The sequence below is a fragment of the Phycisphaeraceae bacterium genome, from assembly GCA_019636675.1.
In the GTDB taxonomy this organism is placed as follows: domain Bacteria; phylum Planctomycetota; class Phycisphaerae; order Phycisphaerales; family UBA1924; genus JAHBXC01.
This window is the reverse complement of the sequence record JAHBXC010000001.1, coordinates 633,511-691,181: the sequence shown is the minus strand read 5'-3', so window position 1 is coordinate 691,181 and position 57,671 is coordinate 633,511. Positions and strand designations below refer to the sequence as shown.

Genomic DNA, 57,671 nt, shown 5'->3' with positions numbered 1-57,671 from the left:
TGGTGATCACCGCCGGCCTGCCGCGCAAGCCGGGGATGAGCCGCGACGACCTGATCAACACCAATGTCAAGATCGTCAAGAGCGTGAGCGAGAACATCCGGGAGTTCGCGCCCGACTCAATCGTGATCGTGGTGGCGAACCCGCTCGACGCGATGGTGTACACGGCGTGGAAGGTGACGGGCTTCCCGACGCACCGCATCATGGGCCAGGCCGGCGCGCTCGACGTGGCGCGCTACCGCGCGTTCCTCGCGATGGAGCTGGGCTGCTCGATCGAGGACATCAGCGCCCTGCTCCTGGGCGGGCACGGCGACGACATGGTGCCCCTGCCCCGCTTCACGAGCGTGCACGGCATCCCCATCCAGATGCTGCTGTCGGAGGAGAAGATCAACGCGTGCGTGGAGCGCGCCAAGGTCGGCGGCGGCGAGGTCGTGAAGCTGATGGGCACCAGCGCGTACTACGCGCCGGCCAGCGGCACGATCCAGATGGTCGAGGCGATCCTGAAGGACAAGAAGCGCATCCTGCCGGTCGCGGCGTACTGCGAGCGCGAGTACCGCGTGGGCGACAAGGGCAAGGGCTACTTCGTGGGCGTCCCGGCGATTCTCGGCGCGAAGGGCGTCGAGAAGGTGCTGGACCTGCCCCTGGACGCCGGCGAGAGCAAGCTGATGGACGAGTCGGTCAGCCACGTGAAGGACCTGGTGAAGGTCGTGCGTGACCTGTTCCCGGAACTGGCGTAAGCCGGGCCGACACGCTGAGTACACGCGAAAAGACGCGGGCCGAGCGTGGTGCTCGGCCCGCTTTCTTTTGCGATGCGAGAATGTGGCGAAGCGCGCTCAGCGGTAGGCGCGTCTGCGAACGCCCATCGCGCCGAAGAGCCCAGCGCCCGCGAGCAGCGAGGCAAGGGGCGCCGGGATGACGGGATCCGCGGTGGCGATGCGCACATTGTCGAGGAGCAGGCCGATGTTGTCGCCGCCGAGGTGGTCGAAGACGATGTTGACCGTGGTGGCGGCGTTGATGGTGAAGAGGTAGGAGTAGCTGGTGAAGGGGACGGCGGAGGCGAGCATGATGGTGTCGCTGAGGACGCCGAGCTCGATGCCCAGGTTGACGGTGTTGAAGGGCGCGTCGCCGCGCTGCGAGCCGGCGAGATCGAAGGAGAACTCGTAGGTTCCGGCGGCGAGGTTGATGCCGACCGACTCCATGCGCCCGGCGGAGCCGGTGGAGCCGTCGAGGTCGACATAGAGCCCGTTGCCCGGGAAGAAGTCGAAGAACCCGTTGCCGATGAGGTCGACGGACTGGCGGGTGACCGTCCAGTTCGCGAAGCCGTTGTAGTTGAGGACGCCGACGCCCCCGTTCTCCGCATTGAAGTTGTCGAAGAACACGGTGGCGCCCTGGGCGCTTCCGGCGAGGGCGACGACACAGACTGGCGCGATAGCGAGGATCGGTCGACGCATGGGTTGCTCTCTCTCTTTGCTCTCTGAGGCGCGATTCGGGGTTGAGTGCGCCGAAGTGCTGGCAGTTCGACGCGACTGTACTTTGGGCGGACCTCGGTTCAAGACCAAAGTCGCGGTTTTCACCCAGTTCTGGGGCTAGTACCGATGTTCCAGGGAAAACGACAGCCGCCGCGTGCGAGACGCGGCGGCTGGGGACTGTCGTAGCTTTGAAGACCCTCCCCCGGCCCCTCCCGCGAGCGGGAGGGGGGAAGGATCAGACCCTCCCGAGCGGGAGGGTGGGAGCGATCACCACGCGAAGTGGGCGAAGGCCTTGTTGGCGTCGGCCATGCGGTGGGTCTGCTCGCGGGTGGTCATGGCCTTGCCCTCGCGCTTGGCGGCGGCGTAGAGCTCGTCGGCCATGCGCTGGGCCATGGGGCGACCGCCTTCGGAGCGGGCGGCGTCGCGGAGCCAGCGCATCGCGAGGGAGAGCTGGCGCCGGTTGTTGACGGGCATGGGGACCTGGTAGTTGGCGCCGCCGACGCGCTTGGAGCGGACTTCGACGGCGGGCTTGACGTTCTCGATCGCCATGCGGAAGACATCGAGGGCCGACTCGGGCTTATTCGGGTCGGTTTCCTTCTCGAGCTTGGTCTGGATGATGTCGAGCGCGTCGTACATGACGCGGAGGGAAGCGGTCTTCTTCCCGTCGTACATCAGGACATTGACGAACTTGGAGAGGAGTCGGTCGTTGTAGCGGGGGTCCGGGCGGAGCTGGTCGTCGGACTTGGTGATGCGGCCTGCCATGGGTGTCTCCTGATGGCTCATCTGCGCGCGTTGCGAAGAACGCGAGCGCTGTTCACCGCGCGGCCCGAGTGGAGATCATGCCGCGCGATTACTTGCCTTGTGGCGTGGCGCGAACGCCGCGCACGCCGGTGGATCGTTTGCTTACTTCTTGCCCTTCGCGGGTGCGCCCTTGCCGGCCTTCTTGCGCTTGGCGCCGTACTTGGAGCGGGCCTGCATGCGTCCGTCGACGCCGAGGCAGTCGAGCGCGCCGCGGACGACGTGGTAGCGGACGCCCGGGAGGTCGCGGACGCGGCCGCCGCGCACGAGCACGATGGAGTGCTCCTGCAGGTTGTGTCCCTCGCCGCCGATGTAGGCGGTGATTTCCTTGCCGTTGGTGAGGCGGACACGCGCGATCTTGCGGAGCGCGGAGTTGGGCTTCTTGGGCGTCATGGTGCGCACGATGGTGCACACGCCGCGCTTCTGGGGCGACTGCTCAAGGTCACGGACCTTGGACTTCGCGTGCTGCGGGCGCCGGGGATTGCGGATGAGTTGGTTGATCGTTGGCATTGGGTCTGCTGTGTTCCGCGTGACAAGGGAAAGCCCCCGACGCCGGGTCTCCGGGCGGGAAGTCGGGAAGTGTAGCGGTGGACCCCGCCCCGACAAGCGTGGGATCGTGGCAGTTTGGGGGCCGGGCGCTCAGGTCCCCAGGGAGGTGGGCGCAGGCGGCGCGATGCGCAGCCCGAGCGTCCAGCCGACCCACGCCAGCGCCAGTCCGAGGAGCACGCTGGCGGCGATATAGGTCGCCGCCCGGGCCGGGGCGCCGTCGCGAAGCAGGGAGAGGGTCTCGATCCCGAAGGCGGAAAAGGTCGTGAACCCGCCCAGGAGCCCGGTGACGAGGAAGAGTTTCGCGTCGCGGTCCATCGCGGCGAAGGGCGCGAAGGTGATGCCCTCGGCGTGTCGGTGAGCGGTCAGCCCGGCGACCACCCCGATCGCGAGGCAGCCGAGCAGGTTCACGCCCAGCGTGCCCCATGGAAAGACGACGACCGGGGCGATGCCCGGGGCTGCGGCGGCTCCGGGGGAGGGCGTCGGGGTCGGGCCGATCCGGTAGGTCCAGACTGAGACGAGGTATCGCAGCGCGCTGCCGATTCCTCCTCCGGCCGCGACGAGGGCGAGGTGCTTGAGCATTACACGGAGGGTAACGGGAATCTGCAGGAAAGGCCTTGCGTCTGGGCGGGATCCGGGGGAGAGTGATGACGATCCGTCGCGCGGCGGGTCTGGAACGAACGATCTCCCGGGAGTCCGAGCGATGGCGGCAGCGAATCGGTGGTGCGTGGCGTTGGCGGCGGCGGTCGCGTCGTCTGGGTGCGTGTTCGCGCAGGCGCCCGGCGAGGTGGACCGGCGCTGGCTGGATACCTCGATCACGCAGGCGGAGCGCGACCGGCTCGACACGCTGGTTGGGCTGGCGCCCCCGGATTTTTCGCCTGATATGCGCTGGGTCGACGAGCGGGTGTCGCTGGCGGATCTCGGCGGCAAGGTGGTGCTCGTGCAGTTCTGGAGCCGCACGGACCGGCGCGGGACGCTGCGCCTCGAGCAGCTCGCCGAGTTGCGCGCGAAGGCGGGCGAGGACCTCGCGATCATCGCGGTGCACACCTCGGCGGCGGCGCAGGGAGTCGAGCAGTTCCTCGAGCGTCGCCCGGCGCCGGTACCGGTGACGATCGACGCGACCGGCGCGTACGCGACGGCGCTGGGGGCCCGTTCCCCGGTGGTGAACCTGCTGATCGATCGCGCCGGGAAGACGCGGTATGTCATGCTGAACCCGCAGGGTCTGGCGGCGGCGACCGATCTGCTGCTGGCAGAGGCAGCGCCTTCACCGAGCGAGGAAGGGGCAGCGCCGGCGCAGACCCCGGAGGCCCCGGCTTCGCGCCCGCCCACGGCGCGCCCCGAGAACCGGCGCGACTCGTCTGGGTTCTGGGCGGATCGCATTCCGGACGAGTACTTCCCGGAGCAGACAGCAAGGGTCGACAGCGCCACCGACCTTCGCGGCAAACGGGGCCCGGCGATCGAGGTCGAGCGCTGGGTCACCGCCCAGCCCGACGCGTCGCACCGGGTGGTGGTGGTGGACTTCTGGGCGACCTGGTGCGGGCCCTGCGTGGGGAGCATCCCCCATAAAAACGCTCTGCAGCAGGCGTTCCGGGACGAGGTGCTCGTGATCGGCGTGAGCAGCGAGCCCTTCGAGACCGTCCGGAAGTGGATGCCTGGCAAGGGGATACGCTACAGCGTCGGGGTCGACACCAAGCAGGCGATGGGGTCGGTGGTCCGCAACCGGTACATCCCGTACTCGGTCGTCTACAGCCCTGACGGGGTGATCCGGTGGCAAGGCGACACGCGCCGGCTGGATAAGGAGACGCTGGGCAAGATCGTCGAGGGCTCGCGACGGGCGGCGCGTCAGAAGTAACCCCGGCGGCGTCGGGCGACCGGGTGTCACACTGGGCAGTTCGAAAATTTTTTGCTCCGGACAACCCCTCCAGACTTGGGGCTGGGGCTGTCTCGTGGTACATTCTGAGTCACGAGCGGCATGGCTGCTCGGGGAAACACGTCGCCCTGTCGGAGTAGGAACCGGCACGGCGCAGCAACTTGCTGCAGAAATAGGAGAGATCCTCATGGTTTCGCGTATTCTGGCTTCGGCCGCCCTTGTCGCTTGCGCCGGTTCGGCCATGGCGTCGTCCACCGTGTACACCGACCTCGCGAGCTTCCTCGCGAACACGCAGCCCGGCTTCTTCTTCAACAACTTCACCGGCGTTCCGACCGGCTCGGTGCCCTCGGTTGGCGCGGCTGGCAACGGCTACGCCTACACGATCACTGCGACCGGCCTGGGTTCGAACAACCTGTTCAATGACCCCGGCATCATCTCGACCGACTCGGCTCTCGACGCGATCCTGGTGACCTTCACCGGCGCGCCCGTGACCGCGATCGCCGGCAACTTCTGGGCGTCGGACATCAACTTCCTCCCGACCGGCACCAACATCACCATCAACCTGAGCGACGGCACGAACGTGAACTTCGGCACCACCGGCCCGAACACGTTCCGTGGCTTCACCTCGAACGTCGCGATCACCAGCATGACGATCGATGCACCTGAGTCTCCCGCCAACGCGTGGGCGACCATGGACAACTTCTACGTCGGCGCGGCGATCCCCGCTCCCGGCGCCGTCGCGATGCTCGGCCTCGCCGGCCTGGTCGCGAACCGTCGTCGTCGCTGAATCAGCACGAGCTGAATCAGTCTGACTGCAAAGCAAAGGCCCGCCCTTCTCACGATGGGCGGGCCTTCTTCGTTGGTTCGGTCGGTCGTGCGTCGGTTACTCGACGGTGACGCTCTTGGCGAGGTTGCGCGGCTTGTCGACGTCGTGGCCGCGCAGCACCGCGGCGTGGTACGCGACGAGTTGCAGCGGGATCACGGTGAGCAGGGGCGAGAGCGCCTCGGGGATGTCGGGCACATAGAAGACCTCGTCGGCGAGGGTTCGGATCTCGTGGTCGCCCTCGGTGGCGACGGCGATGACGCGCCCGCCTCGCGACTTCACTTCCTGGATGTTGCTGAGGACCTTCTCGTACTGCGCGCCGCGGTTGGCGACGAAGACGCAGGGCATTCCGTCGCTGATGAGGGCGATGGGCCCGTGCTTCATCTCGGCGGCGGGCATGCCCTCGGCGTGGATGTACGAGATTTCCTTGAGTTTCAGCGCGCCCTCGAGGGCGACGGGGTAGTTGTACCCGCGCCCGAGGAAGAGCCAGTTTTCCTGGTCGATGTAGCGGCTGGTGACATCGCGGATCTCCTCGCTCTGCACGAGGATGCGGTCGATCAGGTCGGGCACGCTCTCGAGGGCGCGCAGGATCTGGCCCGACTGCTCGGTGGACATGAAGCGCCGGCGCGCGAGGAAGAGCGCGAGCATCGTGAGCACCGCGACCTGTCCGGTGAAGGCCTTGGTCGAGGCGACGCCGATCTCGGGGCCGACGCGCAGGTAGACGCCGGCGTCGGTCTCGCGCGACATGGTGGAGCCGACGACGTTGACGACGCCCAGCGCGAGCGCGCCTCGCTCCTTCGCTTCGATGAGGGCGGCGAGGGTGTCGGCGGTCTCGCCTGACTGGCTGACGGCGATGGCGACCGTGCCGTCTTCGATGATGGGGTTGCGGTAGCGGAACTCGCTGGCGTATTCGCACTCGGCCGGGACCTTGGCGAGGTCCTCGATGAGGTACTCGCCGATCATCGCGGCGTGGAGGGCGGTTCCCTGCGCCATGAGGATGAACCGCCGGGACTTCACGAGCGAGCGGGCGAGCTGGCCGACGCCTCCCAGGACGACGCGCCCCTCGCGATGGTCGATGCGGCCTCGCATGGTCTGGCGCAGCGAGCGTGGCTGCTCGAAGATCTCCTTGAGCATGTAGTGGGGGTAGCCGCCCAGCTCGATCTGCTCGAGTTCGACCTCGAGCTGGTGCACCTTGTGGCTGACGGGCACGTTGTCGATGGTGGTGGTGCGGAAGGAGTTTCGCGTGAGCTTGCAGACCTGGTAGTCGTCGAGGGTGATCGCCTGCGAGGTGTGGGCAACGATGGCGCTGGCGTCGGAGGCGACGATGTACTCGCTGGCGCCGACGCCCACGATGAGTGGCGAGCCCTTGCGCGCCACGACGAGGGTGTCGGGCTCGGTTTTGCAGATCACCGCGATGGCGTAGGCGCCGGTCACCTCGCGCAGGGCGGTCTGGACGGCGCGCTCGAGGTCGCCGTCGTAGACCTCGGCGATGAGGTTGACGAGGACCTCGGTGTCGGTCTCGCTCTGGAAGACGTGGCCCTTCTCTTCGAGGAGGGTGCGCAGGGCGGCGTAGTTCTCGATGATGCCGTTGTGGATGATCGCGAACCGCCCGGAGTCGTCGATGTGGGGGTGGGCGTTGACGTCGGTGACGGCGCCGTGGGTGGCCCAGCGGGTGTGGGCGAGCCCGAGCGAGCCCTGGAGGGAGACGCTGTGGGCGTTGGTCTTGGCTTCGAGGTTGGCGACGCGCCCGACGGACTTCACGACGCGCAGGTCGGAGTCGAGGATGGCGACGCCGGCGGAGTCATAGCCGCGGTACTCGAGGCGCTTGAGCCCTTCGATCAGGAATGGGAGGGCGGGTTTGGCCCCGATATAGGCGACGATTCCGCACATGGTCCGAACCTTTCCTCTTGCGTCGCGCCCGGAGCCGGGCGGGTGTCATCCCTGACAGTATCGGCAGATCGGCGACGGGTCCGGACAGGGGAGCCGGGGTTCCGGGGCGCCGCGGTCCGGGCCCGGGGGGGGCGAGGGCCTGCGGGTGTAGTACGGGCCGGCGATGGTCGGGTTCGTGCCCGGGCCGGGTCCGGGAAGTGTGGAGCGATCAGGTCTTCCCGGCGCTCGCTTCTGCTCGGAGCATCTCGAGGGCCAGACGCGCGTCGGGCGCGAAGCCGTCCTCGCCCAGCTTGCCGAGCAGGCCGGCGCTGAGGAGCGCTCGCCTGACATCGGCGCGAGCGCCGGCGACGATCACCCGCGTCCCCTGGTTGGCGCACTTGCGGAGCAGCTCTTCGAGCGCGTACAGGCCGGTCGCGTCGATCGCCGGGACGGACGCGAGACTCAGCACGAGCGTCTTGGGCGGCCTGGCGACGGCGTCGAGCGTGTCGCGCAGCTTGAAGGCGGCGCCGAAGAAGAAGGGGCCCTGCACCTCGTAGATCTCGACGCCGTCGAGCTTGCCCTGTGCCGCGTCTGCGTCGCTGGGGGCGCCGGAGCTCCCGTTCTGCGCGCTGACGACGTTGACGCCCGACACCTCGGCCATGCGCTTGATGAAGAGCATCGCGGCCAGCACCAGGCCGGCCTGCACCGCGACGGTCAGGTCGATGAGCACGGTGAGCGCAAAGGTGGTCAACAGGACCGCGGCGTCGCTGCGCGGGCCGTTGAGCAGCCAGCGGAAGCGGTGCAGCTCGGCCATGCGGTACGCGACGACGACCAGCACCGCCGAGAGGGCGGCCAGCGGGATCAGGGCCGCGTATTTGCCCAGCGCGAGGACGATCGCGAGCAGCACCATCGCGTGGGTGATTCCGGCGATGGGGGTGCGTCCCCCGGCCTGGATGTTCGTCGCGGTGCGCGCGATCGCGCCGGTGGCAGGGATGCCGCCGAACAGGGGGGTGGCGAGGTTCGCGACCCCCTGGGCAATGAGCTCGGTGTTGCTCTTGTGTTTCGTGCCCGTCATGCCGTCGGCGACGACGGCGCAGAGGAGGGACTCGATCCCGGCGAGGATCGCGATGGTGAACGCCGGCACGATCAGGTCGGGGACGCGAGCCCGGATCTCGGCGAACGACGCGTCGGGCAATCGCGGCATGGGCAGGCCGGACGGGATCGCCCCGAAGCGGTCGCCGATGGTCTCGATGGGGACGCCGGCAAACTTGCGCAGCAGCACCGCCGCGACGGTCGCGACGACCATGACGACCACGGGCGCCGGGATCTTGCGCGTGACGAGCTTGGGAAAGACAATGAGCGCGGCGACGCAGCCAAGCCCCATGATCGCGGTCGGCGGGTCAACGGTCGTCGCGTGGGTGAAGTACCACTGGACCTTGCCGATGAACTCGGGGGGCACGGAGTCCGCAGGGTTGACAGGCGAGAGCCCGAAGAGATCCTTGATCTGCCCGGCGAAGATGACGACGGCGATGCCGGTCGTGAAGCCGGTGGTGACGGGGTAGGGGATGAATTTGATCATCCCTCCCAGCCCCACGACGCCCATGATGACGAGGATCATCCCGGCCATGAGCGTCGCGAGGACGAGCCCGAGGTACCCGTGCTGGGCCGCGATCGCGTAGACGATGACGACGAAGGCGCCGGTGGGCCCCCCGATGCAGGCGCGCGTGCCGCCGAGCGCCGAGATGAGGAAGCCGGCGACGATCGCCGTGAACAGGCCCATCACCGGGGGCGAGAGGCCCGCCTCGCTGGCGACATTTTCGGGGATGGAGGCGATGCCGAAGGCGAGGGCCAGAGGCAGAGCGACGACACCGACGGTCAGCCCGGCGCTGAGGTCGCGGGTGAACTTCGGGAGGGTGTACCCCCGGAGACTGCTGAGCAACTCCGGGAGGAAGGTCTGTTGTCGCATTGGGGGGCCGTGGAAGGCCGGGCCCGAGAGGGCCGGGGGAGGGGCATGGAGGTGTCGGTGCGAGCGTACATCATTGCATCGGCGTTCCGGGAGTCACGCTTTCAGCGCAGAATCGCTTCGGACCCGGGCCGGCGCCCCCTCCGTACCATTCCCCGATGAGCGACCTGTGGGCAACGCGTCGGGCGGAAGCGCGAGAGAAGGCGTCGCCCCTCGCGTGGCGGATGCGCCCGCGCACGCTCGATGAGTACGAGGGGCAGGGGCACATCATCGGGGAGGGCAGACTGCTCCGGAAGATGATCGAGTCGGGGGCGATGACCTCGATCATCCTGCACGGGCCCCCGGGGACGGGGAAGACGACGCTCGCCGAGGTGATCGCCAACGCCACGGACCGGGCGTTCGAGCGCGAGAACGCCGCGAGCGTGGGGGTGAAGCGGATCCGGGAGATCATCGACGAGGCGGGCGCGCGCCTGGAGGGCAGCGGCAGGCGGACGATCCTGTTCCTCGACGAGATCCATCGCTTCAGCAAGAGCCAGCAGGATGTGCTGCTGGGCGATGTCGAGCGCGGGATGATCACGCTGATCGGCGCGACGACGGAGAACCCGCTGTTCACCGTGAACTCGGCGCTGGTCAGCCGCAGCACGCTGTTCCGGCTCGAGCCGCTGAGCGAAGACGCGATCGTGCGAATCGTCCGGCGCGCGATCGCCGACGAGGATCGGGGGTTCGGTCGCCTGACGATCACCATCGACGACGACGCGCTGCGCGTGTGGGCGATCAAGAGCGACGGCGACGCCCGGCGCGCGCTGACGGCGCTGGAAGTCGCGGTGACGAGCGGGCAGCGCGAGGGCGCTCCCGGCAAGGCGATCCACATCACGAAGGACGACGCGGAGCAGTCGATCCAGCAGAAGGCGGTCGTCTACGCGCCGGGCGGCGACGAGCATTACGACTCGATCAGCGCGATGATCAAGAGCGTGCGTGGGAGCGATCCGGACGCCGCGGTGTACTGGATCGCGCGGATGCTGGAGGGTGGCGAGGACCCGAACTTCATCGCGCGCCGGCTGGCGATCCTCGCGAGCGAGGACATCGGCAACGCCGACCCGAGGGGGATTCAGGTGGCGGCGGCGACCTGGGAACTCGTCGAGCGCATCGGCATGCCCGAGGCGCGGATCACGCTGAGCCAGTGCGCGATCTACCTGGCGCTCGCGCCCAAAAGCAACGCGAGTTATGTCGCGATCAACGAGGCGATGGCGGATGTGAAGGAGGGGCGCACGATCCCGGTCCCCGTCTTCCTGCAGAGCCCGAACAAGGCGGAGAGCGAGAACGACCCGCGCTTCGCGAAGGGGCGCCAGCGCTACGAGTACACCCACGACACCGGCGCGAACACGAGCATCGGGGGCGTGAGCGAGCAGAGTTACCTGGGCGTGGACAAGGAGTACTACCGCCCGACGGACCGGGGGCTGGAGCAGAAGTTGAAGGAGCGCCTGGACGAGGTGCGCAGGGTGAAGCGAGGCGGCCGCGCGCCGAATCCCTGACAGGGGCGCGCTCGAACGAAGTGTCGTGAAGCCCCGCCTTACCCTCACACTCCAGATCCTCGCGGCGATCACGCTGCCGCTGCCTTGTCTGTCGATCACCTGGGGGTCGTGGCTGGTCGCGGCGGCGGAGCGCGTCTCGCCGTGGGCGGAACGAGGCGCGATCGGCGTGCTCGCGCTGCTGGGCGCGGCGCCGGTGTTCGTGATGGTCTGGCTCGCGCTGCTCGTGCGCGCCGAGCGGACGCGCCGCGCGCGGGGGCTGTGCGTCGCGTGCGCCTACCCGCTGCGCGATGTCGAGGGGCTGCGATGTCCGGAATGCGGGGAGCGGTTTCCTCCCGGGGTCGCGCCGGGGCGAGACATCCCGGTGCTTCCGGGCAACACTTGACGCGTGTTCGGCAAACTCCTGTTCATCCTGGTCGCGATCGTGCTGCCCCTGGCCGGGATGGCGTGGCTGGTCGCGCAGGCGATACGGATGCTCGGTGGGCAGGGCGCGTGCTTCGCGCTGCCTCTGCTGTTTGTGTACGGCGTCGCGCTGCTGCTGGTGATCGAGTTCCAGAAGGGGCGCAGCGCGTCCCGGCGCGCGAAGCGCCTGTGCGAACGCTGCGGCTACGACCGCTCGGGCGTGCCCGGGGGCGTGTGCCCGGAGTGCGGCTCGTCGGAGTAAGAGAGAGACTCACCGCGGAGGGCGCAGAGGACGCAGAGGTTGAAGAAAGGGGTGGCGTGGTACGGCGCAGCCGTGCCACGGGGGCGTGTCCTTCACCCCTCCCGCTCGCGGGAGGGGGTGGGGGAGGGGGATCTGGATGGTGCGTGAATCCCCAGGGCCCTCCACCGTCCCCCTCCCGCGAGCGGGAGGGGGGAGAGCCAAAGCGGCTACACTGGCCCTCAGCCACGACACGCCGGTGGGCGGGAGCCCGGATCGAGAGAGGGTCAATGAGCACGATGAGCACTTCGGAACGCGTCTTCATCAAGGATTTCCGCCCCTCGGAGCGGTTCCAGGGCATCTTCGCCATGATGAACGCCCAGCGCGGCATGACCAAGACGGGCAAGCCGTACCTCAAGTGCCTCTTCCGCGATAAGACGGGCGAACTGCCGGCGCGCATGTGGTCGGTGCCCGACTCCCTCTTCTCGCGCATCGGCGCCGAGGGCTTCGTGTGGGCCGAGGGCGAGACCCAGCCCTACCAGGGCGAGCTCCAGCTCATCATCCACACGATCGACCCGATCGAGCCCTCCGCCAAGCAACTCCAGGAACTGCTGCCCACCACCACCAAGAGCATCCCGGGGATGTTCCAGGAGGTCGTCGGGGTCCTCGGGACGCTCCAGCACCCCGCCGCCAAGGCGCTCGCGCAGACCTATCTCGACGACGAGATGCTGATGGACCACTTCCGGCACGCTCCGGCGGCGCGGTCGATGCACCACGCGTACCTTGGCGGGCTGCTCGAGCACACGCTGCAACTGCTGAAGGTCGCCGAGGCGCTGCTGCCGCTCTATCCGAAGCTCAGCCGCGATGTCGTGCTGCTCGGTCTGTTCCTGCACGACCTGGGCAAGACGCGCGAACTGTCGTGGGAGACGGGGTTCAACTACACCGATCGCGGCGATCTGGTCGGGCACATCGTCGAGGGCGCGATCATGCTGCACGACAAGTCGCAGCAGGCGATGGCCGCGCACGGCGTGCGCATGCCGGCCGGGTTCATCACCGTGCTGCAGCACATCATCCTGTCGCACCACGGCATCCCCGAGTACGGCGCCGCCAAGATCCCCTCGACCCCCGAGGCGATCTTCATCTCGATCCTCGACAACCTCGACGCGAAGACCACCATGGCGCTGAGCGCGGCACGCCCGGAGATCGAGCGTGAGTTCGATCTGGGCGGCAATTTCACCGAGAAGCACTGGGGTCTGGGGACGAAGTTGTACCGGCCCGATCCGCTGGGGTGACCGGACCGTTCCTCAGCGGCAGGGCTGGCCGAATGCTGTGAGCACGATGTTCAGGTCGGCGAAGTCGATGCCCCCGTCGGCGTTGACATCCCCGGTCCCGCCGTCGATGGCGCCGAACGAAGTCAGCACGATGCTGAGATCGGCGAAATCGACCACGCCGTCCTGCGTTGCGTCGCCCGGCAGTTCCCGGATGTACTGCGGGCGGAGATTGTGGAGCGTGGCGCGCATACGGGCGACCTGCTGAGGCGTGAAGTCCGTGCGGCAAGTCTTCCGGGAATAGGACATCAGGTTCAGAGTGTCCGGCGCGTAGGGCAGGCCGCCGCAGGTCGGCGCGACGACGCCGGTGTACTGGCAAGCCGTGCTGACCCGGTTCGTGAGGTTGGGGTCGGCGGGAGTGTCGCAGATGAGATCGCCAGCAACGTCGCAGTTGCTGGCGTCCGTGCATTCCCGTCCGAAGGCGGTCTCGTGTGTGTGATAGAGATCGAGGTAGTGGCCGATCTCGTGGGGGACGGTGGAGGGGTTGCTGGGCAGGCCGGCGCAGGAGTTCTTGACGATGATCCCCTGCACGGGGCTCGTCGTGAACGAAGCGGTGCCGCAGATGCTCGATCCGTTGCTTCGCGGATCCGGGGCGAAATAGATATTGATTGTCCCGGGCGCCGGGTTTCGCCGACGGAGTTCGTCGAACAGTGGGCGCGTGTTGAGCGCGAAGTAGAAGGTATCGTTGTCGACATACCGGATCTCACCGGGCACGCAGAACACGATGCCAGCCTGGGCGAAGGCGGCGTTGCTGTCGACGACGGACTGGAAAACCTGCTCGATGTCGATGCCGCCAGTTCCCTCGCTAGTGCGGACGATGTGGAGCGTGAGGGGGACATAGCGGACGCCCTGGTTGTCCTCGCGCAGGGAGTAGACGCCGGCGCGATCGAGCGAGCGGATGATCTCGACCTCTTCGGGCGTGGGGGTGGAGAGACACTCGGTCTCGCCGGCGTGCGTGAGGGCGGAGAGCGTCGAGAAGGCAACGACAAACGAGGACGAGAAGCGCTTGCGTGACATTGGGTTACTCCCGGAGTTCCGACCCGGAACTCGCGAGAGCAAAATAGCGGATGGTCCGCGTCAGCACAAGTAGAAAATCGAAAGGGATCAATCCCTCAGCAAGGTTGCCGCGGCGTCGTGGTAGAGAGCCTTCAGCAGCTCCTTCGGCAGCGACCTGCCCACCAGTCGCGGCGCCGACATCGCGTCGTGTTTCGTGGGCTCGACGAGCATCAGGTCGGGGTCGGCGATGGGGGATTCGCCCTCGTAGTCGGTTTCCCACATGGTGCGCAGCGCCCAATAGCGGCTGGCGTAGAGGTCGAAGGCGCCCTCGGGGGTGTTCGAGAGTTCGCCCATGCCGCGATAGCCGTCCTCGGGGGTGAGGTGGGCGTCCATAGTCACGATGTCGGAGCCGAAGAGCAGGCGCCCGCGCCACTTCTCGAGGAACGCGAGGAGTTTCGCGCGCGGGTGCTTCGAGAGTTCGCGCACGATCCACTTGGTGGCGGAGGTGTCGAGGTAAAAATTCGGTCGGCGCGTCAGCAGGCCGTCGAGGAAGTCGATGTCCTCGGGCCATCCGCCCATGTGGGCGATGATCCAGGGCTGCGTGTACTCGGCGCCGAGTTTCTCGAGGGGCTCGTACTGCTGGGCCTTCGTGCCGTACTTCGAAGCGTCGGCGTATTTGGTCTGGAACCAGGTGTCGGGGTCGGCGATGTGCGCCATGAAGAGCATGCCCAGATCGGCGCCGCGCTCCATCTGTTTGCGCCGCCAGGGTCCGTCGAGGCGCATCATGTCGGGGTCGCCGATCTCGGCGGCGTAGTCGACGCCGCGTGGGGCACACCAGAACTTGAGGATCTTCGCGCCGAACTCGTGGTTCCATCGGGTGATGTCGTCGAGGTATCCCTGCGTGTGCGCGTGCCTGCGGTTCTCGCTCATGAAGTTGGGGACGGCGATGAAGCGGATCGCGTCGCCCATGTTCTTGACGACGAGCGGCGCGTCTTCGAGGCGCGACATCGAGTAGACGCGCGAGACGCCGTAGAGCGAGCGGGCCTCGTTGAAGATGGCGGACGCCCGGTCTCCGTTGATATGGGAGTGGGCGTCGATGATGGGGCAGGGGGGCGGGCCCATGCGCGCGGCTTCGGCGCGGTAGTCGAGCCGCAATCGGTTGGCGGGAGTGGGCGAGGAAGGGGCCCCGGGCGTGGTGGTTGGCGTGGTTGATCCATCGGCGCGCAGATTGGCCTGGCTCATACGCGATGGTACGCGCCGGCGCGATAGGATCCTGTTCATGCTCGGCCGACTCGCCAGGTCCGTTGCCCGCTCTCTGAAAGCCACCGAGCCACAGGTCGGCGCGCCGAGCGGCGGCATGGGCGATCACCTCAAGCCCTACCAGGAAGCGGTGGATCGCTTCGGCGCGTGCTTCGAGGCGACGCTGTGGGCGAGCGAACGCCATCAGCGCACGCGGTTCGAGGTGCTGGCGCGTGAGTGCCCGTTCGAGGGGTTGTCGGTGCTCGACGCCGGCTGCGCCCGGGCGGAGCTGCTGGCGTATCTGGGCGAGCACGCCACGATGCCGCGTCTGTACATCGGGATCGAGGGCGTCGACGCGCTGGCGAGCGCGGCCAGAGCGTGCCTTCACGGCTGCCGCGTCCCGTCGCTGATCCTCGGGGGCGACTTCGTCCATGACGAGGGTCTGCTTTCGCGCGCGGCGATCGACGCGGGCGAGCCGGACGGGCGAGCGGATGTCGTGGTGTTTTCCGGCTCGCTGAACACGCTCAGGACCGAAGCGGCGATCGGCGTGCTGGAGCGCGCGTGGCCCGTGGCGCGGCACGCGCTGGCGTTCAATTTCCTCTCGGATTGCTGCGACGAGACCATCCGGGGCGGGGACACAGGCCCGGCCCATCGGTTCGACACGCGCCGGGTGTTGGAGTGGGCCCTGTCGCAGACGCCCCTCGTCCGCTTCCGGCAGGACTACTTCGAGGGCGGGCACGACGCGACCGTGGTCCTGCGGCGCGGGGCGGACTGACGCGCCCGGTGCGCCGGTTTCGGGGTCAGGGGCGCGTCCCGTGCGCTGTTTCGCGGATCTGGGCCAGCTTTCGCAGAACCCGGGCCCGATTCCCCCGATAATCCCTGTCGTGCGCCTGCCCTGGCCCCTATCCCGACGCGACCGCCGCTTCCGGCGCTCCCGGTCCGCCCAGTCGGACGATCGGGTGGGCGTGCTGCGCCGGCTGCTGCCCAGCATGTACCACCGGCGTCTGGCGCTGCTGACGCTGGCGTTCTTCGTGCCCTTCGGCGCGGTCATGCTGCGCGTGGGGTACCTGACGACGGTCAAGGCCGACGAGTTGACCGCCCGGGCGGAGCGTGCCCTGCTTCGCAGCCAGTGGACTCCCACGGTGCGTGGGCGCATCCTCGACAGGCAGGGTCGCGCCCTCGCGCTGGACCGGCCGAGCTTCGAGGTGCGCGTCGAGTACGAGATGATCTCGGGCGAGTGGGCGCGTCGGGAAGCGGAACGCCACGCGCGTGAGCGCCATCGCGACGTGTGGTCGACGCTGGACGGCGTCGGTCGCGAGCGACTCGCGTCGCGCTATCGCCCGATGTTCGACGACGAGCTGGAGCAGATGTGGTCGCTGCTGGGCCAGCTCGTTGGCGTGGATCAGGACGAGGTGCAGCGCCGTCGCGCCGCGGTGCTCGAGAATGTCCAGCGGATCGCCGCCAGCCAGTGGGAGCGGGCGCGTGTGCGGCGGGAGCGCGAGATCCTCGAGAACACTGGTCGAGAGGTGTCGGTCGAGCTGCGCGCCGTGGCGCGACCCATCGCCGAGCAGCGCCGGTCGCACGCGCTGTTCCGCAGCGTGAGCGATTCTGTCGCGCTCGACATCCGCCGGCTGGCGGACAACCTGCCCGGGGTGAGCGTGTACGACGCGGGCCTGCGCGAGTACCCCTTCGAGACGATGACGGTCGAGGTCCCGCTGCGCAGCATGCCCCTGCCGCTGAGGTCCGAGGGAAGCAAGTCCGTCGTCGTTCGCGGCGTGGGCACGCACGTGCTGGGGTGGATGCGCGACGACGTGCACGCCGAGGACGTCGCGCGACGCCCACGGTTCGACCCCCAGACCGGCGCGATCGATCGAGGGTTCTACGACGCGCAGCGCGATCGCATCGGGCACACCGGGATCGAGGCGTCGCAGGAGGATCGCCTGCGCGGGCTTCGCGGCGTGCGCCTGCGCCACCTCGACACCGGCGAGGTCGAGACGACCGAGCCCTCGCCGGGCGAGGATGTCCGGCTGACGATCGACATCGCGCTGCAGGCGCGCGTGCAGGCGGCGATGTCGCCCGAGCTGGGTCTTACCCTCGCGCAGCCCTGGCACGACAACCCGGACGTGCCCGACGGCGCACGCCTCAACGGCGCCGCCGTCGTGCTCGATCTTGCGAGCGGCGAGATCCTCGCGCTGGTGACGACGCCCTCGTTCACGCGCCACGAGATCCGCGATGATCCGCGATCGATTTTTCTGGATCGCATCAACACGCCCTGGATCGACCGCGCGACGGAGGCGATCTATCCCCCCGGGTCGGTCGTGAAGGCGATGATCCTCGTCGGCGCGATCCAGCAGGGGGTGCATCGCCTCGACAAGCACATCGAGTGCACGGGCCACCTGCTGCCGGGGCGCACCGACCTGTATCGCTGCTGGATTTACAAGCGTTTCGGCCAGACGCACTCGGGGGCGCACGCCGGCGGCCTGAGCGGTCAGGAAGCGCTGGCGGTGTCGTGCAACATCTATTTCTACACCCTCGGGCGTGCGCTCGGGCCCAAGGGCATCGAGCGGCTGTATCGCGAGTACGGGTTGGGCGAGACCTTCGGTCTGGGCATCGGGCCGGAAGCGCCGGGCGTGATCGGCTCGCTGGGCAGCGGCGCGATCAACCCGAGCGACGCGATCCTGATGGGGATGGGGCAGGGGCCCGTCGCGTGGACTCCGCTGCACGCGGCGGACGCGATGGCGACGCTGGCGCGCGGCGGGCTGCGTCTGTCGCCGCGGATCGTCGCCGACGAGGCCCCGCGCGCGACGGACCTGCGTCTGGACCCATCCGCCGTGCGCGAAGCGATGCGCGGGCTGTGGCGCTCGGTGAACGATCCGATCGGCACGGGAACGCGGCTGACCTTCGACGGCCGGCGCGACCTGATCTTCAACGCGCCGGGCGTGGATGTCTGGGGCAAGACGGGCACCGCCGACGCGCCGCCGCTCGTGGTCGATCCCGACGGCGACGGGCCGATGGAGCCGATGGTCGTGCGATCGGGCGATCACTCGTGGTTCGTCGTGCTCGCCGGGCCCAAGGGCAAGGACCCGCGCTACGTGATCTCGGTGATGATGGAGTACGGCGGCAGCGGCGGCAAGGTCAGCGGGCCGATCGCGAACCAGATCGTGCACGCGCTCGTCGCTGAGGGGTATCTCCCGGGCGGGCCCGAGCGGGCTCCGACGCCCGACCCGAGGGCGTCCCGATGACGCGCACCGCGACGCCCTCGCCCCGCTCGGCGCGCGAGTACACGCCGCGAGGGCTCTATACCGCCGCGAGAGCCGGTGCGCTGCCCCGTCTGATGCTCGGGCGCCCCGAGACATGGACGCTGCTGCTGTCGACCTTTCTCCTGATCGCGATCGGCGTGTTCGCGATCAGTCTGACCGGTGGGACGGACGTGGAGGGGCTCTCGTCGCTGGCGAAGAAGCAGGTGTTCCTGGCGACGGTCGGGGCTGTCGCGGGCGCGTGCCTGATCGTGCCACACTACAGGACGCTGGGCGCGCTGGCGTGGCTTGCTGCGGCGTGCGCCGTCGGGTTGCTGGTGTTCCTGCTGATCCCGTTCGTGCCGAGTTCGATCGTGCGTCCGATCAACGGCGCGCGCGCGTGGATTAACCTCGGGTCTTTCGGCCTGCAGCCGGCGGAGTTCACGAAGATCGCGTTCGTGCTGCTGCTGGCGAGGTACCTGAGGTATCGCAAGACCTATCGGCGCTTCACGGGGCTGATCGCGCCGGCGATGATCACCTTCGTTCCCTTCGCGCTGATCTCGCTCCAGCCCGACCTGGGCACGGCGCTGCTGTTCCTGCCGGCGCTCGTGGCGATGCTGCTGGCGGCGGGGGCGAAGCTGAAGCACTTCGTCATCGTGGGCGTGATCGGGCTCGCCATGGCGCCGCTGTCGTACCCGTTCCTGCTGCCTCACCAGAAGCAGCGGATCGAGGCGCTGGTGCACTCGTACCAGGGCGACACCTCGACGGCGGACACGATCCAGTTCCAGACACGCAAGGCGATGGAGCTGATGGGGGCCGGGGGCGTCGCCGGGGTGCCCGAGCAGAAGTCGCGTGCGCTGATCCGCTACAACGCGCTGCCCGAGGCGCACAACGACATGATCTTCGCGGTGATCGTGAACCGGGCGGGTCTGCTGGGCGCCGGCGTGGTGCTCGCGCTGTACGCGATCTGGCTGGCGTCGGCCCTGGCGATCGCCGCACGCTGCCGCGACCCGTTCGGGCGGATCGTCGCGGTGGGCATCGCGTCGTTCGTGCCGGTCCAGGCGTTCGTGAACACGGGGGTGTGCACGGGGATTCTGCCGGTCGTCGGGGTTACGCTACCGTTCCTTTCCTACGGCGGGTCGTCCGTGATCGCTCTCCTGATGGGCGTCGGGATCCTCGTCAATATCTCCATCCGCCCGCCGCGGCAGATGCAGCGCGCGTCCTTTGAGTTCGACGACGATGACGAGATCTAAGCCCAGACCACGCCCGACGCGCCCACACGCCCAACGCCAGGCGTCCAAGCCCCCATCGCCTCCAGAGCCCCCGGCCCCGCTTCGCGAGTTCTTCGCCCCCGGGCTCGCGCCGCTCGGCGCGCCCGCGTCGTTCCTGGTCGCGGCGAACGAGGCGAACATCCGCTTCGAGCCCGGCGAGGTCGAGACGCTCGGGCGCTATCTCGCGGTCCTCCTCGACGCGAACACGCGGTTCAATCTGACAGCGATCAAGGACCCGGCCGACGCGTGGGAGAAGCACATCCTCGATTCCCTGACGCTGCTGCCCGTCCTCGCGGACCTGCAGAACGACGAGGGCGCGATCCGCATCGCAGACATCGGATCGGGCGGCGGCGCCCCGGCGATCCCGCTGGCGATCGTGATGCCCAAGGCGAAGTTCACGCTGATCGAGTCGACCGCGAAGAAGGCGGACTTCCTGCGCGCGTGTGCCGCGGAGCTGGGGCTGGCCAACATCGAGGTGGTGTGCGAGCGGGCCGAGACGCTCGGGGCGCACGGGTCGCTGCTGCGCGCGCAGTTCGACGCGGTCACGGCGCGCGCGGTTGGTCGCCTCGCGATCCTGGCGGAACTGGCCGTGCCGCTGGTGAAGGTGGGGGGGCTGGTCGCGCTGGTGAAGGGCCAGCAGGCGGACGCGGAGCTCGAGGAAGCGAAGCAGGCGCTGTACCTGCTGCACGCGAGCCACGCCGGGACGGTCGACACGCCAACCGGGCGGATCGTGGTGCTGGAGAAGCGCCGGACGACTCCGGTGGACTTCCCTCGCAAGCCGGGCGAGCCGGCGCGTGCGCCGCTGGGCGTGGCGCGCGAGAGGCCAAGCCGCGAGGACCGAGCGAAGGCCCCGCCGCGTGAGAAGAAGCCTCGCGGCCCTCGCCGCGAAGGGTGACGCGCGTGCCCCTTTCCACACGAGCGCTGCTCGGAGAGACCGGCCCCGTCGCCGCGTTGCTCGGCCCGTCCTACGAGGCGCGCGAGCAGCAGTTGCGCATGGGCGACGCCGTCGCGCGTGCGATGGACCTGCGCCGGGTTCTCCTGGTCGAAGCCGGCACGGGCGTGGGCAAGTCGTTCGGCTACCTCGCGCCGGCGATCGAGCGCATCGTGCGCTTCGGCGAGCGCGTCGTCGTCGCGACCAACACCATCGCCCTGCAGGAACAGCTCCTGAGCAAGGACATCCCCGTCCTGCAGGCGGCGTGCGCGACGCTCGGGGCCGAGTTCAAGGCGGTCCTCGTCAAGGGGCGCGGCAACTACCTTTCGGTGCGCCGACTCAAGCTCGCCAGCGAGCGCCAGGAGAAGCTCCTCGCCGACGCGCCGTCGCGGCGCTCCCTCCATGTGATCGAGGACTGGGCCTACTCGACGACCGATGGCACGCTCTCGACGCTCCCCCCCCTCGAACGACCGGCGGTCTGGGATCGCGTCCAGTCCGACAGCGGCAACTGCATGGGCAAACGCTGCCCCACCTACGAGCAGTGCTTCTACCAATCCGCTCGGCGCGAGATGGAGAACGCCGACCTGCTCATCTGCAACCACGCCTTGTTCTTCAGCGACCTCGCGCTGCGCCAGCGCGCGACCGGCTTCCTGCCGACCTACGACCATGTCGTCCTTGACGAGGCGCACGGCGTGGAAGACACCGCCAGCGAGCATTTCGGGATCTCGCTCGCCGAGGGGCGGATCTGGCGCCTGCTCTCGCAACTCCACCAGGACCGCACCGGCAAGGGCTTTCTGCCGCAGCTGCACCTCAAGGACGGCGTCGATCTGCGCAACATCGAGGACGCCATCCACGCGGTCCGCGCGTGCGACGACGCGACCCGCGCGCTGTTCGACAACGCGCTGCGCCTGGTGGGGGGCGAGGTCAACGCGCACCGTCGCTACGAAGCCGGCGCGCTGGACAACCCCGTCACGCCGGCGTTCCGCGCGCTGTCCCTGAAGCTCAAGGCGATGAAGGACGACGCGCACCGAGAGGACGACCGCTTTGAGCTCAACGCCTACGCCGAGCGCGCCGAGGCCATCGCGATCGAGGCCGAGGCCCTGACCGACCAGCTCCTCGACGGGTGCGTCTACTGGGTCGAGACGGCGCACCCGGCGACCTCGTCGCAGGTCCGCGTCACGATCGCGTGCGCGCCGGTGGAGGTCGGCATGATCCTGCGCGAGACGCTCTTCACCGGGAAACGCTCGGTCACGCTGACCTCGGCCACGCTCTCCGGTGGGGGGGCGGGGGCTGCGGGCGCTTCCAACGCCGAGTTCGGGCACGTCAAGGACCGGCTGGGCGTGGATGACGCCGACACGCTGACGCTGGGGAGCCCGTTCGACTACGCACGCCAGGTGCGCCTGCTCGTCGATGTCTCGATGCCCGACCCGCGCGCGCCCGAGTACACGACGCGTCTCGCGCACGCGATCGTCGAGCACGCGTCGTCGACGAGGGGCGGCGCCTTCGCGCTGTTCACCTCGAACGCGACGATGCGCGCCGCCGCTCGCATCGCCAGGCCGCTGCTGGCGTCGTCGGGGATGACGCTGCTCGTCCAGGACGACGACGGCTCGCGGGCCGCGATCCTCCAGCGCTTCCGCGAGGAGCCCGGCCCGGTGCTCTTCGGCGTGTCGTCGTTCTGGCAGGGTGTGGATGTCCGCGGCGACGCGCTGCGCAACGTGATCATCACCCGCCTGCCCTTCGAGCCCCCGGACCGCCCGCTCACCCAGGCGCGCCTCGAGCTGATCCGCCAGCGAGGGGGCGACCCGTTCACCGACGACTCGCTCCCTCGCGCCGTGATCCGCTTCAAACAGGGGTTCGGGCGTCTGATTCGCTCCAGGTCGGACTCCGGGCGCGTGGTCGTGCTCGACCCCCGGATCGCGACCAAGTCGTACGGGCGGGCCTTCCTCGCGGCGCTGCCCGAGGGCGTCCGCGTGGAGCGAGTCGGGGATGATTTCCCGATCGATCCGTGGGAATCCTGACATTTCCCGCACGCCCGCCTTCAATACCACGCCCGGCGCACGCCAGAACCCACGCCGGGGTATCTTGCGAGCCCGGTTCACCCCGCTCCTCCTCGAAGGATCGTCTCTCCATGCTCGGACGCGTGTTCAAGGCCTACGACATCCGCGGCGTCTACCCCGACCCGCTCTCCGACAAGCTCGCGTGGCAGATCGGCTTCGGCTGCGGCAAACACCTCGTCGAGGTCGCCCGCGCCGAGGGCTACCGCACCCCCATGATGACCAACATCGTCGTGGGACGCGACATGCGCAAGAGCAGCCCCACGCTCCTCAAGCAGCTCGTCGACGGGATCACCTCCTCTGGCGCCAATGTCATCGATGTCGGGCTCGTCGACACGCCCTTCATCTATTTCGCGATCAACCACCTCGACTGCGCCGGCGGCGTGCAGACCACCGCGTCGCACAACCCGCCCCAGTACAACGGCTTCAAGGTCTCACGCCGCAAGGCCAAGCCCGTGGGCGAGACCACCGGGCTCGCCGAGGTGCGCAAGGCCGCCGCCCTTGCCGACCCCAACGCCGCCCACCCCGGCAAGGGACGCTCCGAGTCGCGCGACCTCTGGGAGGCCTACACCGAGCACGTGCGCCGGTTCGTCAACCTCAACGGGCGCAAGATCAAGGTCGCGATCGACGCGAGCAACGGCATGGCCGGCACCGCGGTCCCTCGCATCTTCGGCAAGAAGGGCGCGTCCATCCCCGGCCTCGAGATCGTCGAGATCAACTTCGACAACAGCAAGGGCGAGTTCGTCCACGAGCCAAACCCCCTCGTCGCGAGCAACCTGCGACAGGTCCAGGACGCCGTCCTCAAGGAGAAGTGCGACCTGGGCATCTGTTTCGACGGCGACGCCGACCGGATCGTGGCGATCGACGAGAAGGGCGAGGTCATCTCCTGCGACCACCTCACCGCCTGGCTGGCGAAGTGGTTCCTCGCGAGCAACCCCGGCGCCGGCATCGTCTACGACCTGCGTTCGAGCAAGGCGCTCGAGGAAGACGTGAAGGCCGCGGGCGGCGTCCCGCTGCGCAGCCGCGTCGGCCACGTGTTCATGAAGCAGATCATGGCCGAGAAGGGTTGCGTCTTCGGGGGTGAGCTCTCCGGACACTTCTATTTCCGCGACAACTTCAACGCCGACTCGGGCGTGATCGCGATGGGGACCGTCCTGTCGGCGCTCGCGCAGAGCAAGAAGCCGCTTTCGGAGCTCATCCGGCCCGTCCTTCGATACCCCCAGTCGGGCGAGCGGAACTTCGAGATCGAGGACAAGGACGGCGCCCTCGCGAAGCTCAAGGAGCAGTTCGGCAAGCGCGGACGCGTCGACGAGCTCGACGGCGTGACCATCGACTGCTTCGACTCCGAGGGATGGTGGTGCAACGTGCGCAAGAGCAACACCGAGCCCCTGCTGCGTCTGAACCTCGAGGCGCGCAACGACCGCACGCTGCGCGAGATGATCGACGCGCTCTCCCCGCTCCTCGGGACGCCTTCACACCACTGAGACACCCGCCGCACGCCCGGCACGGAACGCGAGGGCCACGCCATGAACTACACCCGCTTCTTCGAGCACTGGAACATCGCCGAGAACCCCTTCCGCGCCGAAGAGGCGCGCCACGACTCGGTCTTCGCGCGCGTCGAGAGCGTCACGCTCCACCCCGACTTCGAGAAGATCGTCGGTGATCTGCACCGCCCGTCGACATCGATCGTTTTCGGCGAGAAGGGCAGCGGCAAGACCGCGATCCGCATGCAGATCGAGCGCCTCATCGCGGCGCACAACGCGTCGCGATCGTCCGACCGCGTGCTGCTCGTCCCCTACGACGACCTCAACCCCATCCTCGACCGGCTCCACGCGCGATTCGGCAGCGAGAAGGACGACATCCTCTCGTCGCTGAAAAAGGTACGGCTCGTCGACCACATGGACGGCGTGCTCTCCGCCGCCGTCACGCGCACCGTCGACGCCCTGCTCGCCGGGGCCAAGACACCCACCGACCTCGCCGACGGGGCGACCAAGCGGCTCCGCCAGCTCGACCCGGGCGTCAAGGGCGACCTGCTCGCGCTGCAGGCGATCTACGACGCGAACCCCTCGCCGGCTGCGCGCACCGCGGCGCTGCGCGCGCGAACCCGCCCGCCGCTGGAGCGGTCCGATCTGCTCTGGAACGCGCTCGCGTGGATGGGCTGGCTCATCCCGGCGGGCGTCATCGGGGTATTCTATCTCGTCGGGGGCGATCGCACGAACCTGAACTGGCTCTACGCGTTCCTCATAGCGCTGCTGGCGTGGGCGTTGCTGCTCGCGAAGAAGTACGCGTGGGACCGGCTGCTGCTCAAGCGCCTGGCGAGCCGCCTGCGCAGGCAGGTGCGCGTGACGCCCGGCTCGACCGAATCGCTCGCCGCGTCGCTCGCCCTCGTGCCGCGCGCGGCGCGCCACCCGTCCACGCTGCCGCTGACGAGCGCCGACGACACCCGCTACGCGATGTTCGCGCGTCTGCGGGCCGCGCTCGCGCCGCTGGGCGTGGGCAGTCTGATCGTCGTGGTCGATCGGATGGACGAGCCGACGCTCGTCAGCGGCGACGCCGACCGCATGCGAGCCGTCGTGTGGCCGATGCTCAACAACAAGTTCCTCCAGATGGACCGCGTCGGCTTCAAGCTGCTGCTGCCCATCGAGCTTCGGCACGCGCTCTTCCGCGAATCCTCGGCGTTCTTCCAGGAGGCGCGCCTCGATAAGTCCAACATGATCGAGCGCCTCCAGTGGACGGGCGCCATGCTCTACGACCTCTGCAACGCCCGGCTCCAGGCGTGCGCCCGCGAGGGGTCCAAGCCCCTCACCCTGCGAGACATCTTCGACGACGATGTCTCGCGCCAGGACATCGTCGACGCGCTCGACCAGATGCGCCAGCCGCGCGACGCGTTCAAGATGCTCTACCAGTGCGTCCAGGAGCACTGCAGCAACGTCACCGAAGACCAGCCCGCGTGGCGCATCCCGCGACTCACGCTCGACCAGGTGCGCAAGCAGCAGGCCGAACGCGTCCAGCAGTTGTGGCACGGCGTCCGCCCGGCCTGACCGCCCGGCAACGCCCCATAACGCGATGTTCTGATTTTCCTTGGTGCTGTGCTCGCGCGCCGGTAATCTCGTTCCGTCTGCGAGTGAAGTGCCCCGCTCTTTCGGCCGATCGCGTCCGAGAGCGCACTGTCACCGCTTCTCCTATTCGCAGACGAGGACGAGATGAGCACCATCACCACCGCCGCACGCGCCGCGCTGCTTTCCGCCGCAGCCGTCGCTTCCTTCACAAACGCCGCCAGCGCCGTCGTCGTCTTCGGAGCCGACTCCGGGGCCCGCATGGACGCGCCGCAGCTCGGCTTCGTCGGCTCGTGGAACGGATCGTCCGCCGTCGCCGTCGGCGACCGCTGGATCATCACCGCCGCCCACGTCGGCGGGCGCGCGAAAGGGACCTTCGACCTCGCCGGCGAGCGCTACCGCGGCGTCGAGCGCGTGGTCAATGTCGGCGCCGACCTCGCGCTCATCCGCCTCGACCGCGATCTCCCCGGCTGGCACACGATCACCTCCGATGTCTCGCGCAGAGACGAGGTGCTGCTCGCCGGCGCAGGGCGCGTCGCGGGCGACCTCGTGCGCGCCGAGACCTACGCGTGGTCGCGCGAACGCGAACTGACCTGGGGCGAGAACGTCATCGACAAGATCTCGAGGGGACGCATCGAGATGACCTTCGACGCCGGTCGGCGCGGCGCCCTTGAGTTCGAGGCCGGCTTCGCGCTCAACGACTCCGGCGGCGGCGTCTTCGTGGTCTCCGAGCAGGGCGAGCTCCTCCTCGCCGGCGTCGCGCGGGGCGTCTCCGAACTCAATGTCACCCGGCGCGGCTCGAAGAGCTACGCCACGCTCCTCGCCGATCACCTCGGCTGGATCAACTCCATCCTCGGCGAGCAGCAGAACTTCTTCGCACTCTGGCTCGACTCCCAGGACCAGGCCGGAGAATTCGTCGACGCCATCGCGCAGGCCCCCGCACCCGGCGCTGGCTTCGCGATCCTCGGCTTCTGCGGCATCTTCGCCTCCCGCCGCCGCCGCTGAAACCGCGTCAGCATCGAGACTGGCTCTGGCATTCCCACTCCCGCTCGCGAGAGGGCGCAGGGGGAGGGTCTTCTCCCGCTCCGCTCACTCCCCCGGGATGTACGAGATCACGCCTTCCCAAGGCGAGCTCGCCGTCGCGTACTTCTTCTTGCCGATCCGACCCGCCAGATACGACTGCCTCCCCGCGACGCACGCGTGTCGCATCGCGCTCGCCATGAGCACCGCGTCTTTCGCGTGCGCGATGCCCGTGTTCAGCAGCACGCCGTCGGCGCCGAGCTCCATCGCGATCGACACATCGCTCGCGCAGCCCACGCCAGCATCGACGATCACCGGGTACGACGCGTCGCCTTCTTTCAGCAACTCCAGACACAGCGCGATGTTGTTCGGGTTCAGCACGCCCTGCCCGCTGCCGATGGGCGAGCCCGCCGGCATCACGCTCGTCGCGCCCGCTTCTTTCAGGCGCGCCGCCGCGATCGGGTCGTCGCTCGTGTAGCACAGCACCTCGAACCCATCCTTCACGAGTTCGCGGCACGCCTCGAGCGTCCCGGCCGGATCGGGCAGCAGCGTCTTCTTGTCCCCCAGCACCTCGAGCTTCACCCACGAGGCGCCGGGATTCTCGAGCTGCTCAAGGATGTCGCGCCCCAGCCGCGACACGCGCACCGCGTCCTCAGCGCTGAAACACCCCGCCGTGTTCGGGAGGATCGTGTATCGGCGCAGGTCGATGAAATCGAGCAGACTCTCGCCCTTCTCGTTGATGAGCCGCTCGCGCCGCACCGCGACCGTCACGACCTCCGCGCCGCTCGCGTCCAGCGCCGCCTGCATCGTCGGGTAATCCCGGTACTTCCCCGTCCCGACGATCAGCCGGCTCTCAAACACCCTCGACCCGATCTTCAGCGACCCGTCACTCACGCGAATACTCCTGCGTTCCTTCTCAGTTCTCTCTCTGCCGCTCCCACTCCTGTCTCGCGAAGCGAGATGGGAGCGGGCCGGGGTGAGGGCTACCAACTCTCATCGCCCCGCTGCACAACTCTCTCTCTGCTTCTCATCTTCTCTTCTCTTCTCTTCTCTTCTCTTCTCCCGTGTGCCCCGTGCCTCGTGCCCCTTGCCTTCCCCCTCAACCCCCTCCCACCAGCGTCACGATCTCCACCACATCCCCGTCCTTCAATTCCCGCGATTCCCGATCCCGACGGGGCACGAGCGCCCGGTTCACCTCCACCGCGCAGGCCGTCCCCTCCAACCCACGCAGCGTCACCAGCCCCTCGACGGTAAGACCTTCGTCAGGGACCCGAATCCGCTCGCCATTGACGGTGAGAATCATTCCGTGAGACTATAGATCCTCCGTCGCCCCGACCCTCACCCGGAACCCCAATGCGCTGGATCCTCGCTGGAACACTCACCGGACTCGCCGCCCTCCTCGTCGGGCTCGCGATGTTCCTCACCATCGAGCGCAAACCCGCCGACACCTTCACCTACAAACGCGACACACCCGACGCCGTCATCGAGTCCGTCTTCCTCGCCCTCGAAAGCGGCGACGCCGGCTCGCTCCACCGCTTCGTCTACGCCGAAACATCCGAGATCGAACTCGTCCTCGGAGAGATCGGGCGCCTCCTCGGCAGTCTCCAGCGACTCTCCGGGACCATCCAGCAGCGATTCCCCGACGAGGTCGCGCGCCTGAAGACCGAGGCCGCCGCCCGCGCCGCCGCCGGTCGCGGCGCCCGTGGCATCCTCGACGCCGCTCGCAGCGCGAACCGCGGCCAGGGCGCGCCCACCCGCTCCGATCCCGCCTTCAACGCCGCCGCCGGAGCGATCCTCGCCGACCCGCTCGGTTGGCTCGAGCGCGCGAAGGGGCGCGTGAGCACCATCCAGATCGCCGACCAGACCGCCGCCGTGCTCATCGACGACCGCCCGGCCTTCGGCATCGGCATGACGATGCGCCTCGAAGAGGGCGTGTGGTGGATCGAGCTCCCCCTGCGAGCCCCCGGCATCGCGCGATTCGCGCCGCGCACGACCGAGGAGCATCAGGTCCTCGCCTCGATGCTGCGCGTGCTCGACAACACCGTCGTCGAACTCGACGCCGACCTGAAGCGAGGCGAAGCCAACACCCTCGACGAGGCCGCCTCCCTCGCCGGGCGAAAGGCCTTCGGCCCCATCGCGATCGTCTTCATCGCCTACCAGCGCGCCCTCGAGGCCCGCACCGCCGCCCCAAACCCCGGCCCCTCGCGCTAAACCACCCGCCCCCCAGCGGATATCATCCACCCGCCAACGCGGGCGTAGCTCAATGGCAGAGCGTCAGCCTTCCAAGCTGAATGTTGAGGGTTCGAATCCCTTCGCCCGCTTTGAACGTAAGTTCCGCCGGAATCGCCCCTTGCGATGACCCGTCGACCGTCGACGGCGCGGCCCAGGACGCAAAACAGCGCGGTGTTACACCGCGCTCCGCGTCACGGAGTCGCCCAACGATGCCCAAAACTCCCGCGTACCGCACCCGCAAGGGCTACGACCAGGCCCTCGTCACACTCACCGATTCCAGAACCGGCAAACGCCGCGACTACTGGCTCGGCGCGCACGGCACGCCCGCAAGCCGCGAGCGCTACCACCGCCTCGTCGCCGAGTGGGAGTCCCTCCAGCGCCGCCTCCCCGAGCCCGAGCGCGCAGCGCCCTCGCCGCAGGACCCAGGCGCGCTCACCGTCGGCGAACTCATCGTCCGCTACTGGCAGTGGACCGGCGCGAACAACGCCACGCGCGAGCGCGAGCACTTCCGCCCCGTCCTCCGCATGCTGCGCGACACCGACGCGACCACGCCCGTCGACGCGTACGGGCCCAGGCGACTCCGCCTCCTCCGCGAGCGCATGATGCGCGCCGAGCCCGACGCCGACCCGCCGCGCGCCGCCTGGTCGAGGCAGTACATCAACCAGCAGACCAAGCGCGTGCAGCGCGTCTTCAAGTGGGGCGTCTCGCACGAACTCGTCCCGCCCTCGGTCACCCAGGCGCTCGCCACGCTCGAGCCGCTCAAGCGCGGCCGCACCGCCGCGCGCGAGACCGAGAAGGTCCGCCCCGCCGACCTCGCCATCGTCGAGGCCGCGATCCCCTTCATGAGCAGGCAGACCGCCGCCCTCGTGCGGCTGCAACTTCTCACCGGCGCGCGCCCGGGCGAACTCCTCGGCATGCGCCCCGCCGACATCGACACCGGCGCGCACGGGCGCGCGCCGGGCGGCGGGGGGGTCTGGATCTTCCGCCCCGAGGAGCACAAGAACGCCCACCGAGGCCGCGAGCGCACCGTCTACCTCGGCCCGCGCGCGCAGGCGATCATCGCGCCCTTCCTCGAGGGCCGCGGCCACCACACGCCCCTCTTCAGCCCGGCCGAAGCCGAGGCCGAGCGCCGAGAGGCGCTCCACGCCCGCCGCAAAACCCCTCTGTCCTGCGGCAACCGCCCCGGCTCCAACAAGCGCGACGAGCCGTCCAAGACCGCGGGCGACCGCTACACCGCGCCGACCTACTACCGCGCCATCGAGTACGCCTGCGAGGCCGCCTTCCCGCCCCCGCCGCCCCTGGGCCGCAAGCCCGGCGAGACCCGCGCCCAGTGGCGCGCCCGCCAGACGCCCGCGACAAGAAAGGAACTCAAGGCCTGGCGCAAAGCACACACATTCACGCCCTACCAATTGCGCCACTCCGCCGCGACGCTCATTCGCCGCGACTTCGGCCTCGAGGCCGCCCAGCTCGTCCTGGGCCACGCCAGCGCCACGATCACCGACGCCGTATACGCCGAGCGGGACGCGGGGAAAGTGATCGAGGTGATGCGGCGAGTTGGGTGAAACGAACCGACCGGCCTGGATCGTAGTGAATATACTCGGCCATGATAAAGACAACTGCGCTGAACACACTTGCGTTGCGAGACTCCGACATTCAGGCCGTCCGCACCATCGGAGCCCGCGACATCTGGGGCATCGACGAACTCCCCGAGTCGCTCGACCCCACGACGTTGCTCGAGCTCGACCGCCGCGGCCTCGTCGAGGTTCGGATGGTCGTCGTGAAGAACACGCAGGAGCACCCCGACGACCCGCCCACCCAACTCATCCAGCGCCACGCATGGTTCTCGCCGTACATGGAGCCGTGGAAGGCCGGCGAGTGGGGGGGACATTCGCTCACCGACCGTCAGCGCGACCACTGGAAGCATCCCATCGAGGTCCGGCTCACGCGGCGCGGCCGTGATATCTACTACGACAATCTGGACAGCGACAACTCCTCAAGCGAGAGCAAGCAGGCCGAGCGGTTCCTTCCCACGCGTGACTTCCCGAAGGATTTCGCGGACCGACTCCAGCGCGCAGCATCCGCCCCGAGGAAGTTGAAGCGGGTTCGTCGCAAGAAAGTTGGGGGCATCTGGCACTACTCGTACGAGGACGCGCTGAAGCATTGGCCGGTCGAACTCCAAGAGCTCGACAAGAAAATGCGTAAAGGGAGGTCATAACAGCCGCGCCGGGGTCCCGGGCTCTTCCATTGCCGATTTCGCTTGGCACAATGTTGACATGCCCGCGAAGAGCCAGAACACAGAAGCAGATTTCGAGAGCGTCCCTCACTATGGCAGCCGCGCCGAGAGGCTTCAAGGTTTGCAGCAAGTCCCGCAGGCTCAGGAGCCCGCGAGAACGGGCGCCGACCGAGCTGGATCGGTTGAGCGTCACGGGCGCTACCTGTCCCTCTCCCAAGCTTCCCGCCTCGTCCCCGGCCAAACCTCGCCCAACGCCGTCTGGCGCTGGTGCCGCCGGGGCGTCCTCGCTCGGTCCGGTGAGCGCGTGCACCTGCAGCACGTCCGCCTCGGCGGCAAGTTGCTGACGACGCGCCGGTGGCTCGACGAGTTCGGCGAGCGTCTCGCCGCCGCGGACAAGACTTACTTCAACCTCACGCAGCCCCAGCCGCGTGCGCCCGCTGCGCCCATCGCCGCCGCGCCGAGCACCCCGGCCGACCGGCGCTGGCGATCAACCAGAACCGGCGCACGCGCACGATCCAAGAGCGACACCGCGGCCGCGCTCGCCGAGCGCCACGCCCGCGTCGCCGCCGAGCTCGACGCGGAGGGCCTGTGATGCCCCGAGTCGACCTCGCATCGTTCGCGGCGCGATACCTGCAGGCGGGCCTCGCCGTGCTCCCCGCACGACGCGAGCGAAAGCAACCGGCAGTGACGTCGTGGAAGAAATTCCAAGACTCACTTCCGACCCTCGATGACATCGACGGCTGGTTCGTCAAAGCCACTCCCGACGCGCTCTGCATCGTCTGCGGCGCCGTCTCCGGCAACCTCGAGGTCCTCGACTTCGACCAGAAGGCCGCTCTCTACGAGGAATGGGCCGCGCTGGTGCGAGACGAAGCACCCGGTCTCTTCGAGCGTCTCGTGATCGAGCGGTCCCAGTCCGGCGGCATCCATGTCCTGTACCGCTCGACGGAACCAGTCGGCGGCAACGCCGTGCTGGCCGCCGAGATCAACGACGCCGTGCAAGCCACGCTCATCGAAACGCGCGGCGAGGGCGGCCTGATCCTCTGCGCACCCACACCCGGCTACGAACTCCTCCAGGGTCAGCTCCACGCGCTGCCCGTCCTCAGCGGCGACGAGGTCGAAACGCTCCGCTCCGCCGCCTCGGCGCTCGACCGCCGCACGCCGACCATGATTCTGGACACGACGCCGCGTACCTCAAAGAGCGAACAGGACCGCCCCGGCGACCGCTTCAACCGCGAGGGCGACCTCCGCCCGATTCTGGAGCGGCACGGCTGGCGCCGGTGGAGGCGCGGCGACAACGAGTACTGGACGCGCCCAGGCAAAGCGGCCGGCGTGAGTGCGACCTTCAACGGCGAGTGCTTCTTCGTCCACTCGAGCAACGCCGCGCCTTTCGAACATCAAAGGGGCTACAGCAAGTTCACGGCGTTCACGCTGCTCGAGCACGGCGGCGACTTCAGGAAGGCGGCGAAGGCGCTGCGACGCGAGAGCCCTCCCCCCGTGGTCAACGACGACAGCGCCGATGCGGACGGCGTCGATGGCGACGCGCTCGTCCAGATGCTGGGCAAGACAGATCCGCGCAGCGGCAGGATCGCCCTCTCGCCCGCGCACACGCTGCCGACCGCGAGGGCGTTCATCGACAGGTATTACTCACACGAAGACGGGCCAACGCTGCACTACACGGACGGCGCGTTCTACGCGTGGCAGAACAACCGCTATATCGCCGTCGAGGACGCTGCGCTCCGCCAGCGGCTGCAGCAATGGCTCCACACCGCCGTGACGCCGCGGATGAAAGTCAGGTCGGGCGATGTCGAGTTCACCACGTTCTGCGCGAACCCCCGAACGGTGCACGACGCGCTGGCCGCGCTGCAGATGCATGCACACATTGACGGCGCCGACGGCGGGCCGCGCTGGATCGGCGAGCAGGAAGAGGCGCCGCCGCCCCGCGAGCTGCTCTGCTTTCCCGCGCTCACCCTGCACATCCCGTCCCGGCGCGCGATGCCTCCAACGCCGCGTCTCTTCGTCACCAACGCGCTCAACTACGACTACGACGCCGACGCGCCTGCGCCGGTCGAGTGGCTGCGTTTCCTCAGAGACCTCTTCGGCGACGACTCCGAGTCCGTCGAACTGCTCCAGGAGTGGTTCGGCTACTGCCTCGTGCCCGACACGCGATTGCAGAAGATGCTCCTCATCGTCGGCCCGCCGCGGTCGGGCAAGGGCACGATCGGACGCGTCCTCAGCGGCGTGGTCGGGCAGTCCAACGTGACGGGGCCGACCGTCGGGTCTCTGGCGTCACAGTTCGGCCTTCATTCCCTGGTCGGGAAGTCGATCGCGATCGTCAGCGACGCCCGGTTCAGCGGGCACGACTCCGGCACGCTCGTCGAGCGATTGCTCTGCATCAGCGGCGAGGACCTGTTGACCATCGATCGGAAATACCTCTCTGCCGTCACCCTCCGACTGACCACGCGGATGATGTTCCTCAGCAACGAGATCCCTCAACTGGCCGACGCCAGCGGCGCGCTGGCCTCCCGCTTCCTGATCCTGCGGCTGACCGAGAGTCATCTGGGCCGCGAGGACGAGGGACTGCTCGAGCGACTCAGCGTCGAACGACCGGGCATCCTGCTCTGGGCGCTCGAAGGGCTGGACCGATTGCGCGCCCGCGGTCGCTTCAATCCACCCGCCTCTACGAGCGACATCGGCGACACGATGCGTGACGGGGGTTCCCCGATCCAAGCCTTCGTGCGCGAGCGTTGCACGATCGGCGACGACTTGCGTTCGGATGTTGCCGAGCTCTTCCAAGACTGGACATCGTGGGCGGCCGCGCAGGGCGTTCAGGAGGCCGGGAACGTCCAGCGATTTGGCGTCCTTCTCAGCGCCGCGTTTCCGAAGGTCACGCGCCGGCGCGGCACGCGGAACACCTTCTATCAGGGGATCGCGCTTAAGGAGCGCCCCCGATGACCGCTTCACCGTCGCGAACCGTCGCGACGGTTGGCATTGCTTCTCTCTCTCTCTCTCTCTCTCTCTCTCTCTCCTCACTCTTGCTTCACCTCTTCTCTCGTACGCGATGAAATGTCAACCGTCGCGACGGTTCGCGACGGTGCGCCCCCACAAAGGGTGTGATGCGCCCACTTCCTTCCGGAGCCCCCATGCACATCGACCTCCGACCCACCGCCTCCGTCCGCCCCTACGACCGAAACCCTCGCCACAACAAGGACGCCGTCGCCGCCGTCGCCGAGAGCATCCGGCGCTTCGGCTTCCGCCAGCCCGTCGTCGTCGACGCCGAGGGCGTCATCGTCTGCGGCCACACGCGCTGGAAGGCCGCCGGCGAACTCGGCCTCGAGCAGATCCCCGTCCATGTCGCGTCCGATCTCACCCCCGAGCAGGTCCGCGCGTACCGCGTCGCCGACAACAAGACCGCCGAGATCGCCTCCTGGGACATCGCCGCGCTCTCGGGCGAACTCGGTGAGATGCTGAGCGACCCCGCGCTCGACGACCTCGACTGGACGCTGCTCGGCTTCGACCCCGACGAACTCGCGCGCCTCACCGGCACGCTCGTGACCGAGGGCCTCACCGACCCCGACGACGTCCCCCTCCCGCCCGACAAGCCCGTCACCAGGCCGGGCGACCTCGTCATCCTCGGCGACCACCGCCTGCTCTGCGCCGACAGTTCCTCGCGCGAAGACCTCGCGCGACTGCTCGACGGAGGCGCCGTCCACCTCGTCAACACCGACCCGCCGTACAACGTCAAGGTCGAGCCGCGCAGCAACAACGCCATCGCCGCCGGCAACTCGTCCTTCACCGCTCCCGAGAAGAAGCACCACCAGAAGTTCGACCTCGCACGACACCCAGAGAAGGCAAAGCCCACAGCGAAGAAGATGCGGGCCAAGGACCGGCCGCTGATCAACGACTTCGTCACCGACGAGGAGTTTGCGCGGCTGCTCCTGGCCTGGTTTGGCAACGCCGCCGACGCGCTCGAGCCCGGGCGCGGCTTCTACATCTGGGGCGGCTACGCCAACATCGCCAACTACCCCTCGGCGCTCAAGGCGAGCGGGCTCTACTTCTCGCAGGCGATCATCTGGCACAAGATGCACCCCGTCCTCACGCGCAAGGACTTCATGGGCGACCACGAGTGGTGCTTCTACGGCTGGAAGGAGGGCGCCGCGCATGTCTACCTCGGCCCCAACAACATCCCCGACGTGTGGTCGATCAAGAAGGTCAACCCGCAATCGATGATGCATTTGACGGAGAAGCCCGTCGATCTCGCCCGGCGCGCCATCGAGTACTCCTCGCGACCCGGCGAGACCGTCCTCGACCTCTTCGGCGGCAGCGGCAGCACGCTCATCGCCTGCGAGCAGACCGCCCGCCACGCGCGCCTCATGGAGATCGACCCCGCGTACTGCGATGTGATCGTGGAGCGGTGGGAGAAGTTCACGGGGAGGAAGGCGGAGCGATTTCCGTCAGGCTCCAAGGAACCCTTCGACGCTCGGAGCCGGGCGTGATGCCGCTACGACTCGGTCAACGGTTCGAGGTAAGCGTGGTAGGCGTAGACCCGATCGCGCTGCTTGCCGGTGGTCTCGCGAGGATGCACTTCAGGAGGATCGCGGTCCCGCCATCCTTGAACGCTACGAAACGATCGTTTCTTAGTTGGCAGCGCTAAGAAACGACCGTTTCTCTGGCCATACTGCCCTGCAGCCACAGATAGCGCCGCCATCGACACGAAGGGGGTATACCGGGATGCATGACATGATCGACGACGACCTCACAACGGAGCCCGACGCCGAGGGCGGCCAGGACAGCGCCGACGGCCTCACGACGCGCCAGGAGCGCGCCATCGGCTTCCTCCTCGTCGAGCCCAGCATCGCCCGTGCCGCCACGGCGGCGGGAGTGGGGGAGCGCACGCTCCACCGCTGGCTCGACGACCCCCCGTTCGCACGCGCCTACCGCGCCGCGCGCCGGCGCGCCTTCGAGCAGGCCGTCGCGATGACCCACCGCTACGCGACGCTCGCCGTGCAGTCGCTCGCGCGGATCATCGCCGACAACGCCGCCCCCGCCTCGGCGCGCATCGCCGCCGCCACATCCGTCCTGCGCTTCGCGCGCGAGGGCATCGAGCTCGACGACATCCTCGAGCGCGTCGAGTCACTCGAGGCCGCCGCCCGCACCCGCGAGGAGGCAGCGCCATGACCACCGGGACCGTCGCCGTCTCCTACGGCACGCCCGAAGGCGCGGGCGACCTCGGCCAGCCGTGGATCTTCCCGCACAGCGCCGCCGCGCCCGACGGCGACCTCGCGGTCTCGAGCGTCGACGCCGACGCGCTCATCGCCGACACCGTGACCGACCTGCTCGCGCGCAACACCTCGTTCGGCCCCATCCCCAGCCGCGCGCGGCTCGCCTCGCTCGCGTTCACCGTGCGCGCGATGAGCGTCGGAAGCAAGGGAACCGCCGCTCTCACGTTCGTGCGCTTCCGCGCGGGCCCGTACGACTCGGGCAACCTCGTCACGCCCATCACGCTCTCCACAACCGCGCAGGACTACTCCTTCGACCTCGCGCACGCCCCGGCGATCCCCTCCGCCGCCGCGCTCGCCGCGGGAGGGCAGTGGTCCGTCCGCTTCGCCGCCGTCAGCGGCTCGTGCGCCGTAGCGGTGGACGCCGTCGCCGGCCCCGCCTTCGCGCTCGTGCGCCTCCGCCCGCGCGGGCTCCTGTCGCGCAACTACCGCTCACGCAACTTCCGAGCGAGGTGACCCGTGCCGCACCCCCTCGCCGCGCGCCTGGCCCGGCTCGAGCGCACCGCCGCGACCACCGCGCGCGGTTGCGATGACTGCCGCCACGGCGTAGGCCTCGCCTTCGTCTGGGCTCGCCACGGCGGGCCCGACGACGCCCCGTGCCCGCGCCGGTGCAACGCCTGCGGGCGCGTGGGCCCCCCGCGCACCGTCCGCGTCGTCCGCGGCCCCACCCCCGCCCCGGGCGACCGCGGCATCCAAGGGGATCCCCTGTGTTGATCCCCGGCGCCCCGTTCGGTAACTGGTCAGTCGCGCTTTGAAGAGAAAGCGCGACTGCCACGACCCGCAACGAGGACCGCCATGCCGCCCACACCCCGCCCCGCGCGCCGCCTCCCGCCCGAACCGCTCACCAGCGACGAGGTCGCCGCCCTCTTCCGCGCGTGCAACGACGGCTCGCTCACGCAGATCCGCAACCGCGCGCTGCTCGCCGTGCTGTACCGCGCTGGCCTGCGCATCCGCGAGGCGCTCGCGCTCGAGCGCAAGGACCTCGACATGAACGCCTGCGCCATCCGCGTCCTCCGCGGCAAGGGCAACCGCCCGCGCACCGTCGGCATCGACGCGCGCGCCATGCAGACAGTGGGGGAGTGGCTCGCCGCGCGCGACGCGCTGCCCAACCCCACGACCACGCGCGCCATCTTCGTCACGCTCCGAGGCCGCACGATCACCGCCCCCATGACGACCTCCTACGCGCGCACCCTCCTCACGCGCCTGGGCCAGCGCGCCGACATCGCCAAACGCGTCCACCCCCACGGCCTCCGCCACACCATGGCCGCCGAACTCCGCGCCGAAGGCGTCGACATCGCGATCATCTCCCGCCAACTCGGCCACCGCAGCATCTCCACGACGGCGCGCTACCTCGACCACCTGGCCCCGCTCGCCGTCATCGAGGCGATGAGGGGGAGGGGGTGGTGAGGGGAGCACATCGCCGGGATGTCGCTATTCAGACTCGGCCACGACACCCGCGTCGCGTAGTTTGGAATCCTGCCATTCGGCATAGGTGGCGCCGCTTTCGTCGGCGACCCACTCAAGGCGTCCGTTCGCGTTACGCCCGAGCACAACGGACGCCGCCGTGCTGGGACTCGTGAACGCCACATTCTCGGTGAACCGCAGCAACTCCGCTGTCGCGCCCTCGGCGAGTTTCCCCTCGTCGAGCAACTGATCGCGGAGCGCTTTCCCGGTTGTCCACGATGAGACGCCCGACCTTCTCGCCGTCGAACCAGTCAGCACGACGAACTCCCCGTTGATCTCCCGTGCCTGCGCGTTCGTACCCGAGCCCTTCAGCACGAACATCGGCGAGTGATCCGCTTTCGCGCTCTCGATGACCTGGAATACCGAAGGCGCCTTCTGCAAGAAGGCATGCCCCAGCACGGGCAGCACCATCTCGACCTGAGCGCAGAAGTACTCCATGTCCGCGATGTCCGACTCCGGCAGCGCCGGTCGCGGCGGCACCGTCCCGTTCACCAGCACCGCCCGACCCGCCGCTTTCGCGATCTCGATCAGACGACTCTCCAGGTACCGCCCATGCGCCTTCGTGAGATTCTCGTCCTTGCTGACGAAGACCACGGTCCGCTCCCAGAAGTCCTTGGACTGATCCCGGTCGTGGTGGGCCAGACGCGCCTTCACGCAGTCCGCTTCGCCGATGTACAGCCGATCCCTTCCCGGCTTCTCCGGATCGGGTCCGATGAGCAGGTAGACGCCCGTCTTCCCCAACTCCTCTCGCTTCACGATGTCCGCGAGCCGCGAACGCGGGGCCACCAGCACCTTCCCGGTCCAGTTGGATATCTCCGCAACAAGCGGGCCGGTGGGTGAGCCATCAACGAGATAAAGCCGGATCGTCCTACCAAGCATCAGGGCAGTCTACTGGCCACCCAACCACCCGCACAACCGCCGCCCACGCCCCGCCCCAACCCATTACAATCCCCCCCTCACGCCCCGCGGCATCCGGCGGTCTTCCGGCCTCGCACACGCGATCACGCCCGATGCCGCCCCCCGAGTTAGGCGGCGTGCGCGATTCGAGCGTGAGATGTCTGAGTCTGAACCAGATCAAGAATACCCAGGCAGCCTGAGGACTGAGCCCGATGCCCAAAATCTTTGACAACATCGAAGCCCACCTGCTTGGGGCTCTGTCTCAGGCGATGGAACTGTCGCAGAGATCAGATTTCTGCGTTGGCTACTTCAACCTGCGCGGATGGCGGCAGATCGATTCGCTCGTCGAACGTTGGGCAGGTGGCGATGGCCATTGCTGCAGGTTGCTCGTCGGCATGCAGCAGATGCCCCACGATCAGCTTCGCTCAGCGATGAGTCTTATGAAGGGTGAAGAGCAGATCGATCAGGCAACGGCCGTTGCCTTGAAAAGAAAGCTGGCCGAGGACTTCCGTGACCAGCTGACGATGGGCGTCCCCACCGATGCGGACGAAGCGGGCCTCCGGCGATTGGCTGCGCAGATCACCTCACAGAAGGTAGTGGTAAAGCTCTTCCTGCGACACCCGCTTCACGCCAAGCTTTATCTGCTCTTTCGCCATGATCCTCTAAACCCAAAAATTGGCTATCTCGGAAGCAGCAACCTCACTCTCGCCGGCCTCTCGAAACAAGGCGAGCTGAACGTCGACGTGATGGATCAGGACGCGTGCGATAAGCTCGCCCAGTGGTTTGAGAGCAGGTGGAACGACCGGTTCTGCATCGACATCTCCCAGGAGCTCGTCGACATCATCAACAACAGCTGGGCGCGTCCCGAACCGATTCCTCCCTATCACATCTATATTAAGACCGCCTATCACCTGTCCCAGGAAGCTCGTGCCGGCCTGGTGGAGTTTCGCATACCCAGTGACTTTGGCAACAGGCTCTTCGAATTTCAGAAAGCAGCAGTGAAGATCGCAGCCCGTCACCTCAACCAGCGTGGCGGCGTGGTCATTGGCGACGTGGTCGGCCTGGGCAAGACGCTTATGGCCACTGCACTCGCCCGTATCTTTGAGGATGACCACGGGGTTGAGACGCTGATCATTTGTCCGAAGAATCTCGTGCGGATGTGGGAGCACTACCGTCAGCAGTATCGTCTTCGCGCGAAAGTGCTTTCCATCACACAGACCCAGCGAGAGCTTCCCGACCTCCGTCGCTTTCGGCTCGTGCTGATAGACGAGAGCCATAATCTGCGCAACCGTGGGGGAAGCCGCTACCGCGCTATCGCGGAATACATCGCCGCCAACGACAGCCGAGTGATCCTGCTGTCGGCGACGCCTTACAACAAGACCTACCTTGACCTGTCAAACCAGCTTCGTCTCTTCATCGACGAGCACAAGGATATCGGATCACGCCCTGAGAAGCTCCTTCGAGAGCTTGGCGAAGCGGAGTTCATCCGGAGGCACCAGTGCCCATTGCGTTCCTTGGCTGCCTTTGAGAAGAGCGAGTACGCCGATGACTGGCGTGAGCTCATGCGCGGGTATCTCGTGCGCCGTACACGAACATTCATCCAGGACAACTATGCCAAACTCGATCCCGTGCGTGGTCGCAAGTACCTCGAGTTCGAGGACGGCACACGCTCATACTTCCCGACCCGTGTGCCCAAGACAGTCAAGTTCAATCTGAGCGAGAAGGATCCCAACGACCAGTACGCACGCCTATTCGCTGACGATGTAGTCAAGGCAGTGGATGAACTTACGCTGCCACGATACGGACTCGGGAACTACCAGAAGCCGACGCCTCATGATCCGCCCACGACAGACGAGGCGAGGGTGCTTGCCGATCTTTCTCGCGCGGGAACACGCCTCAAAGGATTCTGCCGCACAAACCTCTTCAAGCGGCTGGAAAGCAGCGGGCATGCGTTCGTTCTCTCCGTCGAGCGTCACATCCTCCGCAACTTTATCTGTCTCCATGCCATCGAGAACGGCCTGCCTATCCCAATCGGCACCCAAGACATGGGCCTTCTCGACACATGGGCTAGTGACCAGGATACCGACTTGTGGGCGCCCGCCTCCGACGACGACGACAATGTCGACGCCGACCCCGCCGCGTCCATCCGTGAACTGATGACCGAACCCGAGTTGCATGCAAGAGCGAGCGAGATCTACGCTGCCTACGCGACTCAGTTCCGCCGTCGTTTCAAGTGGCTCAAGCCGGAACTGTTCACCGAGGACCTGGCGGAAGACCTTCGCAAGGATGCGGCGACCCTCATGCGCGTCCTGATGAATGCCGGAGGCTGGGACGCCAATCGAGACGCGAAGCTTCATGCGCTGCTCTCGCTGCTCGCTGAGCAGCATCCTCGCGACAAAGTTCTCGTGTTTTCTCAGTTTGCCGATACGATCAACTACCTTGGCGAACAGATGAAAGCGCGCGGCGTGCGCGCCCTCGAAGCAGTCACCGGTGATACGGATGATCCGACAGCTATCGCATACCGATTCAGTCCAGTCAGCAACGACAAACGCGCCCAGATCCAACCCGCAGATGAGTTGCGCGTCGTTCTGGCGACCGATGTCCTCAGTGAAGGCCAGAACCTTCAGGACTGCTCCGTCATCGTCAATTTCGACCTACCCTGGGCGATCATCCGCCTGATCCAGCGGGCCGGCCGTGTCGATCGCATCGGCCAGCAGTCGGACACGATCATGTGCTACTCGTTCCTGCCCGCCGAAGGCGTAGAACGCATCATCCGCCTCCGCTCCCGAGTGCGTCAGCGGCTCTTGGAGAACGCGGAGGTCGTCGGCGCCGACGAGAGGTTCTTTGAGGATCAGGATGATTCCCATGGCGTCCGCGACCTCTTCACCGAAAAGGCTGGCATCCTCGACGGCGACGACGACGCCGAGGTCGACCTCGGCTCCTACGCCTATCAGATCTGGAAAAACGCCATCGACCGAGACCCTGAACTGGAAAAGATCATCCCTGCCATGCCGGACGTGGTCTATTCCACGAGACCACACACGCCAACGACCGATCAGCCAGAAGGGGCGCTCGTCTACATGCGCACCGCGGAAGGGACCGACGCTCTGGCATGGATCGACAAGGAGGGCTCCAGCGTCACCGAGTCGCAGTTCACCATCCTGAGAGCCGCAGAGTGCGCGCCCGATACCCCGGCGTTGCCAAGGCATGACCAGCACCACGAGTTAGTCGCTCAGGGCGTCAAGCAGATCGTTGAGAAGGAAAGGTCCGTAGGGGGCCAAATCGGACGAGCATCCAGCGCGCGGCGAAGGACCTACGAGCGGCTTAAATCCTACGCCGACGCGATCAAGGGCACGCTCTTCGATACGCCTGAACTCCTCAAGGCCATCGAAGACATCTACAGGTTTCCGCTGCTCCAATCCGCGACCGACACACTCAACAGGCAACTCAAGAGTGGTGTCAGCGACCATCAACTCGCAGAACTCGTCACATCGCTGCGCGCCGATGCGCGACTCTGCCGGGTTATCGAGGACACAGATTCCAACGAACCCCATGTCATCTGCTCACTCGGTCTCAGGAGTGAAGCCGCGCTGCCCGCAGGCCATGGCCCCGCACCTCGTTCTTCAGGCAAGACGCTCAAGGAGTGAACCCCGAATGGCAGTCGACCTGGTACGAACCCGCGGTTACCTCAACGATTTCGCCTTCGGCACACTCTTCATCGAAGAGTTGGGCTGGTCCCGCCCAACCTCCCGTCAGGCAGTGACCTTCGAAGCCGCCGGCATCGCGTGTCAACGCAAGCAGATCGCGCAGCTTGCAGGCGTGGTGGTGCTGGAGGTCACTTCCGCTGACGGACGCATCCCCGACGCCGGCGCGCGCCGCACAATCCACAACGAGATCGCCAAACTCCACCATGAGAACCTGCTGATCTTCGTCGACAAAGATCGCACACAGAGTCTCTGGTCATGGGTCAAGCGACAAGACGGCAAGTCGCACCCGCGCGATCACCACTTCTTCAAAGGCCAGCCCGGTGATCTCTTCGTGAGCAAGCTCACCGCGATGGTCTTCGATATCTCTGATTTTGACGACTCGGGCAATGTGCGCCTCGTCGAAGTCGCGCGCCGGCTCAAATCTGCGCTCGATGTCGAACGCGTCACCAAGCGCTTCTACGCAGAATTCAAGGATGTCCACGACGAGCTGGTCACACTCATCACCGGCATCCCCGACGAGCGCCAGCGCCGCTGGTACGCGTCCATCCTGCTCAACCGGCTGATGTTCATCTACTTCCTCCAGCGCAAGGGCTTCCTCGACTTCAAGAACCCCGCCGCCCGCGACGGCAACCAGACCTACCTCCAGGACAAGCTCGCACAGAGCCAGAAAGCAGGCCCCGATCGCTTCTACACCGGCCTCCTGTCGCTGCTCTTCTTCGAGGGTTTCGCCAAGCCGGAGGACAAACGCTCCGCCGATGCCCGAAAGCGCCTCGGCAACATCCGCTACCTCAACGGCGGACTCTTCCTTATCCACCCAATCGAACGCGATAACCCAGACATCGGCGTTCCCGATGCCTTCTTCAGACGCCTGTTCGAACTCTTCGGTCGCTACTCATGGAACCTCAACGACACCCCCGGCGGCGACGATCAGGAGATCAACCCCGATGTCCTGGGATACATCTTCGAGAAGTACATCAACCAGAAGGCCTTCGGCGCCTACTACACCCGCCCGGAGATCACCGAGTACCTCTGCGAACGCACGATCCACCAGCTCGTGCTCGACGCGATCAACACCCCTCCCGGCATGCCTGCGATCCCCGGCGTCAAGCAGCGCCGCTACGAATCCATCGCCGACCTGCTCATGGACCTCGATGCCCAGGTCTGCCGCCGGTTGCTCAGTGAAGTCCTGCCCTCGCTCAGTCTGCTCGACCCCGCCTGCGGCTCGGGCGCGTTCCTCGTCGCCGCGATGCGGACCCTCATCAACATCTACTCAGCGGTCATCGGCAGGATCAAGTTCCTCTCCGACCGCGAACTCACCGCCTCGCTCACCAAGACCGAGCGCGAGCATCCGAATCTCAGCTATTACATCAAGAAGCGGATCATCACCGACAACCTCTTCGGCGTGGACATCATGGAGGAGGCCACCGAGATCGCGCGCCTGCGCCTCTTCCTGGCGCTGGTCGCCTCCGCCGAGACGGTCACGCACCTCGAGCCCCTGCCCAACATCGACTTCAATATCCTCCCCGGCAACTCCCTCATCGGCATGATGCGCATCGACGACAAGCGCTTCGAAGCCCGCAATAAGAAGGGCGCACTGGGCGGCTTGCTGTTCCAGCAGAAAACCTATCGCGAGATCCTCGACGAGAAGAACCGCCTTATCGATACCTATCGCCGGACCACGACCTACGCCGCTGACCTCTCTGCGCTCCGTGATGACATCGACCAGAAGAAGCGAGCATGCACCAGTGTCCTCGACGAGATGCTCTTGGATGAATTCGAGAGTCTGGGCATCAAGTTCGAGCAGGCCACGTGGGACGCCGCGAAGTCAAAGCCCGGCAAACCCGTCAAGCGGTCGCTCACGATCGACGACATACAGGCGCAGCGCCCGTTCCACTGGGGCTTCGAGTTCGACCGAGTGCTGAACGAGCGGGGGGGCTTCGACGCCATCATCACCAACCCGCCCTGGGAGATGTATCAAACCGATGAGAAGGAGTTCTTTCAGGAGTACCTGCCCACCATCAAGAAGAAGGCGTTGCGCATCGAAGACTGGAAGAAGCAATTTGCGTCACTCATGCGCGATTCGGAGATGCAGGCTGCGTGGCTCAGTTACGCGAGCGGGTTCTCCCACACATCCAAGTACTTCAAATCAGCTGTCCAGTACCGAAACCAGCTCTCGCTCGATACCAGCGGTAAGCAGATCGCATCAAAGATCAACCTCTACAAACTCTTCACCGAGCAGTGCTTCAACCTGCTCCGCAAGGGCGGCCTCTGCGGCATCGTCATCCCCTCGGGCATCTACACCGACCTGGGCGCCAAGCAACTCCGCGAGATGCTCTTCAACGAGACCCGCATCACCGCCCTCTTCGGCTTCGAGAACCGCAAGGAGGTGTTCGAGGGCGTCCACCGGAGTTTCAAGTTCGTCGTCCTCAGCTTCCAACGCGGCGGCACGACCGACTCCTTCCCCGCCGCGTTCATGCGTCACGATGTGGCCGAACTCGACCGCTTCCCGGAGGAGGGCGCGATTCCTATCGACATCGACCTGGTGCGAAGACTCTCCCCCGATTCACTCTCGGTCATGGAGTTCAAATGCGAAACGGATGTCACGATCGCGAAGAAAATGCTCCGCTTCCCGCTGCTTGGTGAGGAGGTTGACGGAGCGTGGAAAGTGGCGCTGACCCAAGAATTTAACATGACCAGCGACAGCCACCTCTTCCGAACCTCGCCGGGTAAAGGGCGCCTGCCGCTGTACGAGGGGAAGATGATCTGGCAGTTCGATCACCGGCTGGCCGAGCCGCGATACTGGGTGGACGAGAAGCAAGGCCGCGCAGCTCTCTCCGGCAGGGCGGGGGACAGCGGGCAGCGGATGGACTACCAGAGTTATCGGCTCGGGTTCCGGGACATCGCCGCCAACACGAATGAGCGCACCATGGTGTCCACTGTGATCCCTCCCGCGTTCCATGGGAACAAGATTCCGACTGTATGCCCGCTGACTGATGATGACAGGAAAGTCATCACCGATGCAGAGCAGCTCTTTCTCGCGGCTGTATTCAACAGCTTCCCTGTCGACTTCGTGATCCGCATGAAAGTAACGACGACGCTCAATTTCTTCTACGTGTACCAGATTCCCGTCCCGCGATTGACAGAGAAGGACACGGCGTTCGCCCCGATCGTGGAGCGCGCTGCGCGGCTCATCTGCACCACGCCGGAGTTTGACAACCTGGCGATGGAAGTCGGTCTCAAAGGCCACCAACAGGGCGTGACCGATCAGGTCGAGCGGGCCAGATTGCGGGCCGAACTGGACGGCCTGATCGCGCACCTCTACGGCCTGACCGAGGAGGAGTTCGCCCACATCCTGACGACCTTCCCGATCGTCCCCGACCCGGTGAAAGTCGCAGCCCGCAACGCCTACCGCGATGTCGCGCGAGGAGCCGTCCGATGACGCTGCCACCCCTGCGAACATTCCGAACCGAGAACTTCAAGGCCATCCGTGACAGCGGGCAGGTGAAGCTTGGCTGGCTCACGGCGTTCATCGGCAACAGGCGTTCGTAACGGCCCATGGAGCGTCATGATGAGCGAATCCTCTAGTATCCGGAATGTTGATGATCCGTACCTTACCTCACTGATCAGGGCCGCCCGTGAGCGGATCGTCTTTGTTGCCCCAGGGGTGTCGCTCTCGCTCGGCCATGAACTAGGGACGGCGTGGAAGCGCCTTGGGAAAGACCGCGTGTCGGTGGTGTTGGACGCCGATCCCGCTGCCTGTCGACTCGGCTACGGCACCGAGGAAGGGCTCAAGCACCTGCACGATGTGGCCTCCGGTTTGGGCGCCGTGGTCTGCCATCAGCCCGAACTCAGAGTTGGCGTGCTGATGACCGAGCACCAGACCCTCGTGTATTCTCCCGCCCCTTTGCTCGTGGAAGCGCAGCGGCCGCAGTCTGGAGCGAACGCGATCGTTCTGGCGGGCGCCCCTCCCGCTGCGCTCGCCCGCGACCTTGGCGTCGGCCCGAACGGCGTGTCGGAACAGAAGATCGGTTTGGATGGGCTGTCTCGACAACAGATCTCTGACCTGTCCGAGGACCTAAAGCAGAACCCGCCGCTGCCCTTCGATGTGTCGCGTCAGGTGCTGGTCTTCAACGCGAAGCTCGAGTTTGTCGAGTTCAGTGTCTCGAAGATTCAGGTTGAGCGGATCGACATCCCGATCCCGCCCGCCCTCACTGGCTTCGAAGACACCAACCTTCGTGCGCTCTTTCGATTCGACCCAGGTAAAGAACTGGCTGCCGCCAAGTAGGACATCGAGCGGAAGAAGCGCGACATCGACAAGGAGTTCACACGACCAGCCAAAGGGTTCAGCGGAAGCCTGATCGAACGGGGACATAAGGGCGACTTCCTGAATGCGGTTGAGGCGTTCAGGAAGGATCTGGAGAGCTTTCGCGGGCTTGTTCGGCAGCGGTTTGCTTCCGTGGCCGCGCTGAATCAGGAACGACTCTACAACCTGCTCCTCCCGCACATCCTTAAAGAGCCACCGGATGAGTGGGAGGCCGTTGTTGATTCGAGCGAGGACAGGAGCAAGGCACTCGGCGACCATCTTTGCAAGCTGTTGACTGATCTCTTCCGTACGACAGGCGAGAAGCTTGTGTCCGGAATGCGGACAACGGTTCTCTTCAAGGGTATTACCTACGAATGCCTGAACAGCCCGGAGTTCATCGATATCGCGCAACAGGCGTTTCCACACCTGAACCTGTTCCATGATGAGTATCAGGCACTTCCCGAGACAGGCCCATCCGAAAAAGCAAGCTGATGATCCAAAGCAACCCCCATGACGTGTCAACCGCTTTCGAGACACTTCTTGAAGAAGTCGAGGCCGAGGTCGACTTCGTAAACACCGTTGGGTCACGGTCCTTTGAAAGTCGTGACTACGACCGCGCCAAGGAAGCTCTCGCTCGCGCAGGCGTACTCATCGCGTTCCGTGACAAGGTCTCGGCACTTCGCGAGGAATGGCAAGCCATCGCCGCGGTAGCTGAACAGGAAGAGGATGAAGAGACCAAAGCCGAGCGCCGCAACCTCGGTCGCCTCCGGAACGGCCTCCGAACGCCCGAGGCCGCTTACCGCGAGCCCATCCTCCGCATCCTGCAAAGCATGGGTGGTTCTGGCAAGGCGGCGGATGTGCTGGAGATGGTCGGCCAGATCATGAAACCCAGGCTCCAGTCTGTGGACTTCGACCCACTCGCTTCGGGTCCTGACAACCCTCGCTGGCGCAACGCCGCACAGTGGGCGCGGAACTCGATGGTCAAAGAAGGTTTGCTGAAATCGGATTCGCTGCGCGGTGTATGGGAGATCAGTGAGGCCGGGCGGGTGTGGCTGGCCAGTCGGCAGGCCTGACTGTTTTCGCGTTAGCACCATGATTCCCCATGTGCGGCCGCTTCCTCAACACCCACCCCTCTCACGAGATCGCCCGCGCGTTCCGCGTTATCCTCGATCGGGCCAGAATGACGGTAAAGTCGGGGACCTTCACTGAGCTATCGGCGCAGGCGGCCTCTCACCGGTTTCGTCAAGGCACGCCAGCAGACCCTTGTGTATCTCCTGCCACTCCGCACCCAAGTCGATGCTCGTGAACCGCACCTGGTACCCGTGGATGCGATACCGCAGATCGACCGGCGCACCCACGCCCGCGTACAGCATGATCCCCTCCGGGACGACGCCGTCCGGCTTGGAGAGGTGGCTGTTCCGAAGGTACGCGTAGATCTGTCGGAGATGTCCTGGGTGGACAGTCGTCTTGCCGTGCGGGCTCTGCACCAGAGGGGCGCGGTAGAACTTCGCGTCGAGTATCACGCGCCGCGTCGGGCTCTCCAGCGTGAGGTCCGTCCTCATCAGTGGCAGAAACGCCCGGTCGTGATCGGAACACTCGACGCCGAACCACGCCATCTTGCGGGAGTGGACCGAGAGGGCGCACTGCTCGCGACGATAGAAGTTGAAGAGGAACCGCTCGAAGAGCCGGTGCATCTCGCGATCGCTGCGAGTGAAGTCGCGGAAGCGGAAGCCGGTTCCGCTCTCCGTGGGAAGAAGGCACCGATGTACGAGGCGGCACGCGTCCATCAGCAACCCGTACAAGCGGTTGTTCCGGTGAAGACGCACGGACCTGAACACCCGCGGCGAGATCGCGACGCTCGTGACCGGCGGCATCCGACGCAAGGTCTCCTCGATACGCTCGCGGACCTTCCGATCCAGACCATCGACGCGTCGCAGGGTGTTCAGCGTTGTCACCAGGATCCGGTTAGGCAGGATGTCGTGCGTCAACTCGTCGATCTCGCAGACGGCGTGGCCTCCGACGAGAGCCATCGTGCGCACCGACTCCCCGAGCAGCAGGCGACCCCTGATGCCCGCGAGCCGTTCCGTGTGCTCGACATAGCCGCGGTCGAGGCCGTGCTTGAGGGCGTGGCGTGCGCCTGCCTCCACGATCGACGCGAGCAGGTCGAGCACTCTCGGAGACTCGGTCTGCCCGACCCGGACCAGGTGCGACGCATCGAGCGCATCCCACGCGTAAAGCAGCAGGTAGTAGATGTTGCGGATCGGGATCGTCACCGACGCAGTCTCTCGACGAGATCAGAGGCCTTCTGCGGGTCCTCCCACCAGTACTCCTCGAGAAGGGGCTTGATCTCGCTCTCGATGACATCCCCGAACCACTCATCGTCCGCGTCGCGGTCGGCGCAGAAGAAGCTGTGACCGATCTCGTAGCCGGGGCCGAGGTTCGCGGTGTCCGCGGCGATGTCGCGGTTCAACTCGGTCATGCGTTCGATGATCCGTCGAATCAGCCCGTCGCTCGCGCCGGCGAGCCGGAGCGAATCGGCGAACCGCGGCGAATCGAACAGAGGACGGAGCCGCACGAACGCGAACCTCCGGCGGAGCGCGTAGTCGACGATCGAGAGCGAGCGATCGGCAGTGTTCATCATGCCGATGATGTGGAGGTTCTCCGGAACGCTGAACGTGTCCGCGAGATCCTCGGAATAGGTCAGGGGGATAGCGTGGTCCGGCCCGCGTTTGTCGTGCTCGATCAGCATGAGCAGCTCCCCGAGGATGCGGCTCAGGTTCCCGCGGTTGATCTCGTCGATCAGGAGCACATACGCCCTGCTCGGATCGGCCTCCGCTCGGCGGCAGAACTCATAGAACGGCCCATTGCGCACGCGGAACCCTGACCTGCCGCGAGCGATGGCGTTGGGCCTGATGCCCTGCACGAAATCCTCGTACGAGTACGACTGATGGAACTGCACGGTCTGGACGCGCTCGGCGCTCTGCTCGCCGATCAGCAGCCACGCAAGTCGCCGCGCCGCGTACGACTTCCCAACCCCGGGCGGGCCGGTGAGGATGAGGTTCTTCTTCCTGCGAAGACGAGCCAGGATCTGAAGGATCTCGTTGCGATCGAGGAAGAGATCGCTTAGGGCGTCATCGAGCTCGAAGGGCTCCGCGATCTCGATATCCTCAGTGAGATTCTCATCAAGCGGACCTTCGTGTGAGTCTTTGCCCAGAACGGATTCGATGAAGGCGCGAAACCTGCGGTACCGCGTAACCTCAGTGAGCGTCTTGACAGGGACACGGAGCTCCCCTGAAGACCAGCTTCCGAGATGCACCCAGTCGACATCGCGGACATACGGATGATTCTTTGTGTTCGGGTCATAGCGGTAGTCAGAGGTCACCACTCCGATCCCGAAGAACCGTGATGTCCCTTGCTTGGCGATGATGATGTCCCCGACGCTGATCTCTCTCGAGAACTGGTACAGCGCAAGCGCTGCGTTCGTCGGCTTCGTGCTGGAACTGCGTTTACTCACGAGCTTGTCGTAGATCGCCTCCTTGTCCGGGAACTGCGCGAGGTCCCCCATCCCCCAGTCGATCGAAACGATCCCGCGCTCGCGAAAGACGGGCCAGTACTTCCCGTTCCGCCCCGCGCTGATCACCCACCACCGCGCGGACTCCCTGTTCTCTAGCCCAGACGCCGCGTGCGGCTCGGCGACGACGCGAGAGTCCGCCCACCGTTTGTACTCGCGCAGCGAAGTCTCAAGCATGGCGTCGAGGTCCTGGCGGCGTTGCGCGATCTCTCCGAGGGGCACAAACGCCTGGAACACCATCCCGTCGCTCCACGGCCCCGTTCGCCCCGAGCGGACGCCCTGTGATTCCGATGCATCAGATCCGCCAGGCTCGACGAGCCCCGCTCGGCGGAGTGCATCCCTCGATTCCGATGAGAACCGTTCAAGCACGCCCTTCGCGGTCTCTTGGAGCCGCGCGCTGTTCCACTTGTGCTCGTCGGAGGCGAGACCGATCCCGACACGCACGCCGGGTGTCCCCTCGCAGATCAGATTGAGGACGACATACACCCCACGAGATGCGCCCTCGGTCACGCGATCGTCGAATACAGCCGCCCAAGGCACAAGCGCCCAGCGACCCATGCCCACGGATGCGTTGGTGCTCCAGTGCTCCGAGGGCACTCGCTCTCGCGCGAACTCATCGAGTGAATCCCGGATTCGCTCGGCAAGACCCCATTCAGCGGATTCCTTCCGCGCAGCCGGGCCAGTGCGCGACGGATACATCTCGAGAAGAGAAGCGATCGAAGCCCAGAGGGTGGAGTCGGTGGACTGAGGTGTGCCGGAATTCATGGGAACGAGTCTACAGAACTCCCGCGGCGGCCGCAGGCGGGGTGAGTGGTCCGCCCACCCGCGCGGAACGCCCGGTCTTGCGGTACCCTCTCACCCTCCGAGCGGCGCCTCAAGGCGTCCCCCGGCTCCGCGCCCCGCACCGGGTGGGTCGCGGCCCGTCTCCTCTGGGGAGGACCCACATCCCATGATCCTCAAACCCTTCGAGTCGGGCCCGTTGACGAAGATCTCGAGCACGAAGTCCGCCCCGAGCCGCGAGTGAATCTGAGGTCAATCCGGCGTGGCTGCGCATGCTGAAACCAGACTCCCGGCTGCTGGACACCATGCCAAGGCCGCAGAGTTCTTGGAGCCGCACCCGCTCGACGAGGTGCGATAAGTGCGCCACGGACTGTCCAAGTCGGCGTCCTCGACTGCGAACCGGGGTTTCTACGGGCTTATCACCATGGTTCTGACCGTAGATTACCCTTGCAACACAAAATACTTGCAGTAGGATCATGGGATCCTCGCTGTGGGGGGGCGGTGATACTTACATCGGGAGGCGGCTATGACATCAGAGGAGGACAACCGGGGCGATGACCAGACTCTGTCGACGGTTCCAAACCGACTGAGACCTGCACGCACGCTCCCCGACCTGAGCGAGCGCCCGATTGCGTTGAACCGCGCGAAAGCACGAGCACTCCTCGTCGACCTCAATAACTTCTCGACGTTCCCCACGCTTGCGGTGGGCATCTTGGTTGCCAACCTCCGAGGCGCTGGCTTCCAAGCGGAGGTCATCAGCCCGCTCGCATACGATGTCCCAGCCGCTGAGCGCGAGCGGCGTGAGCGTTACAACGACCACATCGCGCGCCGGGTGCATCTCTCGACGCGCCCTTCCCTCTGCAAGCTGCGTGACGCCGCGAGATCCACGCGCCTGTGGTGGAAGTCCCGCCCGCACCCCCGCGTGCTCGAAGAGACGAGGAAGGCGCTCGAAGGGCGACCCGATGTCCTGCTGCTTTCGGCCTATCTCCAGCACTATCCGACCGTCGTTGAACTCGGCAAGATCGCTAAATCCAAAGGTGTGCCGCTCGTTCTCGGCGGTCCCGTGTTCAACATGCAGGACACCGCGAACGCCTGGCGTTCGATCCCCGGCCTCGTCGCCATCGTGGGAGGCGAGGTTGACCTCACGCTCCATCGGATCATCGAGGCAGTGATCGCCGGCGAGGATCTCCTGCGGTTCGACGGCGTGATGCTCCCTGACGGTCGGACGCGAGGCCCTGCCCCGCCGCTCCGCGAACTCGATCGCTCCTGCATTCCCGACTTCACCGATTTCCCCTGGGATCGCTACCGGGTTCGAATCATCCCGCTCATGACGGGGCGCGGCTGCCAATGGAACCGGTGCGTCTTTTGCAGCGATGTCGTCAGCGTGAGCGGGCGCACCTTCCGCACCCGCAGCGTCGAGTCGGTGCTTACGGAGATGGAGGAGCAGTCGAGGCGCCACCAGACCTCCAACTTTCTGTTTCTCGACCTCAAGCTCAACTCGAACCCGGCGATGTTCCGAGGGATCATCGAGAATGTTCAGCGCCGAGTGCCCGGAGCCGAGTGGATCGGAACTGTGCATGTGGATCAGCGCAAAGACAACGGGCTATCGCGCCGCGACCTCCGTGACGCCGTGGCCGCAGGGATGCGCCGGGTCAGCTTCGGGCTCGAATCCGGGAGCCAGCGGATGCTCGACGCCATGGACAAAGGGTGCTCGGTCGACTTGAACGCAGAGTTCATCCGAACAGCGTACGAGGCCGGGCTGAGCGTCCGCTGCACCATGTTCAAGGGTTTCCCCGGCGAGACGCCGGAAGACCTCCTCCTCACAGCCAAGTTTCTGGAGCAGCACGCCAAGTTCATCGATCGCGTGCGTTTCAACGAGTTTTCCGTGCTTCAGGACACCCCGATCTACAAGGACCTCACAGAGCAGCCGTCAAAATACCCGCAGCTGCGCGTGCTGAATGTCGACCATCGCTTTGGGGGCGCTCGGTACTCGAATCGCGACACGGGAGGCGCCGAGTACCGGCAGGCGAAGCGGCGTGTGCTCGCCGCGGTCTACAGCATCAATCGGCGAGAGGTCCGTCCAACGGCGCGGGCGTTCGACGGGCTCATGTAGGGGGCGGGATGAGACCGAGCTTCGACAGAAAGACCAGGTCGAGTCCGTTGGGCAGGCGTCTGCGCAGGCTGAGTCGCGGCGAGCGGATAGAGGAAGCCACCGAGTTCGTTCGGCGCTTCCACCGCGAGAACGGTCTCTCCGAAACAGCCTGCCGCGCCCGCGAGCATGAAGTTTGCAGGTCGCTGCGGAGGAGCGGGCATTATGATCACACGCCCGACGAGCTTGCCTACGGAGCGCGTGTCGCGTGGCGAAATCATGCGAGGTGCATAGGTCGGCTGTTCTGGAACTCCCTCGAGGTTCTCGACCGCCGCGATTGCCAGGACCCCGAATCGATCGCTGCCGGGGCCATCGAGCACCTCCGGCGGGCAACGAACGCGGGCTCGATCCGTTCGATCTGCTCCATCTTTGCGCCCGTCGTCGGTAATCGCCTGCCCGCGTACATCGAGAGCCGTCAGGTCGTCCAGTACGCTGGGTACTCAGACTCGACTCCGACGCTGGGCGACCCTCTCAATGTCGAAGCGACACGCATCGCGATGTCCCTGGGCTGGACTCCGCCGAGTGAGCGCGGGCGTTTCGATGTCCTCCCGATCATCATCCGTGATCGGCGCGAGCGTCGGTCGATCTTCGGCATCCCGTCGGATGCGGTCCGAGAGGTTCCCATCGCACATCCAGAGAGGCCGGAGCTCGCTGGGCTGGGTCTGCGGTGGTACGCTGTGCCCTGCGTGAGTGGCATGATTCTCTCCATCGGCGGGATCGATTACCCATGCGCTCCATTCAATGGTTTCTACATGAGCACGGAGATCGCGTCCCGCAATTTCGGCGATGAGCGGCGATACAACCTGCTCCCAGAGGTGGCTCGATGCCTGGGCATGTCGATGAATGCTGCCCACGACAGGCTGTGGAAGGATGCCGCCCTCCTCGAGATCAACCGGGCAGTCCTGCATTCGTTCGCGCGCGACGGGGTCACGATTGTCGATCATCACGCCGCGAGCGATCAGTTCATGGCGTTCGTCGCGAGAGAGCAGGCCGCGGGAAGACAGCCATCCGCGGACTGGTCGTGGATCGTGCCGCCTCAGGCGCCCTCGGCGTGTCCTGTCTTCCACCTTCCGATGCAAGACTTTCGCGCCGTCCCCAATTTCTATGTCTCGCGTGCGAGTGACGGCGAGGCGCTCAGACCCAGGCGTGACGACGAACCCCCCAGATCGACAGCGCGGCTGCGACTTGAACGCTACCGCCAGGACTACCGCGAATGGCGCCGAAGCCGAGATTGGAGAGGAGACTGATGACGACGCAACATGTCGATGAAGATGTCAGCTTTCTGAAGAAGGAGCTGATCCTCAGGATGACGCTGCAGAACCTCGTGCTCATCATCCTGATGCCGCTTCTCATGCTCTCATTCGTCCTCGGGATCGATCGTCCCGCGTTCGCCGCATGGATCGCGCTCGCCTATGTCATCGCCTCGGGCATGGGGGCGCTCTACTGGGCGCACAGCGGGGCAAGAACCGTCCAGATCGCGGCGTTTATCCGCCTGCAAGAGGATAAACGCGGACACGCCGGATGGGAGACATGGCTTAAAGCGAATCCGTTCCCCCGGCCCCTGGGTTCGCGCTGGACGATCTCGACGAAAGGGGTGTTCCTCGGGTCGCAGTTGCTCGTGATCACGCTCGTGGGCGTTGTGCTCGACAGCGGTCCGGTGAACTGGCCTGTGGTCGGGGGCGCGATTGCCGGCATGATCGGGACAGCGCTCATCCTGCCTCATCCCCGGCTTCCCGGACATGACGAGCACGCATGATGCTTCGCGAATCGGGCCGCGTTGCGACAGAAGGGGCTGGCCACATAGACGACCCCGGATTCTCCGTGATCGTGCCCGTCTTCAATGAGGCCGCGTCGCTTCCCTCATTTCTCGAGCATGTCCGTGACGGATTGCCATCCACGAATGTAGAGTTGATCTTCGTGTGCAACGGGTGCACCGACGGGAGCGAGCAGATCCTCAGATCGATCGATGACCCGCGCGTGCGGGTTCTCGCTCTTGAGCGGCCTGGCAAAGCCGCGGCGATCCGCGCCGCCGAGGCCTTCGCGCAGCGGATCCCACGCTTCTATGTTGACGCCGATGTGCTCATCAGCGGCGCATCGCTCGCGGCGCTTGCGGAACCGCTCCGTCACGAGCGGTTCGAGCTGGTGTCGCCGAAGATGCTGTACGACGAGTCGGGAATGTCCTTCGCGGCCAGAGGCATCCATCGCGTCTGGCACGCTCTGCCCCATGTCCTACTGGAGGGACATCACGGCGTCCTCGGCGTGAGCCGACGCGGGCGAGAGAGGTGGGGCGATTTTCCTGACCTTCTCGCCGACGACGCCTTCATTCAATCTCGAATCCCGACATCGCGACGCAAAATCGTTCCTGAGATAACTCTGAGCACACGGCCGGCCCGAACATTCTGGTCGTTCGTGTGCGTTCGGGAGCGTTGGCTTCGGGGCAATCAGCAGCTCCGCGCCAAAGGGATCAGCGTGCCGCGTACAAAGGGCCAAGCCAGGTGCCTGCTCAAGATGGCCGCCCGCGGCCGAGTTGTGCCGGTGACGATCTATCTGGCAGCCCGAGCCGCTGCGACCGCGAAGGTACGCCTGACTGGAAATCGCGCGCAGCCTTGGTTTCAAGATCAGACCTCCCGCCAGGGGGCATGAGCCCCCAACGCGAAATTCGCTGGGCCTGAAAGCGAGTACGATCCCCCCTCCTCCGCGCCCCGCACCGGGTGGGTCGCGGCCCGTCTCCTCTGGGGAGGACCCACATCCCATGATCCTCAAACCCTTCGACCTCACCCCGCCACCCGCCGGTGATCTGCGCCGGGTGGCCGGTCACGCCGCCGAGAGCCAGATGGCGTTCTACCTCCAACGCGACTTCGCCAAGGACCCGCACCTCTTCGTCCTCAACAACCTCCGCATCGTCGACCCCGACCAGCCCGAGTTCGACGGCGCCCCAGGCGTCTGCCAGGTCGATCACCTCGTCATGCACCGCTGGGGCGTCTTCATCGTCGAGAGCAAGTCCGTCACCGACGAGGTCTCCATCCGCGACGACGGCCACGGCGGCGACGAGTGGACCCGCCGCTTCCGCGGCCGCGAGCAGGGCTTCGAGTCGCCCATCCAGCAGGCGCGCCGGCAGGGGGAGTTCCTCCGAACGCTGCTCGACCGCCACCGCGAATCACTTCGCAGCCGCGCTCCCGTTGGGCTGCGTCAGGTGTCGAAGGTGCTCCGCGGAAGCGAGCACGGCGGCTACAAGAACATGCCCATCCAGGTCATCGTCGCCATCTCCGCAAGCGGCAAGATCCGGCGTGTGAACCGTTGGTGTGAAGCGACCGAACCATTCTGCGACTTTGTGGTGAAAGCCGACAATGTCTGCGAGAACATCCGAGCGGAGTTCAGGCGTCATAAATCGGCCTCAAACCCTCTGAAAACACCCGTCGATCAGTACGGCGTCTGGGGGATGTCGGGCGAAGACCTCCAGCGGACCGCCGACTTCCTCGTCGCGCGGCACACAGCCCCGGTTGAGCCACGGGTCGTGCCCGCCACGCCGTCTGCGCCCCTCAGCACGCCGACCCCTGCGCCGCAGTCGCTCCCGCCCCTCGGGCCCCCCAGCTGCAAGGCCTGCGCCAGCCCCGACCTCGACGCCATGTCCGGCAGGTACGGCTACTACTGGAAGTGCCGCGCGTGCGGCGTCAACACCGGCATGCCCCGCATATGTTCGGTCTGCGGCGCCGCCCATAGCAGAGCCGCGCCCGTCAACATTGCGAAAGAGCGCGACGCGTATTTCCGCAAGTGTTCTGCCTGTGGCATCGACGAGAAGATATGGACTCAACCTTTACGGTGATACCGGCCCGGTACGCATCCCTTGTTACAAAGAAGAGCAGCGACTGTCGTGTCCTCCACGCCCCTGTCCCCGAAGATGCACCTCATGGCTAAATACAAGACCACCGTCCCCGGATTCAAGAACTGTAACTCGCAGACGAACCTCTGTCCGCTTGGTATCCCCGGCACCGACCACAATCAAATGCTCTACCACATGCGATGCGATCTGTGCGCTTCGGAATACGCGGCCAACGGCAGCGACATCCACCTTCGAAAGTGTCCCAGTTGCCAAGGCGGTGCGCCGAGTTCAGGTGGGTGGCACCATGATGTTAACGGGTAAAGCCTCTCGCGTGAGAATGACGGTAGATCGCGGTGCGTGCGCCATGCGCCTTTGGCCATGAGTCTGGCCTTGCGCAGTCGCTTGAATGACCTGGATCGCATCCCGTGACGCCCGTGTCGTGTCCGAACTGAGAATCCAGGGTGGCGGCGTCCGCACGATGGCGACGGGGGTCGACGCTCAGGGATCGCCGCTGACCATCATGAAATGTCGCCTCCCCATGGGATGCCCTACCCTCTGTCCATCAACGGCGTTGAAGCGAGCGATTGGCGGCTCATGCTTGTAG

At 66.5% G+C, this 57,671-nt stretch carries 47 protein-coding genes and 1 tRNA gene (1 of these 48 running past the window's edge); 35 read left to right on the top strand and 13 right to left on the bottom strand.

All coding sequences use genetic code 11. The annotated features are described in order from the left end of the window. On the top strand, window positions 1–734 hold the 3' portion of the coding sequence (gene mdh / locus KF684_02930) for a malate dehydrogenase (protein ID MBX3351864.1). It extends 244 nt beyond the left edge of the window; the window shows 734 of its 978 coding nt (coding positions 245–978); the start codon falls outside the window, past its left edge; the stop codon is at window positions 732–734. 96 nt (window positions 735–830) lie between these two features. On the opposite strand, the gene KF684_02925 is transcribed toward mdh, so the two are convergent. The 4 genes from KF684_02925 to KF684_02910 all read right to left on the bottom strand — a co-directional run bounded on the left by KF684_02925 (window position 831) and on the right by KF684_02910 (window position 3,392). Further along, entirely contained in the window at window positions 831–1,448 is a 618-nt protein-coding gene (locus tag KF684_02925; protein MBX3351863.1) for a hypothetical protein, read from the bottom strand. A 285-nt stretch (window positions 1,449–1,733) separates the two neighbouring features. Then, window positions 1,734–2,228, bottom strand: coding sequence for a 30S ribosomal protein S7 (gene rpsG / locus KF684_02920; GenBank protein ID MBX3351862.1), 495 nt, complete (start codon window positions 2,226–2,228; stop codon window positions 1,734–1,736). Between the two features lie 141 nt (window positions 2,229–2,369). Further along, window positions 2,370–2,774 (bottom strand): 30S ribosomal protein S12, encoded by a 405-nt coding sequence (rpsL, locus tag KF684_02915; protein ID MBX3351861.1) that lies wholly within the window; start codon window positions 2,772–2,774, stop codon window positions 2,370–2,372. A 129-nt stretch (window positions 2,775–2,903) separates the two neighbouring features. Continuing rightward, window positions 2,904–3,392 (bottom strand): CrcB family protein, encoded by a 489-nt coding sequence (locus tag KF684_02910; protein MBX3351860.1) that lies wholly within the window; start codon window positions 3,390–3,392, stop codon window positions 2,904–2,906. A gap of 121 nt (window positions 3,393–3,513) precedes the next feature. Between KF684_02910 and KF684_02905 the strand changes: the two genes are divergently transcribed. Both KF684_02905 and KF684_02900 read left to right on the top strand, forming a co-directional pair. Then, a complete protein-coding gene (locus KF684_02905; GenBank protein MBX3351859.1) occupies window positions 3,514–4,662 on the top strand; it encodes a redoxin domain-containing protein in 1,149 nt (382 codons plus the stop codon). 205 nt (window positions 4,663–4,867) lie between these two features. Beyond that, the gene (locus KF684_02900; protein ID MBX3351858.1) at window positions 4,868–5,467 is read left to right on the top strand and encodes a hypothetical protein; all 600 of its coding nucleotides are present in this window, start codon (window positions 4,868–4,870) and stop codon (window positions 5,465–5,467) included. Window positions 5,468–5,563: 96 nt separating this feature from the next. On the opposite strand, the gene glmS is transcribed toward KF684_02900, so the two are convergent. Continuing rightward, window positions 5,564–7,393 carry a glutamine--fructose-6-phosphate transaminase (isomerizing) gene (gene glmS / locus KF684_02895; protein MBX3351857.1) on the bottom strand — a complete coding sequence of 610 codons (1,830 nt, stop codon included), beginning with the start codon at window positions 7,391–7,393 and terminating at the stop codon, window positions 5,564–5,566. 208 nt (window positions 7,394–7,601) lie between these two features. Then, on the bottom strand, window positions 7,602–9,338 hold the full coding sequence (locus KF684_02890; protein ID MBX3351856.1) for an STAS domain-containing protein: 1,737 nt from the start codon (window positions 9,336–9,338) through the stop codon (window positions 7,602–7,604). A gap of 155 nt (window positions 9,339–9,493) precedes the next feature. Here KF684_02890 and KF684_02885 point away from each other — a divergent pair, with 155 nt between their 5' ends. From KF684_02885 to KF684_02870, 4 genes are all read left to right on the top strand, one after another. Further along, entirely contained in the window at window positions 9,494–10,867 is a 1,374-nt protein-coding gene (locus tag KF684_02885) for a replication-associated recombination protein A (protein ID MBX3351855.1), read from the top strand. Between the two features lie 25 nt (window positions 10,868–10,892). Beyond that, window positions 10,893–11,249 carry a hypothetical protein gene (locus KF684_02880; protein ID MBX3351854.1) on the top strand — a complete coding sequence of 119 codons (357 nt, stop codon included), beginning with the start codon at window positions 10,893–10,895 and terminating at the stop codon, window positions 11,247–11,249. A gap of 3 nt (window positions 11,250–11,252) precedes the next feature. Next, window positions 11,253–11,528, top strand: a complete 276-nt coding sequence (locus KF684_02875; GenBank protein ID MBX3351853.1) for a hypothetical protein — start codon at window positions 11,253–11,255, stop codon at window positions 11,526–11,528. 275 nt (window positions 11,529–11,803) lie between these two features. Next, window positions 11,804–12,796, top strand: coding sequence for an HD domain-containing protein (locus tag KF684_02870; GenBank protein ID MBX3351852.1), 993 nt, complete (start codon window positions 11,804–11,806; stop codon window positions 12,794–12,796). A gap of 12 nt (window positions 12,797–12,808) precedes the next feature. Here the strand turns inward: KF684_02870 and KF684_02865 are convergent, their stop codons facing one another. Together KF684_02865 and KF684_02860 are read right to left on the bottom strand one after the other, a co-directional pair. Then, window positions 12,809–13,849, bottom strand: coding sequence for a hypothetical protein (locus tag KF684_02865; protein ID MBX3351851.1), 1,041 nt, complete (start codon window positions 13,847–13,849; stop codon window positions 12,809–12,811). Window positions 13,850–13,936: 87 nt separating this feature from the next. Further along, window positions 13,937–15,070, bottom strand: a complete 1,134-nt coding sequence (locus tag KF684_02860) for an amidohydrolase family protein (protein MBX3351850.1) — start codon at window positions 15,068–15,070, stop codon at window positions 13,937–13,939. A gap of 37 nt (window positions 15,071–15,107) precedes the next feature. On the opposite strand from KF684_02860, the gene KF684_02855 reads away from it, so the two are divergent. The 8 genes from KF684_02855 to KF684_02820 all read left to right on the top strand — a co-directional run bounded on the left by KF684_02855 (window position 15,108) and on the right by KF684_02820 (window position 26,620). Next, window positions 15,108–15,842 carry a hypothetical protein gene (locus KF684_02855; protein ID MBX3351849.1) on the top strand — a complete coding sequence of 245 codons (735 nt, stop codon included), beginning with the start codon at window positions 15,108–15,110 and terminating at the stop codon, window positions 15,840–15,842. 109 nt (window positions 15,843–15,951) lie between these two features. Beyond that, complete coding sequence (locus KF684_02850; protein MBX3351848.1) at window positions 15,952–18,309, top strand: hypothetical protein; 2,358 nt, start codon at window positions 15,952–15,954, stop codon at window positions 18,307–18,309. Further along, window positions 18,306–19,556 (top strand): FtsW/RodA/SpoVE family cell cycle protein, encoded by a 1,251-nt coding sequence (locus KF684_02845; protein MBX3351847.1) that lies wholly within the window; start codon window positions 18,306–18,308, stop codon window positions 19,554–19,556. Before KF684_02850 ends, KF684_02845 begins: the two co-directional genes overlap by 4 nt. Then, window positions 19,543–20,469: a 16S rRNA (guanine(527)-N(7))-methyltransferase RsmG gene (rsmG, locus tag KF684_02840; GenBank protein MBX3351846.1), complete on the top strand. Its 927-nt coding sequence runs from the start codon at window positions 19,543–19,545 to the stop codon at window positions 20,467–20,469. Before KF684_02845 ends, rsmG begins: the two co-directional genes overlap by 14 nt. 5 nt (window positions 20,470–20,474) lie before the next feature. Next, window positions 20,475–22,523, top strand: a complete 2,049-nt coding sequence (locus tag KF684_02835; GenBank protein MBX3351845.1) for a hypothetical protein — start codon at window positions 20,475–20,477, stop codon at window positions 22,521–22,523. Window positions 22,524–22,633: 110 nt separating this feature from the next. Then, window positions 22,634–24,043 carry a phosphomannomutase/phosphoglucomutase gene (locus KF684_02830; protein MBX3351844.1) on the top strand — a complete coding sequence of 470 codons (1,410 nt, stop codon included), beginning with the start codon at window positions 22,634–22,636 and terminating at the stop codon, window positions 24,041–24,043. A gap of 42 nt (window positions 24,044–24,085) precedes the next feature. Further along, the gene (locus KF684_02825) at window positions 24,086–25,600 is read left to right on the top strand and encodes a hypothetical protein (protein MBX3351843.1); all 1,515 of its coding nucleotides are present in this window, start codon (window positions 24,086–24,088) and stop codon (window positions 25,598–25,600) included. A 162-nt stretch (window positions 25,601–25,762) separates the two neighbouring features. Continuing rightward, window positions 25,763–26,620, top strand: a complete 858-nt coding sequence (locus tag KF684_02820) for a hypothetical protein (GenBank protein MBX3351842.1) — start codon at window positions 25,763–25,765, stop codon at window positions 26,618–26,620. Between the two features lie 84 nt (window positions 26,621–26,704). On the opposite strand, the gene KF684_02815 is transcribed toward KF684_02820, so the two are convergent. Continuing rightward, window positions 26,705–27,514 (bottom strand): thiazole synthase, encoded by an 810-nt coding sequence (locus tag KF684_02815; GenBank protein MBX3351841.1) that lies wholly within the window; start codon window positions 27,512–27,514, stop codon window positions 26,705–26,707. A 220-nt stretch (window positions 27,515–27,734) separates the two neighbouring features. Continuing rightward, a complete protein-coding gene (thiS, locus tag KF684_02810) occupies window positions 27,735–27,938 on the bottom strand; it encodes a sulfur carrier protein ThiS (protein ID MBX3351840.1) in 204 nt (67 codons plus the stop codon). A gap of 50 nt (window positions 27,939–27,988) precedes the next feature. Here thiS and KF684_02805 point away from each other — a divergent pair, with 50 nt between their 5' ends. The 10 genes from KF684_02805 to KF684_02760 all read left to right on the top strand — a co-directional run bounded on the left by KF684_02805 (window position 27,989) and on the right by KF684_02760 (window position 37,783). After that, window positions 27,989–28,846 carry a hypothetical protein gene (locus KF684_02805; GenBank protein MBX3351839.1) on the top strand — a complete coding sequence of 286 codons (858 nt, stop codon included), beginning with the start codon at window positions 27,989–27,991 and terminating at the stop codon, window positions 28,844–28,846. 38 nt (window positions 28,847–28,884) lie between these two features. Beyond that, window positions 28,885–28,956, top strand: a tRNA-Gly gene (locus KF684_02800). Between the two features lie 120 nt (window positions 28,957–29,076). Continuing rightward, the gene (locus KF684_02795; protein ID MBX3351838.1) at window positions 29,077–30,429 is read left to right on the top strand and encodes a site-specific integrase; all 1,353 of its coding nucleotides are present in this window, start codon (window positions 29,077–29,079) and stop codon (window positions 30,427–30,429) included. Window positions 30,430–30,470: 41 nt separating this feature from the next. Beyond that, complete coding sequence (locus KF684_02790; GenBank protein ID MBX3351837.1) at window positions 30,471–31,082, top strand: hypothetical protein; 612 nt, start codon at window positions 30,471–30,473, stop codon at window positions 31,080–31,082. A 322-nt stretch (window positions 31,083–31,404) separates the two neighbouring features. Next, entirely contained in the window at window positions 31,405–31,692 is a 288-nt protein-coding gene (locus tag KF684_02785) for a hypothetical protein (GenBank protein MBX3351836.1), read from the top strand. Further along, window positions 31,692–34,052, top strand: coding sequence for a bifunctional DNA primase/polymerase (locus KF684_02780; protein MBX3351835.1), 2,361 nt, complete (start codon window positions 31,692–31,694; stop codon window positions 34,050–34,052). Before KF684_02785 ends, KF684_02780 begins: the two co-directional genes overlap by 1 nt. Window positions 34,053–34,240: 188 nt before the next feature. Continuing rightward, on the top strand, window positions 34,241–35,593 hold the full coding sequence (locus KF684_02775) for a ParB N-terminal domain-containing protein (GenBank protein ID MBX3351834.1): 1,353 nt from the start codon (window positions 34,241–34,243) through the stop codon (window positions 35,591–35,593). Window positions 35,594–35,828: 235 nt separating this feature from the next. After that, window positions 35,829–36,275: a hypothetical protein gene (locus tag KF684_02770; protein ID MBX3351833.1), complete on the top strand. Its 447-nt coding sequence runs from the start codon at window positions 35,829–35,831 to the stop codon at window positions 36,273–36,275. Beyond that, a complete protein-coding gene (locus KF684_02765; GenBank protein ID MBX3351832.1) occupies window positions 36,272–36,832 on the top strand; it encodes a hypothetical protein in 561 nt (186 codons plus the stop codon). Before KF684_02770 ends, KF684_02765 begins: the two co-directional genes overlap by 4 nt. 339 nt (window positions 36,833–37,171) lie before the next feature. Next, window positions 37,172–37,783, top strand: a complete 612-nt coding sequence (locus tag KF684_02760) for a tyrosine-type recombinase/integrase (GenBank protein MBX3351831.1) — start codon at window positions 37,172–37,174, stop codon at window positions 37,781–37,783. A 24-nt stretch (window positions 37,784–37,807) separates the two neighbouring features. Here the strand turns inward: KF684_02760 and KF684_02755 are convergent, their stop codons facing one another. Then, window positions 37,808–38,719: a GIY-YIG nuclease family protein gene (locus tag KF684_02755; GenBank protein MBX3351830.1), complete on the bottom strand. Its 912-nt coding sequence runs from the start codon at window positions 38,717–38,719 to the stop codon at window positions 37,808–37,810. Window positions 38,720–38,949: 230 nt separating this feature from the next. On the opposite strand from KF684_02755, the gene KF684_02750 reads away from it, so the two are divergent. The 5 genes from KF684_02750 (at window position 38,950) to KF684_02730 (ending at window position 47,820) form a co-directional block, all read left to right on the top strand. Then, on the top strand, window positions 38,950–42,384 hold the full coding sequence (locus KF684_02750; GenBank protein ID MBX3351829.1) for an NgoFVII family restriction endonuclease: 3,435 nt from the start codon (window positions 38,950–38,952) through the stop codon (window positions 42,382–42,384). Between the two features lie 7 nt (window positions 42,385–42,391). Continuing rightward, window positions 42,392–45,883: an Eco57I restriction-modification methylase domain-containing protein gene (locus KF684_02745; GenBank protein MBX3351828.1), complete on the top strand. Its 3,492-nt coding sequence runs from the start codon at window positions 42,392–42,394 to the stop codon at window positions 45,881–45,883. Between the two features lie 129 nt (window positions 45,884–46,012). Next, window positions 46,013–46,729: a hypothetical protein gene (locus tag KF684_02740; GenBank protein ID MBX3351827.1), complete on the top strand. Its 717-nt coding sequence runs from the start codon at window positions 46,013–46,015 to the stop codon at window positions 46,727–46,729. Window positions 46,730–46,900: 171 nt separating this feature from the next. Further along, a complete protein-coding gene (locus KF684_02735) occupies window positions 46,901–47,239 on the top strand; it encodes a hypothetical protein (protein MBX3351826.1) in 339 nt (112 codons plus the stop codon). After that, on the top strand, window positions 47,239–47,820 hold the full coding sequence (locus tag KF684_02730) for a winged helix-turn-helix domain-containing protein (GenBank protein ID MBX3351825.1): 582 nt from the start codon (window positions 47,239–47,241) through the stop codon (window positions 47,818–47,820). Before KF684_02735 ends, KF684_02730 begins: the two co-directional genes overlap by 1 nt. Window positions 47,821–47,949: 129 nt before the next feature. On the opposite strand, the gene KF684_02725 is transcribed toward KF684_02730, so the two are convergent. Then, a complete protein-coding gene (locus KF684_02725; GenBank protein ID MBX3351824.1) occupies window positions 47,950–49,020 on the bottom strand; it encodes a hypothetical protein in 1,071 nt (356 codons plus the stop codon). Beyond that, a complete protein-coding gene (locus KF684_02720) occupies window positions 49,017–51,083 on the bottom strand; it encodes a DUF3578 domain-containing protein (GenBank protein ID MBX3351823.1) in 2,067 nt (688 codons plus the stop codon). Before KF684_02720 ends, KF684_02725 begins: the two co-directional genes overlap by 4 nt. A gap of 541 nt (window positions 51,084–51,624) precedes the next feature. Between KF684_02720 and KF684_02715 the strand changes: the two genes are divergently transcribed. The 5 genes from KF684_02715 to KF684_02695 all read left to right on the top strand — a co-directional run bounded on the left by KF684_02715 (window position 51,625) and on the right by KF684_02695 (window position 57,070). Further along, entirely contained in the window at window positions 51,625–53,211 is a 1,587-nt protein-coding gene (locus tag KF684_02715; protein MBX3351822.1) for a radical SAM protein, read from the top strand. 47 nt (window positions 53,212–53,258) lie between these two features. Continuing rightward, window positions 53,259–54,494: a nitric oxide synthase oxygenase gene (locus KF684_02710; protein MBX3351821.1), complete on the top strand. Its 1,236-nt coding sequence runs from the start codon at window positions 53,259–53,261 to the stop codon at window positions 54,492–54,494. Next, window positions 54,494–55,003, top strand: a complete 510-nt coding sequence (locus tag KF684_02705; protein MBX3351820.1) for a hypothetical protein — start codon at window positions 54,494–54,496, stop codon at window positions 55,001–55,003. The genes KF684_02710 and KF684_02705 overlap by 1 nt, the downstream gene beginning before the upstream one ends. Further along, window positions 55,000–55,890, top strand: coding sequence for a glycosyltransferase (locus KF684_02700; GenBank protein ID MBX3351819.1), 891 nt, complete (start codon window positions 55,000–55,002; stop codon window positions 55,888–55,890). The genes KF684_02705 and KF684_02700 overlap by 4 nt, the downstream gene beginning before the upstream one ends. Before the next feature lie 109 nt (window positions 55,891–55,999). Beyond that, window positions 56,000–57,070 (top strand): NERD domain-containing protein, encoded by a 1,071-nt coding sequence (locus KF684_02695; protein MBX3351818.1) that lies wholly within the window; start codon window positions 56,000–56,002, stop codon window positions 57,068–57,070. Window positions 57,071–57,671 lie beyond the last annotated feature (601 nt).

What these genes read in the sequence shown, in the direction of transcription:
- KF684_02925 (MBX3351863.1), bottom strand. Translation starts at nt 1,448, where the DNA reads ATGCGTCGACCGATCCTCGCTATCGCGCCAGTCTGTGTCGTCGCCCTC.
- rpsG (MBX3351862.1), bottom strand. Translation starts at nt 2,228, where the DNA reads ATGGCAGGCCGCATCACCAAGTCCGACGACCAGCTCCGCCCGGACCCC.
- rpsL (MBX3351861.1), bottom strand. Translation starts at nt 2,774, where the DNA reads ATGCCAACGATCAACCAACTCATCCGCAATCCCCGGCGCCCGCAGCAC.
- KF684_02910 (MBX3351860.1), bottom strand. Translation starts at nt 3,392, where the DNA reads ATGCTCAAGCACCTCGCCCTCGTCGCGGCCGGAGGAGGAATCGGCAGC.
- KF684_02905 (MBX3351859.1), top strand. Translation starts at nt 3,514, where the DNA reads ATGGCGGCAGCGAATCGGTGGTGCGTGGCGTTGGCGGCGGCGGTCGCG.
- KF684_02900 (MBX3351858.1), top strand. Translation starts at nt 4,868, where the DNA reads ATGGTTTCGCGTATTCTGGCTTCGGCCGCCCTTGTCGCTTGCGCCGGT.
- glmS (MBX3351857.1), bottom strand. Translation starts at nt 7,393, where the DNA reads ATGTGCGGAATCGTCGCCTATATCGGGGCCAAACCCGCCCTCCCATTC.
- KF684_02890 (MBX3351856.1), bottom strand. Translation starts at nt 9,338, where the DNA reads ATGCGACAACAGACCTTCCTCCCGGAGTTGCTCAGCAGTCTCCGGGGG.
- KF684_02885 (MBX3351855.1), top strand. Translation starts at nt 9,494, where the DNA reads ATGAGCGACCTGTGGGCAACGCGTCGGGCGGAAGCGCGAGAGAAGGCG.
- KF684_02870 (MBX3351852.1), top strand. Translation starts at nt 11,804, where the DNA reads ATGAGCACTTCGGAACGCGTCTTCATCAAGGATTTCCGCCCCTCGGAG.
- KF684_02865 (MBX3351851.1), bottom strand. Translation starts at nt 13,849, where the DNA reads ATGTCACGCAAGCGCTTCTCGTCCTCGTTTGTCGTTGCCTTCTCGACG.
- KF684_02860 (MBX3351850.1), bottom strand. Translation starts at nt 15,070, where the DNA reads ATGAGCCAGGCCAATCTGCGCGCCGATGGATCAACCACGCCAACCACC.
- KF684_02855 (MBX3351849.1), top strand. Translation starts at nt 15,108, where the DNA reads ATGCTCGGCCGACTCGCCAGGTCCGTTGCCCGCTCTCTGAAAGCCACC.
- KF684_02845 (MBX3351847.1), top strand. Translation starts at nt 18,306, where the DNA reads ATGACGCGCACCGCGACGCCCTCGCCCCGCTCGGCGCGCGAGTACACG.
- rsmG (MBX3351846.1), top strand. Translation starts at nt 19,543, where the DNA reads ATGACGAGATCTAAGCCCAGACCACGCCCGACGCGCCCACACGCCCAA.
- KF684_02830 (MBX3351844.1), top strand. Translation starts at nt 22,634, where the DNA reads ATGCTCGGACGCGTGTTCAAGGCCTACGACATCCGCGGCGTCTACCCC.
- KF684_02825 (MBX3351843.1), top strand. Translation starts at nt 24,086, where the DNA reads ATGAACTACACCCGCTTCTTCGAGCACTGGAACATCGCCGAGAACCCC.
- KF684_02820 (MBX3351842.1), top strand. Translation starts at nt 25,763, where the DNA reads ATGAGCACCATCACCACCGCCGCACGCGCCGCGCTGCTTTCCGCCGCA.
- thiS (MBX3351840.1), bottom strand. Translation starts at nt 27,938, where the DNA reads ATGATTCTCACCGTCAATGGCGAGCGGATTCGGGTCCCTGACGAAGGT.
- KF684_02805 (MBX3351839.1), top strand. Translation starts at nt 27,989, where the DNA reads ATGCGCTGGATCCTCGCTGGAACACTCACCGGACTCGCCGCCCTCCTC.
- KF684_02795 (MBX3351838.1), top strand. Translation starts at nt 29,077, where the DNA reads ATGCCCAAAACTCCCGCGTACCGCACCCGCAAGGGCTACGACCAGGCC.
- KF684_02790 (MBX3351837.1), top strand. Translation starts at nt 30,471, where the DNA reads ATGATAAAGACAACTGCGCTGAACACACTTGCGTTGCGAGACTCCGAC.
- KF684_02780 (MBX3351835.1), top strand. Translation starts at nt 31,692, where the DNA reads ATGCCCCGAGTCGACCTCGCATCGTTCGCGGCGCGATACCTGCAGGCG.
- KF684_02775 (MBX3351834.1), top strand. Translation starts at nt 34,241, where the DNA reads ATGCACATCGACCTCCGACCCACCGCCTCCGTCCGCCCCTACGACCGA.
- KF684_02770 (MBX3351833.1), top strand. Translation starts at nt 35,829, where the DNA reads ATGCATGACATGATCGACGACGACCTCACAACGGAGCCCGACGCCGAG.
- KF684_02765 (MBX3351832.1), top strand. Translation starts at nt 36,272, where the DNA reads ATGACCACCGGGACCGTCGCCGTCTCCTACGGCACGCCCGAAGGCGCG.
- KF684_02760 (MBX3351831.1), top strand. Translation starts at nt 37,172, where the DNA reads ATGCCGCCCACACCCCGCCCCGCGCGCCGCCTCCCGCCCGAACCGCTC.
- KF684_02755 (MBX3351830.1), bottom strand. Translation starts at nt 38,719, where the DNA reads ATGCTTGGTAGGACGATCCGGCTTTATCTCGTTGATGGCTCACCCACC.
- KF684_02750 (MBX3351829.1), top strand. Translation starts at nt 38,950, where the DNA reads ATGCCCAAAATCTTTGACAACATCGAAGCCCACCTGCTTGGGGCTCTG.
- KF684_02745 (MBX3351828.1), top strand. Translation starts at nt 42,392, where the DNA reads ATGGCAGTCGACCTGGTACGAACCCGCGGTTACCTCAACGATTTCGCC.
- KF684_02740 (MBX3351827.1), top strand. Translation starts at nt 46,013, where the DNA reads ATGAGCGAATCCTCTAGTATCCGGAATGTTGATGATCCGTACCTTACC.
- KF684_02730 (MBX3351825.1), top strand. Translation starts at nt 47,239, where the DNA reads ATGATCCAAAGCAACCCCCATGACGTGTCAACCGCTTTCGAGACACTT.
- KF684_02720 (MBX3351823.1), bottom strand. Translation starts at nt 51,083, where the DNA reads ATGAATTCCGGCACACCTCAGTCCACCGACTCCACCCTCTGGGCTTCG.
- KF684_02715 (MBX3351822.1), top strand. Translation starts at nt 51,625, where the DNA reads ATGACATCAGAGGAGGACAACCGGGGCGATGACCAGACTCTGTCGACG.
- KF684_02705 (MBX3351820.1), top strand. Translation starts at nt 54,494, where the DNA reads ATGACGACGCAACATGTCGATGAAGATGTCAGCTTTCTGAAGAAGGAG.
- KF684_02700 (MBX3351819.1), top strand. Translation starts at nt 55,000, where the DNA reads ATGATGCTTCGCGAATCGGGCCGCGTTGCGACAGAAGGGGCTGGCCAC.
- KF684_02695 (MBX3351818.1), top strand. Translation starts at nt 56,000, where the DNA reads ATGATCCTCAAACCCTTCGACCTCACCCCGCCACCCGCCGGTGATCTG.